Source organism: Methylobacterium isbiliense (genome assembly GCF_022179325.1).
In the GTDB taxonomy this organism is placed as follows: domain Bacteria; phylum Pseudomonadota; class Alphaproteobacteria; order Rhizobiales; family Beijerinckiaceae; genus Methylobacterium; species Methylobacterium isbiliense.
Genome location: NZ_BPQQ01000004.1, coordinates 110475 through 164823, shown reverse-complemented (window position 1 = coordinate 164823; position 54349 = coordinate 110475). Strand labels below are relative to the sequence as shown.

Genomic DNA, 54349 nt, shown 5'->3' with positions numbered 1-54349 from the left:
GCGACAGGTTGTCGGCGACCGTGCCGGCGAACAGGCCGTCATCCGCGAAGACCACGCCGAGATTGGCCCGGTACTCGCGCTTGCCGAACTGGCTCAGGGGCGCCCCGTCCACCGTGAGGCTGCCGGCGGCGGGCTCGCTGAGGCTCGCCAGGATGCGCATCAGGGACGACTTGCCCGAGCCGGAGGCGCCCATGACGGCGATGGTCTCGCCCCGCGCCACGTCGATGGCGAGGCTCGCCCCGGTGAGGATCGGCTCCTCGCCGCGTCCGAACCGGATGCTGACGTCCTCGATCCGCACCTCCTTGCGGATCGCCCTGTGGAAGTGCGCCTCGTGCAGGCCCTCCTCGGGCTCCTGCCCGATCACGTCGTCCAGGCGCCCCACATGCACGCGCAGCGCCGCGAGCTGCAGCAGGCTGGAGGTGAGATGGTTGACGCGCTCGAAGAAGTCGGAGCGCAGCGCGATGAAGGCGTAGAGCGTGCCGATCGTCAGCGTGTTCCTGATCACGCCGGTGATGCCGAGATAGAGCGTCGCCACGGTGCTGACCGCGATGACGGCGTGCATCAGCAATTCGGCATCCAGGCCGGCCTTCTTGGCGCGGAAGTCGAGGTTGGCGAAGCGCGAGAAGCTCTCGAACCAGTGCATCGAGAACAGCTCGGTGCTGTTGTGGGCCTTCAGGCTGCCGACCCGCTGCAACCCGTCGAAGAGGCGGGCCTGCTCCTGCGAGCGGGCCTCCAGCGACCCGGCCGTGGCCCGGTCGAGGATCGGGAAGGTGACGAAGCGCATCGCCAGCACGGCGACGAGCGTCGCCAGCGTGATCGAGGCCATCACTGGCGAGTAGTAGTACATCAGCCCGACGAGCAGCACCGAGGTGGCGATATCGGCAAAGGAAGTGACGAGCCCGCCGACGAGGAAGCCGCGGATCGTGTCGATCGACTGCAGGCGGGTAACGAAGTCGCCCGGATGGCGCAGCTCGAAGTAGCTGAGCGGCAGGCGGAAGGCGTGACCGACGACGTTGCGGGTGAACTGGAGCTGGAGCAGCGTCGAGGCGCGCAAGGCCACGTAGCCGCGCAGCCACTGCCCGAACGCCTCGAACAGCATCATCACGATCAGGCCGGCGGCGAGCATCTGCATCAGGTCGAGGTCGACCTGCGGGATCACGACGTCGAGGGCGACCTGGAGCAGGACCGGCGTCGTGAGGCCGAGCAGCGAGATCGCCACCGAGATCAGGCTGATCTGCCACACCGTGCTGCCGAGCCCGCGGGCGGTGCGCAGGATGTCGAACAGACCGAGCCGCTGGCCGGCCTTGTGCCGCCGGAAGGTCATCCGGGGGGCGAATTCGAGCACGATGCCCGTGAACAGCCCCTCGATGTCGGCGCGGTCGTAGACGCGCAGCCCGAATTCCGGGTCGTGGACGTGGTAGCGGCCCCGCCGGATCGCCTCCAGGACCACGAAATGGTTGCCCCGCCAGTGCAGGATCGCCGGCAGGGCCACGGCGTCGAGATCGGCGATCCCGTCCAGGGCGTAGCCGTTGGCATCGAGGTCGAGGCCGTCGGCCAGCGCGGCGATGTTGGCGAGGGTCATGCCGTTGCGCGACAGCGGGAAGAGCGCGCGCAGGTAGTTCAGGTCGATGTCGTGCCGGTGGAAGTTGGCGATCATCGCCAGCGCCGCGAGCCCGCACTCGTTCGCCTCGCACTGGAGGATCGTCCGCACCCGCGGGCTGCGGGAGAGGACGCGCGTCAGCCACTCGCTCATGGTCGTCATCCTCTGCCGCGCATGGCCCGGATCGGATCGAGCATCCAGTCGATCAGGCGCCGCTTCTCGACCACGATGTCGGCCGAGAGCGTCGAGCCGATCCGGATCGGCTCGTCGACCCCGTAGGCGCGGATGGTGCGCGCGGTGGGCCTCACCTCGACCCGGTAGACGGATTGCCGCGGGGCCGCGCCCGCCTCGCCCGCGCCCTCGTCGGGGGCTCCCAGCATCGGGTTGCGCAGGGGCGTGGCCGAGATCACCGTGATGGTGCCGTGCGCGATGCCGAAGGTCTTGAACGGGAAGGCGTCGTACTTCAGCACGACCTCCTGCCCGACCTTGGCAAGGCCGATCGCCCGCGCCGGCACCTCCAGCACCACCACCGGATCGGCCCGGGTGTCGCCGAGGATCGCGACCACCTGGTCGGCGCTCACCGAGGCCCCGGGCTCGACGTAGAGCCCCGCGACCTGGCCGTCGACGGGCGCCACCACGTCGATGCGCGACTGGGCGCCCAGCGAGGTGATCTGCGCCTCGACGGCGCTGAGTTCGGCCTCGGTGGTGGCGAGCTGGGCGGCCTTCTCGGTATCGCCGGTGCGCTGGGCGCGCAGCCGCTCGGCCGTGCCCTGCTTCAGCTCGGCGCGCCGCGCCCGCAGCTCGGCGATCTGGCGCGCGTAGTCGAGGGCGATGCGGCGCTGGTTGTTGAGGGTCTCGCGGGTCGCGTAGCCCTGCTTCAGGTAGGCCTCGATGCGCGCCGTCATCTCCTCCTGCTGCCGCAATCCCTCCTTGAGCGTCCGCTCCTGCTCGTCGAGGGCCTTGACGACCGCCGCGACGTTGCGCTCGGTCTCGCCGCGGTCGCCGCGGGTCGAGTCGAGGTAGGCGGTGAGCCGCGCCTGCTCGCCCTTCAGCGTCCGGCGCCGCTCCTGCAGGCTGCGCAGGGAGGCGCCGACGGTGGAGACGCCGCCGGTGGTCTGCTCGCGCAGCTGGATCTGCATCAGCCGCTGGCCGCGGAGGACCGTGTCGCCCTGCTTGACCCCGATCTCGCGCACGATGCCGGCGGCCTGCGCGTCGAGGCGGGTCAGGCCCGAGGCGGCCGAGACGTAGCCGCGCACCGCTTCCGACCGGGCGAACCGGCCGAGGAACAGGGCGGCGATGATGACGACGATCAGCCCGCCGAAGAACCATCCCAGCCAGACGCTGCCCCGGTCCTGCTGGAGATGGATCGCGCCGCCGATGCGGCGCCTGGGAAAGGCCGCCTCTGCGGGCGGAGGAGCCGCGGGTTCGCTCATCGGGCGTGGGGTCTCGCCGCTTACGCCGCGATGTCGCGCGGCGTCCCTTCTCCTGCCGAAGGGTCATCCGGGATCTTGGCCGCTTCGGGTAAATATTCGCCGAGCGTGGACCACAGGTGCCATTGCTCGGGCCGGGCGGTGAGCGCCGCGCGGATGTGCCGGGCCATGATCCGCGCCGCCTCGGCCCGCTCCTCGGGGGCGCTGCCGCGCACCTCGAACGGCTGCCCGATCCGGATCAGGTCGCCGTCGCGCTCGATGGTGGTCGCGCAGGGCACGACCAGCGCGCCGGTGAGGCGGGCCAGGGTATCGGTGCCGAACGCGAAGCTGAACGGGCGCCCGAACATCGGCATCGGCACGGGCGCACCGTAGGCGGGCGGCAGGTCGCAGAACACCACGACGACCGCGCCCTTCTGGGCGAACCGGACGGCCGACAGGAAGTCGGCGCGCGCGCCGACGTTCAGGAAGCGGACCTCTGCGCCGAGCTCGCGCAGGCGCTCGATGACCTGCGTCTCCATGGCCATGTCGTCCCGCTGGCGCAGGACCAGCATCGGCCGGCCCGGGAAGAACCGCACCATCAGGCTGGCGAGGCCGAGCACGTAGCTGCCCATGTGCAGGGGCGCCAGGATCACCGGGCGTCCGGTCGAGGCGGCGCGCCGGAGCACCTCCGGCTGGTCAACGCGGACGAGGTCGAGGTCGCGCAGGATCGCGGGCAGGCTGCGCGTGCGGAGGGCGCACCATTCGATCTCCGCCACGCGGTCGTGGTGGAGGGCCGCACGGTCGAGGCGGACCGCCTCCCGGCGCGGCAGCCGCAGGATGACCTGAAACATCTCGGCGAGGCCGAGCCCGTCGGTCCGGCCCGTGAGCCTGACGCAGAGGCTGCGGGCCGCGAGCGCGATCCCCAGCGCCCGCCGGCGCCACCGCAGCGGCAGTCTCGCCAGGAGACCGTAGAGCAGAGGGAGATGCGGGGCGGTGTCCATCGTTCAGAACCTTCGGGATGGCACCGCCCCGCGGTCAGTGCGGCCTCAGCACTTCTTCGACTTGGTGACGGTGTAGCTCTGCTGCGGCGGGCAGGCCGGGGGCGGCGGGGGGCAGGCCGGCGGCGGCGGCGGGCACCAGCAGCAGCCGCCCGCGACGGCACCGAGGGTCTTGGCGTCGAGCTTCTTCATGATGCTTTCCTGTGTGATCGCAAGGGCTTGTGTGTCCCTTGCAGGATCTGGATGCCGGAATCGGAGCAGGCTGTCGAGATCATGCGATCGTGCATTTCCAATGGTTAATCGGAGGCAAATCGGAAAACGCAAGATCTCCAATGGATTACTTTGCGTAAGGATCGAGTACGTAGGTATTCGGAGGTGTGTGTCGTGCGCCCGCCGATCGCGCGACGGCCCGGTCCGGCCGGTCCGTGCGGCAGGGCCGCGGTCGCTCCCCGGGCCGTCTCCTGCGTGGCCCGTCCTCTGCGGTGTCCCGGCACCGAACCGGAGTCGCGCCGCGGCGGCGCCCCGGCCTTGCGGGGCCGCGATCGTCTCCTTTCCCCTTGCGGCGCCCGCCTCCCGGCGTCATCTGCTCAGGGAGGCGGCGGGAGTGGTGTCGGGATGAGCGATCGGCGCGGAGGCCCCCGGGGCGACCTGAAGCAGCGGGTGCGCACGGCGCGCGGGCGCACGGTCTCCTCGAAGCGCTGGCTGGAGCGCCAGCTCAACGACCCCTACGTGGCCCGCGCCAAGCGCGAGGGCTACCGCTCGCGCGCCGCCTACAAGCTCCTGGAGATCGACGAGCGCTTCCACCTGCTCAGGCCCGGCCAGCGGGTGGTCGATCTCGGGGCGGCCCCGGGCGGCTGGTCGCAGGTCGCCGCCGCGAAGGTCGGCAGCCATCCGGGCGCCGCCGGGCCGCGGGGCCGGGTGGTCGGCATCGACCTCCTGGAGATCGAGCCGATGCCGGGCGTCGACTTCATCACCCTCGACTTCCTCGATCCGAGCGCGCCCGCCCGCCTCGTCGACCTGCTCGGGGGGCCGGCCGACCTCGTGATGTCCGACATGGCCGCCAACGCCACCGGCCACAGGAAGACCGACCACCTGCGCATCATGGGTCTCGCCGAGACCGCTGCCGCCTTCGCCCGCGAGGTGCTGGCGCCGGAGGGGGCCTATCTCGCCAAGGTGCTGCAGGGCGGCACCGAAGGCGCGCTGCTCGCCGACCTCAAGCGCGACTTCGCGGTGGTCCGCCACGTCAAGCCGGCCGCGAGCCGGGCGGATTCGAGCGAACTCTACGTGCTCGCCACCGGCTATCGCGGCGAGGCGGGCGGGCCGCAGGACGGGGAGCCGGATGAGGACGAGACGGCCTCGGATTGGCGGCCCTGAGCGCCTGACGCCCACGCAGGCCCGGGCGCTCGCCCGCGCGCTCCTCCTGGCGGAGGGCTACACGCCGGTCGCCGAAGGCGCCCGCAGCGGCAGCCTGTACCTGCGCGCACCGGGGGCCGCGCAGCAGATCCGCATCGCCGACCACGCCCGCACGCCCCGGCGGCGCCAGCAATACCCGCAGGTGGTCGCGAGCCTGATCCTCGCCTCACCCCTGTCGGAGGCGATGGTGCGCGAGCGCGTGGCCGGGGCGCTGCGCGTCGTGGCGGCGGCGCAGGCCGCGCCCGCGGCGGAGGCGCCCTGAGGCGGTCCTCACGCGGCGATTGCGAGCAGGACGGGCGCGAGGGGCGAGACCAGGACGGACCCGATCCGGGATCCGGCGTCGGCGGCAAGGGCCCGCGTCGCCCGGCGCAGGACCGCGAGGGTGGCGGGCGGCAGAGCCTCGGCCTCGGCCCGCGCCGCGAGGGTGCGCATCACCCGCAGGGCCAGCCGCTGCGAGGAGGTGGGACGGGGATGCACGTGCTCGACCAGGAGGGCGATCACCTGCTCGAACATCCGGCAGCGCCTGACCAGCTCCCCGGCTTCAAGGTTGTCGTTCACGCAGCCTCACCGAGCGATCCGGGCCATTGTCGGCATGGGGACTGGTATCGGGCGGATCAAAGCCCGGCCCATCCGCGGCGATTACGCAGGCCGGGGGCGGGACGCAATGCACCGCGCAATCCTGCCGCAACGGCCGAGGTCTACACGGCGCCGCAGCCGACGGAGGTTCCCATGCGCGCCCTGATCGAGGATCTCGCCTTCATCGCCAAGCTCGTGCTGATCGCCGGCTGCGGCATCTGGCTCACGGCGGCGCGGGCCGACGAGGCCGCGCCCCGGCCGGCGCCCGCCCTCGTCACTCCCGCATCAGCGCGGTGAGGGCCGCCAGGGCCTTGGCGCAATCGCCGGGCGGCACTTGCGCGCCCAGCCGCAGCGCATCGTTGAACTCGGGCAGGAAGCGGTCCTGCCACAGGGTCTGGCCCACCCGCGCGCGCATGCGCTCGGAGAGCAGGCGCAGGGCGGCCTGCGTGGTCGCCTCGTCCGCCCCGCAGGCGGCGGCCTCGCCGACGATGCGCCCCTGCCGCTCGCCCTCGATGTGAGGCAGGACGAGTGCCCGCTCCTGGGCCGCGGCCGGCCCGGCGGCGAAGGCCGCCAGCAGGGCGAGCCCGAGGGCCAGCGCCCCCCGCACGGCCCCGCTCACGGCCGCGGCCGGACCTTGAGGTAGCCCTTCAGCCGCAGGTACTCCGCCAGGATCGTGCAGATCGCGGCCCCCCGGCTCAGCTGCTCCACCGCCGCGAACTCGGTGAGCGCCGCCGCCACCTCGTCGGGGATGTGGAACGCCTCCTCCTGCGTGGTGGCCTCCGGCTCGGGCGGGTCGGGTTCGGTCATCGCGCATCTCCACTCCTGCCGAACACGCCCCGGCCGGGCTTCGTTCCCCGGGCGGAAGCGGCGCCCGGCGCTTGCGCCCAGGATCTTGGTCCTGCACCCTTTTCAGGCCCGGCGGAGGACGGCGCGGGTCAGTGCCCTTCGGCGGTGAGGAAGTCGAAGTCGCAGCCCTCCGGCGCCTGCAGCACGGTGCGCCGGTAGAGGGCCTTGTAGCCGCGGGCCAGGGCGGGCGGCGGCACGACCTCGGCCAGGCGGCGGCGGATCTCGTCCTCCTCCACCAGGAGGTCGATGCGCTTCTCCTTCACCGAGAGGCGGATGCGGTCGCCGTCGCGCACCGCCGCGAGCGGGCCGCCGATGGCCGATTCGGGCGCGACGTGCAGCACGATCGACCCGAAGGCGGTGCCGGACATACGCCCGTCCGAGATGCGCACCATGTCCTTCACCCCGGCCTGCGCCAGCTTCCTGGGGATCGGCAGGTAGCCGGCCTCCGGCATGCCGGCGGCGTGGGGCCCGATGTTCTGGAGCACCAGCACGTCGTCCGGCCGCACGTCGAGGTCGGGATCGTCGATTCGGCGGGCGAGGTCGTCGAGGCCGGTGAACACCACCGCCCGCCCCTCGCTCTCGAACAGCGCCGGCGTCGCCGCCGCCCGCTTGAAGATCGCCCCGTCCGGCGCGAGCGAGCCCGAGAGCGCCACGAGCCCGCCGACCGCCGAGACCGGGTCGCCGAAGGGCCGGATCACGCTCCGGTCGACCCAGTCGAGCGGCTCGTCCAGCCGCTCGGCCAGCGTGCGGCCCTCGACGTCGATCGTATCGAGGTGGAGGAGCGGCTTCAGTTCGCGCAGCAGCGCCCCCATGCCGCCCGCCGCGTGGAAATCCTCCATGTAGCCCTCACCGACCGGCTTCAGGTCGACGAGGACCGGCGTCTCGTCCGAGATCGCGTTGAGGCGCTGGTTGGTGATGCGGATGCCGCGCCGTCCCGCGATGGCGGCGAGGTGCACCACCGCGTTGGTCGAGCCGCCGAGCGCCATCAGGACGCGCAGCGCGTTCTCAACCGATCGTTCGGTGACGATCCGGTCGGGCGTGATCGGATTCGCGATCAGGCCGACGGCGGCCCGCCCGCTCGCCTCCGCGGCGACGAGCCGGTCGGCGTGCACGGCGGGGATCGCCGCGGTGCCCGGCAGCGACATCCCCAGCGCCTCGGCGAGGCAGGCCATGGTCGAGGCCGTGCCCATCACCGCGCAGGTCCCCTGCGTGACCGAGAGGCGGCCCTCGACGGTGGCGATCTCGTCGGCGTCGACCGTGCCGGCCCGGTACTTGGCCCAGAAGCTGCGGCAGTCGGTGCAGGCGCCGAGCCGCTGGCCGCGGTGGCGCCCGGTAGACATCGGCCCGGTGACGAGCTGCACCGCCGGGCGGTTGGCCGAGACCGCCCCCATGAGCTGGGCCGGCACGGTCTTGTCGCAGCCGCCGATCAGCACCACGGCGTCCATCGGCTGGGCGCCGATCATCTCCTCGGTGTCGATCGCCATCAGGTTGCGGTAGACCATGCTGGTCGGGTTGAGGAAGACCTCGCCCAGCGACACGGTCGGGAAGGGCCGCGGCAGCGCGCCCGCCGCCAGGACCCCGCGCGAGACCGCCTCGACCAGTTCGGGCACGCCCCGGTGGCAGTTGTTGAAGCCGGACGGCGTCATGGCGATGCCGACCACCGGCTTGTCGAGGAGCCCCGGCGAGATCCCCATCGAGCGCGCGAAGGAGCGGCGCAGGAAGCGCGCGAAATCCCGGTCGCCGTAATTGGTCAGGCCGTTGTCGAGGCCGTGGGGCTTGGGCACGGGCGTGTCTCCCTCCGGTTGGTCGTTGCGGCCGGTGCTTACGCCGAATGCGGACCTGCGCCTATCCGCCCGGCATGGGCGGGCCGACGCGGGCCGGCCAACCCACGTGCCGGCGTCCCGTCTCCCGGGCGGACGAAGGACACCGGAACCGGCGACCCCGCCCGGGATCGCGGATCCCGCGCGGGGCCGGGACGGAGTGGCGGGACGAGGGATCCCGCGCGTCAGACCACCCGGCGCGGGCGCTCGGTGAAGGTCGCGTCGTCCTCGGCAGGCTTGGGCTGCGGCAGGACCACCGGCGTCGCGGTCGCCGCGAAGGGCGGCGCGGAGGTGTCGAGGCCGTTGCCGTGGGGCCGCGGCGGCTTGGTCTCCGCCACCGGAGCGGGCTTGCCCTCGCCCGCTTGCGGCGGCTTCGTCTCGCCGGTCCGCGGCGGAGCGGGTTCGGGGGCCGGCATCCGGGTCTCGGCGGCCGGCACCGGCGCGGTGCGGGCCGGCTCCGGGGCGGCCAGCACCTCCCGCTGCTCCTCCGGCTCCTCCGGCTCCGGCTCCTCGGGCGCCTCGGCCTCCTCGGGGCCGCGGGTGATGAGGTCGGGCGGGGTCTGCCAGACGAAGGCGTCGAGGCGGCCGCTCACCGGCGAGATCGGCGCCCAGCGCTCGGAGACGATGCCGTCCGCGCACCACGCCGGATCGCGTGGGGCGCGGGCGGCGCGGGCGAGCCATTCACGGGCGCGTCCCGAGCCGCGGCCGTGCTCGGCCTCCTCGATCTCGGCCATCAGCAGGTAGGCGCGCCGGGTCGGGGATTCGGCGATGAGCGGGGCCAGCACGTCGCGGGCACGGCCGAACTCGCGGGATTCGAGGGCCGCCCGCGCGATGGCGAAGCGCGCCTCCGGGTGCCAGGACGAGAGGCGGGCCAGGGTCTCGGCCCGGGCGAGCCGGTCGCGGCTCGAATCGCCCGGGCGCAGGTCGAGATAGACGCGGGCGAGGTCGGGATGCGGGCCGGCCTTCCAGGCAGCCTCCACCACCCGGGCGGCCTTCTTCAGCTCGGCCCGGCGCGACAGCAGGCGCCCGGCCACCGCGGCCGCCGGCACGAGGTCGGGGGCGAGCTTCACGGCCTCCATGGCCTGGGCGAGGGCGCGCTCGGGATCGCCCGCCTCGCGCTCCTGCGCGCTGGCGGTGAGCAGCACCGCCCGCTGGCGGCGGGCCGCCGCCTTGTCGGCGATACCGAGGGAGGCGCGGCGCGACACGGTGTCGAGGGCGCCGCTCCAGTCGCGGTCGGCGCACTGGGCTTCAAGCACCGCCTCGTTCGCCCAGGACACGCTCGGGGCGAGGTGCGCGGCCTCCGCCGCGTAGGCCCGGGCCGTGGCCTCGTCGCCCTGGCGGCGCGCCTCCACGAACAGGCCGCGCAGGCCCAGCACCCGGGTCTCGGGATCGTCCGCCATGCGCCGGAAGGCGCGCTCGGCCCCGGCGCGGTCGCCCGAGATCTGCGCCGCCTGCGCGGTGAGGAGCAGCGCCAGCGGCTCGCGGCCCAGCAGGCGCTCGGCCTCGCCCGCGTGACGGCGCGCCGCCACGGGATCGCCGGAGCCCACCGCCACCATGCCGCGCGAGAGGGCCGAGTAGCCCCGCGCCCGCCGCCGCTCGCGGCTCGAGCGCGAGATCCGGCGCGGCAGGCCGATCAGGCCGCGGGCGAAGGCCCAGGCGAAGCCCAGCACCACCGCGAGGACCAGCACCCCGACGAGACCCGCCGCGAGGCTGGTCGCCACCTCGTAGCCGCCCCAGGTGACGGTCACGACGCCGGGATGGTCGGCGAGCCAGACCGCCGCGTAGGCGGCGACGGCCAGAAGGGCCAGGAAGGCGAGAGCGCGCCACATCGGTTGTTCAACTCCTCGAATCCGCGCGCGGGCCTGCGCGGCGGGGGCAGCGATGCCCCCGGAGATCAGTCATCGGTCGGGCGGCCGGGCGGGCCGCCGGGTGTGAGCCGGCGCGGCCGTCGCGGGAAGACCCGCGCCGGACCGCGCCGGAAACGACGGACCGGTCGCCCGGCCGCGAGGGGCCGGGCCGCCGGCCTCAGCGGGCCGCGCCGGTGAGCGACGCGAAGGCGGCGGCGAGCCGGGCGCGGGCGGCCTCGCCGGCCGCGACCCGGGCCTTGAGCGTGTCGCCGAACGCCGCGGCCTCCTTGCGGGCGGCCTCCGGCAGGGTGTCGAACGCGGCCGCGGCCTCGGGCAGCGCGCCGCGGTCGAGGGCGGCCTGCACCTTCGCCACGGCCGCTTCGGTGGCGTCGCCGGCCGGGGACGCGGGGGCGCCGGGCTCCGCGGGGGCATCCGTCCGCCGCACCGCCACGATCGAATTCGCCATGCTGGCGAGCCGGTCGGTGACGGTGCCGCGCTCGGCCACCTCGCGCTGGCGCGCGGCTCGGACGGCGGCGGTGATGCGGTTGCCGATCCCCTGGAATTCCTGCGCCAGCGCCTGGGCGGTCGGCGCGCCGCGGGCCGCGAACGGCTCCAGGGGGGCGAGCGCCGCCGCATCCCCCGGCCCGAGCTGCTTGAGCGCCGCGAGCGCGTCGGCGTAGGGCGCCCCGAAGGCAAGGGCGGCGGCGATGCGGTCGGCCGCCACCGCGCGCAGGCCGGCCTGCAGCGTGCCCGCCTCGGCGCGGCCGGCGATCTCGCGGGCGAGGTCGGCGAGGCGCTGCTCCTGCGCCTTGCCGCGGGCCTCGAAGGCCTGCTGCAGCGCGTCGAGCCGGCCGGCCAGGGCCTTGTCGGCGGCCTCGTCGGCGGCGGTGCGGCGGCCGAGATCCGCCTGCACGGCCTTGAGGCCGGAATCCAGGCCGTCGAGGCGGCTCCTCAGGTCGCCCGTGTCGGATCGGCCCTGCAGGCCCGCGAGGGACTGCGACAGGGCATCGACCTTCTGGCGCAGCTCCGGGTTGTCGATGCGGCCCTGGAGACCGGCGAGGCGCTGGTCGAGCGCCTCGAACCGGGCCTGGAGGTCGCCACCGGCGGGCGCTGCCGCGGGGGCCGGAGCGGCAGCGGGTGCGGGCGCGGCGCCCGTGGCGGGCGCGGCGCCCGTGGCGGGCGCGGCGCTCGCCTTCCTGAGCGCCTCGGCCGCTTGTTCGGAGGCTGTCCTGGCGGCGGCCTCCGCGGCGGCGACGCGCCGGTCGAGGGCCTGCACGCTGTCGCGGGGGGCGAGCGCGGCGAGCCGCTGGTCGAGCCCGGCGGCCGCCGGATCGCCGGACGTCTGCGGTCCGATCCCGTAGGCCGGGCCGTACACGGTGACGCCGTAGAGGAGCCCCGCCCCGACCACGCCGCCGAGGAGCGCCGCCGTCAGCACGGAGCCGAACCCGGCTCCCGAGCGGGCCGCCGGGGGCGGGGCTGCGGCCGGCCGGGGTTCCGGCTTGGCCGGCCCCGCGGCGGGCTTGGGCGGCTCGGTCCTGAGAGGGTCGGGCTTCACGGCCGCGCCGGCCGGGCTCGGCTTCGACAGGTCGGGTTTGGAGAGGTCGGGCTTCGAGAGGTCGGGTTTGGCGGCCTCCACCTTGGCCGGTCCCGGTGCCGCAGCCGTCGTGGCGGCGGCAGGACCGGTCTTCGGTACGCTGGAGGCGGTCGCCGGACCCGGCGTTCCTGCGGGCTTCGCCGGGCCGGTCGCTCCTGTGGGCGAGGCCCCCGTCGACGGCGGCACGGCCGAGGCCGGCCCGGCCGGCTTCGCGGCCATGCCGGTCGCGCCCGGCGCGGCGGACGGCCCGGTGGCGCCGGTCGGTCCGGTGGCGCCGGTCGGTCCGGTGGCGGGTTTCGCGGCCTCCCCGGGCTTCGTCACGTCCGCCGGCTTGGCGCTGTCTGCGGGCTTGGCGATGTCCGCGGGCTTGGCCTCGCCGGGTCTCGCGCCGGCGCCGGCCGCCGGGGCGGACGAGGCCCCGGTCGCCCCCGGTGCGCCGGCCGCAGCCGGGGAGGCGCCGGGTCCGGTGGCGCCGGCCGGCTTCCCGGCTCCGGGCGCGGGACCGCCGGGCTTCGGCGCCTCCCCGGGTTTGGGCCCCTCCTTGCCGGGCTGCGCGGCCGGGCCGGCGCCCTGCGGCCTGGGCGGCGTGTCGCTCACGCGGTTCGCCTTGAGGTCGATGATCGGACCGCTCGCCGGGTCGATGCGTCCGCCGGGCCGGTTGCGGGAATCCTGCTTGTCCTTGTCGGATGGGGTCACGGCCGAAGATCCTCACGACTGCGCCGGGTGCGGGCAGGCCCGCCGGCTGCCTCTCACCCCGCGTTGCCGCGGCCCGGCGGCGGCTCTGCGCCCGCCGGGACCGCGAAATGGTCTGCCGTCCTTAGCACCGCTTCCGGTCCCGGCGCGAGGCCGGCCAGCATGGCCTCTTCGGTCGGCTGCGCCGCGACGAAATGGGACACGATGCCGGCCGCGACCAGTGGGGCGGCCACGTCGGGCGACAGGCAGAGATGCGCGAGGCGGGCGAAGTCGCCCTCGCGTCCGGCGGCGCGCGCAAGGCCGAGGGCCGTCGCGGCGCTGCGCCGGGAGTAATGGAGCGCGGCGTCGAGCCGCCCCTGCGCCAGCGCCGCCGCGGCCTCGTCGGGCAGGCGCGCCAGCGGCGTCGCCGCATAGGCCGTCCAGAGCGTGACGGCAAAGCCCGCGGCCGCGAGCGTCGCGGCGGGCTCCGGCTTGCGCTCGCGTCCGGCCGCATGGAGGAGGCGGGCGCCCGGCGGCAGCGCCCCGGCGACGAGGCCGGCGAGCGCCGCGGCGTCGCCGTCCGCGTCGCGCACGGCCGAAAAACCCGCCGCCCGCGCGGCCGCGGCGGTCCGGCCCCCGACGCAATAGGCGGGCAGGCCCGAGAAGCCGGCCGCCGCGGCAGACGGCACGGCATTCGCGCTCGTCAGGATCAGCGCGTCGAACGGCCCCTCGGGCGGCGGCGCGTGGCTCGGCGCGAGGTCGAGGACCGGGGCGAGGAGCGGGAGGTGGCCGAGCCGGCGCAGGCGCGCGGCCGTGCGGGCGCCGGCCGGCAGCGGGCGGGCGACCCAGACCCGCAGGGCCGCCGGGATCGCGCCCGGCCCCGCTCCGAGGCGGCCCGTCAAGTCGCACGCCACGCCGCTCACCTCGCCTCCCATCTTTGCGGGGCGGGCGCCCCGGGTTATCTCACCCCACCATACCGGCCCCGGCGCCGCGCGCCATCCCTCCGGCGTCCGCCGCCCGCGAGAACAGCCATGATCGTCCTCGGCATCGAGACCACCTGCGACGAGACCGCGGCCGCCGTCGTCGCCACGGGCGAGGACGGGCGCGGCGTCATCCGCGCCCACGAGGTGCTGAGCCAGATCGCCGAGCACGCGGCCTATGGCGGGGTGGTGCCGGAGATCGCCGCGCGCGCCCACGTGGAGGTGCTCGACCGGCTGATCGCCCGCGCCCTGCACGAGGCGGACCTCACCCTCGCCGACCTCGACGGCATCGCGGTCGCGGCGGGGCCGGGCCTGATCGGCGGGGTGCTGGTCGGCCTCGTCACTGCCAAGACGCTCGCCCTCGTCGCGCGCAAGCCGCTGCTCGCGGTCAACCACCTGGAGGCGCACGCGCTCACCGCGCGGATGACCGACGGCGTCGCCTTCCCGTACCTGCTGCTGCTGGCCTCCGGCGGGCACACGCAGCTCGTCGCCGTGAAGGGCGTGGGCGAGTACCTGCGGCTCGGCACCACCATCGACGACGCCATCGGCGAGGCCTTCGACAAGGTGGCCAAGCTCCTCGGCCTGCCCTACCCGGGCGGCCCCGAGGTGGAGCGCGCCGCCGAGAGCGGCGACCCGGAGCGCTTCTCCCTGCCCCGCCCGCTGCTGGGCCGGCCGGAGCCGAACTTCTCGCTCTCCGGCCTCAAGACCGCGCTGCGGATCGAGGCGGAGCGCATCGCGCCCCTGACGGGCCAGGACGTCGCCGACCTCTGCGCCAGCTTCCAGGCCGCGGTGGTGGACGTGGTGGTGGACCGGGTGCGGGTGGCGCTGCGGACCTTCGGCACCGTCGCTGGCCATCCGACCGCGCTCGTGGCGGCCGGGGGCGTGGCGGCCAACGGCACGCTGCGCCGGGCGCTGGCGCAGCTCGCGGGCGAGGCGGGCCTGCCCCTCGTCGCTCCTCCCCTGCCGCTCTGCGGCGACAACGGCGCGATGATCGCCTGGGCGGGCATCGAGCGGCTGCGGCTCGGCCTCGTCGACGACCTCATGGCGCCGGCCCGCCCGCGCTGGCCCTTCGCCGACGCGCTGCCCGCCGCCGAATGAGGAGCGCCCGCCGCACGGAGGCCGCGCCGGACCACGCCGAGGTCCAGCGCCGCTGGCGCGCCCTGGTGGACGAGCGCCTGCCGGCGGCGGCGCGGCCGGACTGGCCGGTGCGCCTCAACCATTGCTTCGCGCGCATCCTCCTCGACAATGCCTGCGGCGGGCCGTGGCGGGCGAGCGTCGCCCCGCCGGCCTGGGCGAACATGCCGCCCGCGCGTCTGGCCGAGGCCCTGGCGCTCGGCGAGGCGGTGCTCGCGGGCCGGGCCGATCTCGCGGAGCTGAACCGGCGCTCGCTCGCGTGGCGGGGCCATCCGCGCGGGATTCCCGCGCCCCGCGCCCTGCGCGAGGGCGACCTCCTGCTGCGGCGCAGGCGGCACGAGGACGACGCGCCCTTCGCGGCCCTCAACGCCGATCCGGAGGTGATGCGGTTCTTTCCCGCCGTGAAGAGCCGGCGCGAGAGCGTGGCCGAGGCGCGCGCCCTCGACGGGCGCTTCGCGCAGGACGGCTTCGGGCCCTGGGCGCTGGAGGCGTCGGGCGCCTTCGTCGGGTTCGTGGGCTGCTGGCGCCCGCTGCGGCCGCTGCCGGTCGCGGGCGATGCGGGGCTGGTGGAGATCGGCTGGCGGCTCGCCCGCGGCGCCTGGGGTCGGGGGCTGGCCACGCGGGGAGCGCGGCTCGCGCTCGCGGACGCGTTCGGGCGCTGCCGGCTCCCCGAGGTGGTGGCCTACACGGCCGTGCTCAACACGCCCTCGCGCCGCGTGATGGAGCGGCTCGGCATGGTGCAGGCCGGGGACTTCGCGCATCCCGCGCTGCCCGAAGGCCATCCCTTGCGGCCGCACGTGCTCTACCGGCTGCGCGCGGCGGATCTCGGGGGCGGCGCATGAGCGGGACCGGACCGGTCGCGGTGGTAGGCGGGGGCGCCTGGGGCACGGCCCTCGCCAACGCGGCGGCCGTGGCCGCGCCCGGCGAGGTGCTGCTCTGGCTGCGCGATGCCGCCGCCGCGCAGGCCATGGCGCAGAGCCGCGAGAACGCCCGCTACCTGCCCGGCGTGCCGCTTCACCCCGGGGTGCGGCCGAGCGCGGACGCGGCGGCGCTGCGCCGGGCCGGCACCGTGCTCGTGGTGACGCCGGCCCAGACCCTGCGCGGCGTCCTCGCGGCCCTGAGTCCCTTCCTGGGGCCGGACACGCCGCTCGTCCTGTGCGCCAAGGGCATCGAGCAGGGCAGCGACGCCTTCCTGACCGATGTCGCCGCGGCGGTGCGGCCCGGGTCGCCGCTCGCGGTCCTGTCCGGCCCGAGCTTCGCGGCGGACGTCGCCCGCGGCCTGCCCACCGCCGTGACGCTCGCGGCGGCGGACGGCGCCCTGGCGGCCCGCCTCGCGGCGGCGCTCTCGGGGCCGAGCCTGCGGGTCTACCACGGCACGGATCCGCGCGGGGTCGAGATCGGGGGCGCGGCCAAGAACGTGCTGGCCATCGCCTGCGGCGCGGTCATCGGGCGCGGCCTCGGCGAGAGCGCCAGGGCCGCGCTGGTCGCCCGCAGCTTCGCCGAACTGATGCGCTTCGCCCGCGCCTACGGCGGCCGCCCCGAGACCCTGATGGGCCTCTCGGGCCTCGGCGACCTCGTGCTCACGGCCGCCTCCCCGCAATCGCGCAACTTCGCCTTCGGCGAGCGGCTCGGGCGCGGCGCCTCCCCGGAAGAGGCGGCGGGCGGCAAGCTCGCCGAGGGCGCGCTCACGGCCTGCGCCCTCGTGGCGCTGGCGCGCCGGCGGGGGGTCGAGATGCCGGTGGCCGAGGCGGTGGCGGGCATCGTCGCGGGGGAGATCGGTCTCGACGAGGCCATCGCCGCGCTGCTGAGCCGGCCGCTGCGGGCCGAGCACGAGCCGGACGCGGGCACCGTCGCCGCGCCACCGCACCCGGCCGACCCGGCCGCCGCGAAGGACGTTGGGGCAGGCTGATTTATGTTACTGCTCCCCGTGCCCGTCTCACGGGAAGATGTCCCCTAGATTGCGCGGGACGCGGTTCTGGCCTGTGGCATTCCGTGGTATGCGTCTTGGTTGTCATCAGGGGTGTCGGGGCACGGGAAGCACCCGACCTGCGAGCGCGAACAGTATGGTGTGCACATGACCTCTCTCGAGCCCGTCCGGGCGGGCGCGGACGCGCTCCGCCTCGACAACCAACTCTGCTACGCGCTGTACGCCGCCTCGCACCGGATGACGAAGTGCTACCGGCCCCTGCTGGAGCGCCTCGGCCTCACCTATCCGCAATATCTCGTCCTGATCGTGCTGTGGGAGCACGACGGGCTGACAGTCTCGGAGATCGGCCGGCGGCTGCGCCTCGATTCGGGGACGCTGACGCCGGTCCTCAAGCGCCTCGAAGGCGCCGGCTTCGTACGCCGCACCCGCCGCCAGGAGGACGAGCGCGAGGTCGAGATCAGCCTCACGCCCGAGGGCAAGGCCCTGCAGGAGGAGGCCGTCGAGGTCCGCCGCGAGGTGGTGCGCCAGCTCAAGATGTCGGAAGCCGAGATCGCCGATCTGCGCACCCGCCTCGACGACCTGATCGTCACCCTCGGCGGCGAGGCCTGAGGGGAACCCTCCTCCATGCCGGCGGTAGTTTGCCGGGTAAATATTTTGTCTTGAGGAGGTGCCCTGCCTCCGCATAAGGAAGTGGCCCGGCCGACGCACGGGCCTTCCCCGCAGAGGCGTTCCGTCCGATTGCCGATAGCCGCGTGACCATCTTCCCGCCCCATGGCGGCTTCGGGCCGCGAGATCCCGGCCGGCCTGCTGCTGCGGCGCGAGGCGGCGCGGCATGAAGAGCCTGCGGAACCTCGCCAGCGCGATCGCCGGCTGGTCGGAGGGCGCGGATCTGCCGCGCCGGCAGGTGGGCGTGCTGCCGCTGCGCACGGGGCCCGACGGCGCGCTCCAGATCATGCTCATCACCTCGCGCGAGACCCGGCGCTGGGTGATCCCCAAGGGCTGGCCCATGAAGGGCCTCAAGGACCACGAGGCGGCCGCCCGGGAAGCGTACGAGGAAGCCGGCCTGATCGGGCGCGTCAGCAAGCGCGCGGAGGGCAGCTATTTCTACCACAAGCGCCTCAAGAGCCGCGACGCGGTGCTGTGCCAAGTGCAGGTCTTCCGCCTCGACGTGCGCCGGCAGCTCAAGGACTGGCCGGAGCGGGCCGAGCGCGAGGGGCACTGGTTCTCGGTCCAGGAGGCGGCCGATGCCGTCACCGAGGCCGGCCTCGCCGCCCTGATCCGGGCCATCGGCGGCCGCAGCGACAAGGACAAGCGCGCCAAAGGCCAATCCGGCGCAAAGCGCTGATTCGGCGCAAAGCGCTGTCCGGCGCAAAGCGCTGTCCGGCGCCGCCTCAATCGTCCGCCGCAGCGGCGTACACCCCTTCGGCCCCGATGCCGTCCTCCAGCATCAGCCGGGCGCGGGCGCGCAGCTTCTCGGTCTCGCTCTTGAGCTGGCCGCAGGCCGCCAGGATGTCGCGCCCGCGCGGGGTGCGGACCGGCGAAGCGTAGCCGGCATTGAACACGATCTCGGAGAAGCGCTCGATCCGCTCCCAGTCCGAGCACTCGTAGCGCGAACCGGGCCAGGGATTGAACGGGATCAGGTTGATCTTGGCCGGAATGCCCTTGAGCAGGCGCACGAGTTCCCGCGCCTCCGCATCCGAATCGTTCACTCCCTTGAGCATCACGTACTCGAAGGTGATGCGCCGGGCGTTCGACACGCCCGGATAGTTGCGGCAGGCGTCGAGCAGGGTGCGGATCGGATACTTGCGGTTGAGCGGCACCAGCTCGTCGCGCAGGTCGTCGCGTACGGCATGCAGCGAGATCGCCAGCATCGCATTGGCGTCGATGCCGAGCCGCTCGAAGTGCGGCACCACGCCCGAGGTCGAGACCGTGATGCGGCGGCGCGACAGGCCGAGGCCCTCGTGGTCGCTCATCACCCCGATGGCGTCGATGACGTTGTCGACGTTGTAGAGCGGCTCGCCCATGCCCATGAACACGATGTTCGAGACGAAGCGCGAGCCGTCCACCGGCACGAAGGTGCCCTTGGGCGGGGTCTGGCCGGGCCAGTCGCCGAGCCGGTCGCGGGCGACGACGAGCTGCGCGGTGATCTCCTGGGCCGAGAGGTTGCGCACGAGGCGCTGCGTACCGGTGTGGCAGAACGAGCAGGTCAGCGTGCAGCCGACCTGGCTCGACACGCACAGCGTACCCCGGTCGTTGGCCGGGATGTAGACGCACTCGATCTCGGCGCCGCGGTTGTGGTCGTGCCGCCCGGTGGGCGGCATCCGCAGCAGCCACTTGCGGGTGCCGTCGCGCGAGACCTGCTCGCTCACCACCTCGGGGCGGTCGAGGGTGTAGGCTTCGGCGAGCTGGGCCTTGAGGCCCTTGCCGACATTGGTCATCGCCTCGAAGGAGGCCGCGCCTCGCACGTTGATCCAGTGCCAGAGCTGGCCGGAGCGCATGCGCTGCTCGCGCTCGGGCACGCCGATGGCGGCGAGCCGCTCCGTCAAGGCGAAGCGGGTGAGGCCGACCAGGGAAGTCCTGCCCGTGGCGGCCATCGCCTCCGGGCGCACCTCCGGCGCCTTCTCAATCGCATCGAGGGAGGAGGGATCGGCGCGGCGCTCGCGCCGCGCGGTGTCGAACGACGCGCTCGCCATGGGAAACCTTCGGATGGGCAGGTTTCCGAGCATATAGGGACTTTGCGGCCGAAACGCGAATGCCGCTCCGTCCCGCCCCTCATGCGGCCCGGACGGTGGCGAGGAAGCGCGCCACCTCGCGTCCGAGATGCTCCGAGCGGTCCGACAGGGCCGAGGCGGAGGAGAGCATCTGCGAGGCCGCCGCCCCCGTCCCGTCCGCCGCCAGCGCCACGCCGGTGATGGTGTCGGTCACCGCACTCGTGCCGGCCGCCGCCTGGCCGACGTTGCGCACGATCTCCTGCGTCGCCGCGCCCTGCTGCTCCACCGCCGCCGCGATCGTGGTCGCGACAGTGCTGATCTCCTGGATCCGGGCCGTGATGCGCGCGATCGCCGAGACGGCCTCGCTCGTGGCGCCCTGGATCTGACCGATCTGCTGGCCGATCTCGTCGGTGGCCTTGGCGGTCTGGCCGGCCAGATTTTTCACCTCGGCGGCAACCACAGCGAAGCCGCGGCCGGCCTCGCCGGCCCGCGCCGCCTCGATGGTGGCGTTGAGCGCCAGCAGGTTCGTCTGGCCGGCGATCGAGGCGATCAGACCCACCACGTCGCCGATCCGGGCGGCGGCCTGGCTGAGGTCCCGCACGAAATGCGCCGTGTCGTCCGCCTCGCCGACCGCGGTTTGCGCGAGGCTGGCCGAACTCGTGACCTGCCGGCCGATCTCGCCCACCGAGGCGCTGAGCTCCTCGGCGGCGGCCGCGACCATGTTGACGTTGACCGCGGCCTCCTCGGCGGCCGAGGCCACGCTGGTGGAGCGGCCCGCCGTCTCGGCAGCGGTGGCGGACAGGCTCCGGGCGGTGTCCTGCAGGTCGGCCGCCGCGGACGAGACCGTGCGGATGATCCCGCCGACCTCACGCTCGAAGGTGTCGGCGAGGTCGCGCGTCGCGCGCCGGCGCTGCTCCTCGGCCCCCGCACGGGCGAACGCCGTCTCCTCCTCCAGGGCACGGGTGCGCATCAGGTTGTCCTTGAACACCTGCACGGTGCGCGCCATCGCGCCGACCTCCTCGCGGCGGTCGCGGAACGGCACCGCGGCCGTCGCATCGCCCTCCGCGAGCCGCTGCATCAGGCCGGTCATGACACGGATCGGCCGGGACACGGCGCGGTCCAGCAGCAGGATGCCGAGGAGCGCGGCCGCCAGCATGGCGGCGACCCCGACGGCCAGCGCCGTGTAGGCCCGCCGCATCGCCTCGCCGGCGGCGCTGCCGCGCGTCTCCATGAGGCCGCGCTCGGCCTCGACGGCCTCCGAGGCCGTTTCCCGCAGCGCATCCATCCACCGCTTGCCGGCCCCCGAGGCTTCCATCTGCCGCGCCTCGCCGCGCGTGGCCTCGTCGTCCATGAGCGCGATCTCGCGCGCGGCCAACTGCTCGCGCCACTTGCGGGCCAAGGCGTCGATCTCGTCGAGGCGCTCGCCCTGCGCGGGATCCTCGGCCACGAGAGCCCGGGCGGCGGCGAGTGCCGTCGCGTAGTGCTTCGTGCCGTCATGGTAGAGTTTGAGGAACCGCGCATCCGCCGAGAGCAGGTAGCCGCGCAGGCTGGCCTCCTGGCCCACCACCGCCGCCGTGAGCGCCTCGATCTGGGACAGGACCTTGTAGGTGTGGTCGCGCTGCTGGTTCGCCTCGTCGACGGCCCTGAGCGTGACGAGGCTGACGGCCGAGCACGCCAGTGCCGCGCCGACCACTAGCGCGAAGGCGAGGAGGAGCTTTGCCTTGAGACGGAGGTCGGTGAGGCGACGCATCGTGATCGAATCCGGCGGGTCAGGAGAAGCGGGCACGGCGGACGGCCTCGCCCCCTGCACGTCTTCAAGCCGGACGCTGTCTTGATACGATGAAGTTTGAGTTAAACGGAGCGGCCGCTCCCTTGGAGCAGACACCGTCGTCGGACGACCAGTAGAACGGCACCGAGGCATTGCCGGAACTGGTCGAGCCGCCGCGCCGGACTGCGCCCTCGCGCGGCCGGCGCGGGGCGGCCTACTTGCACTCCTCGCGGGTGCGCTTCATGGCATCGCCGAACCCGTCGAGGCTGTACTCGTCCGTCGAGGCGTTGCCGCGCTGGGAGAGGGCCTTCACGACCACCTTCTTGCCCCGGCTCATCTCGGCGACGGCCTTGCCCTCGTCGGCGGGGTTCTGCAGCCACGCGTTCGTGCCCTTCACCACCAGCCCGTAGCGGGCGCGGTCGATGGCGAACGACGGGTCGTTCGCCGCGCTCGCGGGGGCCGGCACGGCGCCGTTCGCCGCCGCGGTCTCGGTGCCGCCCGGCGCGCCTGCCTGGCCGGCGCCGGGCTTGAGGGGGAAGCCCATCATCAGGGCGATCTCGTTCGAGGCCCGTTCGCCCTTGCGCACGGTCACGAACAGGAAGGCGTCGGTGTCCTTGAGGCTCTTGAGGAACCGCTCCCGCGGCTTGGTGATGGCGTAGCAGATGCGCGCCTTGCCCTCCCCCGCCACGTAGACGTTCCAGACCCCGTAGGTCTCGACGAGGCTTGCCTGCAGGCTCGGCGGCGCCGCGGGCTCGGCCTTGGGCTTCCCTCTGGCGAGCGCCGGACCGGCGAGGAGCGACAGGGCGAGGACGGAGAGGAGGGCGCGGCTCATGCGGGCATCCTAGAGCATCGGCCGAAGGCTTAAAAACGGCAACGGACGGCGGATTTCCCGCCGAGGGGATCATCCGAAGCTTGCGCGGGGCAGGCTGCGGCCGGTTCCGCATCGAATTGCTGCGCTGCACGAATGACCGGGCGGGTCGCTTGCGGCATGGTCCCGCCGCCCCGGCGCGAAACCAACGACGGTTCCCCATGACAGCCTTGCCCGAGACCATCCCCGTGCGCGAGGCGCACCGCTTCCCCACGCAGGCTCTGGACGCCTTCCTGGCCGGGCAGGGGCTGGGCGGGCTGCGCGAGCTGCGCCAGATGCGGGGCGGCCAGTCGAACCCGACCTTCCTGGTGGCGGCGGAGGCGGGCGAGTACGTGCTGCGCAAGCAGCCGCCCGGCAAGCTGCTGCCCTCGGCCCATGCGGTGGACCGCGAGTTCCGGGTGCTCCAGGCGCTCGGGCGCACCGACGTGCCGGTGCCGCGGGCGATCGCCTTCTGCGCCGACCCGGCGGTGATCGGCACGCCGTTCTACCTGATGGAGCGGCTGCACGGCCGGGTGTTCTGGGACCCCGCCCTGCCGGACCTGCCCCGCGAGGAGCGGGCGCCGATCTATCTCGCGATGAACGAGGCGCTGGCGCGGCTCCACCTCGTCGATCCGGCGGCGGTCGGCCTCTCGGATTTCGGCCGGGCCGGCAACTACTTCCGGCGCCAGATCGAGCGCTGGTCGGGCCAGTGGGCCGCCTCGAAGACCCGCGAGAACGAGGCCATCGACCGGCTCGCCGCATGGCTGCCGGCCCATATCCCGGAGGACGACGAGACCCGCCTCTGCCACGGCGACTTCCGCCTCGACAACATGATCTTCCACCCAACCGAAGCCCGGGTGATCGGCATCATCGACTGGGAACTCGCGACGCTCGGGCATCCGCTCGCCGACCTCGGCTACAACTGCATCGCCTACAACACCGACCCGTCCGTCTATCGCGGCCTGCGCGGCCGCGACCTCGACGCCCTCGGCCTCCCGAGCCAGGAGGAGTACGTGCGCCGCTACTGCGCGCGCACCGGCCGGCCGGACGGCATCACGCCCTTCCACCTCGCCTTCGCGCTCTTCCGCCTCGCGGTGATCCTGGAGGGCGTGCTCGCCCGCTCCAAGGCGGGCAACGCGTCGAGCGACGAGGCGGCCGAGAAGGGCGCGCTCGGCATCGCGCTGGCCGAGCGGGGCTGGGAGCTGGCCCGCGGGTAGGACCCGCGGGGGCAAAGCCCCCGCGAGGCCCCGGATCAGGCGGCGCTGGCCTCCCGGCTCAGGCGCCGCCGCAGCCGGTTCATGCCGTAGATGGTGGCGAGCCGCAGGCGGGCGGTCCGGACCGGGGCCGCCCCGCGCTCCGCCTGCACCGCCGCGATGATCCGCAGCGCCTCCGCCACGGAGCGCTCCAGATCGACGTCGACCGATCGGGCCGAAAGGCTCTTCTGCATCGGATCACACCCCCCTGTTGCTTGAGGCGCGAACCAAACAGGCGATTTCGGCGGCCGAGGGGCCGGACCGTGGCGGCCCCGGCGGTTTTCCGGGCGGTGTTGCGGCAGGGTGACGGCCTATCCCTCGGGCTCGGGCGGCGTCGGCAGCACCGCGAGCCGCACGGCCGCCGCGAGCGCCGCGAGGTAGAGCGCGCCCACGAAGGCCGCGACGCCGGTCCAGCCCGCATGGGCGAAGAACCAGCCCCCCGCGGTGCCGAGCACCGAGGAGCCGAGATAGTAGAGGAAGAGGTAGATCGAGGAGGCCTGCGCCCGGTCGGCCAGCGCCCGCCGCCCGACCCAGCTGCTCGCCACCGAGTGGGCGCCGAAGAAGCCCACCGTCGCCACCACGATGCCGGCGATGACGAGAAGCAGGCTCTCGGCGGTGGTGAGCGCGATGCCGCCGAGCGCCGTCACGATCGCGACCCACAGCACCCGCCGCTGCCCGAACACGCCGGCGAGGTGCCCGATGCTGGTCGAGGCGGCGGTGCCGGCGAGGTAGATCGTGAAGATTGCCGCGATGGCGGTCTGGCTCAGGGAATAGGGCGGCTCCAGCAGGCGGAAGCCGATGTAGTTGTAGAGCGTGACGAAGCCGCCCATCAGCAGGAAGGCCTCGGCGAACAGCCAGGGCAGGCCTGCATCGCGGAAATGGTGCAGGAAGGTGCCGGGCACGCTGCGCCAGGGCAGGGGATGGGGCGTGAAGCGCGCGGAGGCCGGCAGGCTGCGCAAGAAGGCGACGGCGGCGGCGAGCGCCAGCAGCCCGATCACCGCCATCGCGACCCGCCAGCCGTACAGGTCGGTGAGCGCCCCGCTGAGGAGCCGCCCGGCCATGCCGCCGAGCGAGTTGCCGCTGATCAGGAGCCCCATGGCGAGCGCGATGGCGCGCCCGTGCATCTCCTCGCTCAGATAGGCCATCGCCACGGCCGGCACGCCGCTCATCGCGAGGCCCGCCAGCGCCCGCACCACCAGGAAGCCCTCCCAGGTCGGCATCAGCGCGGCCACCAGGGTGAGGAGGGCGGAGGCGAAGAGTGACACCACCATCACGGGCTTGCGCCCCCAGACCTCGGAGAGCGGGCTGACCACCAGCAGCGCCACGGCGAGGAGCCCGGTCGAGAGCGAGAGCGAGAGGCTGCTCTGCGCCGGGCTCACCCCGAACTCCTCGGCGAAGACCGGCAGCAGCGGCTGCACCGCGTAGAGCACCGCGAAGGTCGAGAAGCCCGCCGCCGCCAGCGCCAGGGCCGTGCGCCGGAAGGCCGGCGTGCCGACCTCGATGCTCTCCCGCATGGACCACCCTCCCCGCCGCCGAGGGTCCGGCGTGACGCAGGCGTGGCGGTGGGTCAACCGGTCCGGCCGGGAGGCGCCCTGCGCGGGGCGCAGGGCTGCAGGATCCGGCGCACGGCCTCCCACGCCCGTTTCGACGGAGGCAGGGGCCCCGCGTCGTCCGTGTGGGCCTCCGTTGGGACGGAGCCGGGCGCCCGGGCGGGTAACCGCGTCGCGCGGCGGGGCTCAGCGCCGCTCCGCCTCCTGCTGGATCAGCGGGGTGATGCGCCGCACGGTGACGCGGCGGTTCTCGCGGGAGGGCTCCTGCGTGCTCACCTTCAGGGACTGCTCGCCGTAGCCCTGCGTGGTCAGGTTCTCGGGCGGCACCCGGAAGTCGCGGGTGAGCACCGCGGCCACCTCCTGCGCCCGGCGGTCCGAGAGCGACAGGTTGTCGACGTCGGAGCCCACGGCGTCGGTGTGGCCCTCGATCAGAAAGACCTCCTGCGGGTTGCGCTGGACCGCCTTGGCGATGGCCTCGGCGATGACCGAGAGGCGCTTCGCCTGGTCGGAGGAGATCAGCCAGGAGCCGGTGTCGAACGTGATGGTGTCGAGATCGACGCTGCGCATGCGCGCGCGCAGGGTCGGGCTGTAGCGCACCTCGTCGAGGGTGTAGCGGCGCTCCACGGGCGCCACCGGCGGGGCGGTCAGCGCCTCGTAGATCAGGCCCTCGTCGGCGCGGTCGGCCTCCACCACGTAGCGCTCGCGGGGGATGCGGATGTCGGGCGGCGGCAGCACCACGACGTCGCGGGAATAGCCGCGCGGGCGGCCCTCGTAGGTGTTGTCGATCAGCACGACCTCGCGCCCGTCGCGGGCGCGGCGGCTGCGGCGCAGCAGGCGGCCGTCCTCGTCCACCACGGTGACGATCTGGACGCCGCCGGGCCGGTCGATGATCGTGACCGTATCGGCCCCCCGCCGCTCGATGCGGGCGCTGCGGTCGAGCTCGCGGAACCGCTCCGTCTCGTCGTGGCGGATGTAGGTGCGGTCGCCCTCGCGCACGATCACCCGGCCGGGCTCGCGGATGTAGAGCCGGCCGCCCTCGTTGTATTCACGGCGGGCGCGGCGCACGTCCTCGTAGCTGCGCACATCCGCATCGCCCCGGCGGTAGCCGCCCGGGATGTAGTCGGGCTCGTCGCGGCGGTAGCCGCCGGGCACGACGTCGCGGCGGTCGTCGCGGCGATCGAGATCCCGGCGATCCGAACCCTGCCGGTCGAGGTCCCGGCGATCGAGATCGCGCCGATCCAGATCGCGGCCGTCCGAACCCCGGCGATCCGGGTCACGGTCGCGCCGATCCAGCTCCCTCCGCTCGCCGTCGCGGCGATCCAGATCGCGCGGGTCGCGGTCCTGCGGGCCTATCGGCGCACCGGGCTGCACGCGGTCCGGCGCCGGACCGGAGCGCCCGCTCGGGGTCGCGCCGGGCGGAGCGGCCGGGCGGCCGGGCTCGGTCTGGGCCGGGGGCACGGGCGGCGTCGGCCGGTCGGGGGCGGGACGCGCGGGCTCGGCCGGCGCCGCGGGCTGGCGTGGCGCCTCGGGCGCACGCTGCGCCGGTGCGTCGGGGCCGCGGCGCTCGTCGCGGGTCCGCTCCTCACGGGAGCCCAGACCGTCGCGGTCGCGCGCGCCGTCGCGCGGCGGAGTCGGTCGCTCGGGCTGACGCGGGGCGGCGGGCTCCTGGCGGGGGGCGGGACGCTCGTCGCGCTCGGGCCGCTCGCCACGCTCCGGGCGCGGCGCGGGCCGCTCCCGCGGCTCCGGCCTCTCGCCGCGCTCGGCCGGGGCGGCGCGCTCCGGTGCGCGCTCGCGCGGCTCGGGCCGTTCGGCCGGACGGTCGCGGGGCTCGGGGCGAGGCGCGGCCCGCTCGGCCGGCGGCGCCGCCCGTTCGCGCGGCTCGGGACGCTCCCGTGGCTCCGGCCGCTCGCCCCGCTCGGGACCGCCCCGCTCGGGGGCGCGCTCGCGCGGCTCCGGCCGCTCGGCGCCGGGACCGCGCCCGCCGGGTCCCCCGCGCTCGGGGGCGCCCCGGTCGGGGCCGCCCCGCTCGGGGCCGCCACCGCGCTCCGGCGGCCCGCCGCGCTCGACACCGCCGGCCTGCGCGAGGTCGATGCGGCCCACGGCCGGCTCCGCGGCGGCATCTCCGCCGGGCAGAGGCTGAAGCAGCAGGGCAGGCAGGATCGTCCCGGTCAGGAGCAGGGCGCGGACGGGCCGCATCAGGTCACCTCGCGTCAGGTCAAAGGTCCTTCCGAACAGCGAACGGCCGGAATGGTTCCCCCGGCGGCGCGTTGCACCCCCCGGCGTTTCCCGGGAGAATGGCGGCCAAGACCGGCGGACGGGGGCGCCTTCTCGTGAGCGAACACATCAGCCCGCGCCAACAGGACATCCTGGCGCTCGCCCGTCAGCAGGGACGCGTCAGCGTCGAGGACCTGGCGGCCCGGTTCGAGGTGTCGCCCCAGACCATCCGCAAGGACCTCAACGAACTGTGCGACAGCCGCCTGCTGTCGCGGATCCACGGCGGTGCCGTGGTGTCGAGCGGGGTCGAGAACGTCGCCTACGAGGCGCGCCGCCTCGTCGCCCACGCGGAGAAGCGGGCGATCGGCCTCGCGGCCGCGCGGCTGATCCCGCACAGCGCCTCGCTGTTCATCAACATCGGCACCACCACCGAGGAGGTGGCCCGCGCGCTCGGCGACCACGAGGACCTCCTCGTCATCACCAACAACCTCAACGTCGCGACCCTGCTCTACCGGAACCCCCGGATGAACCTGATCCTGGCCGGCGGGCCGGTGCGGCGCACGGACGGCGCGGTGATCGGCTCGGCGGCGGTCGACTTCATCAACCAGTTCAAGGTCGACTACGCGGTGATCGGGGTCTCGGCGATCGACGAGGACGGCACGCTGCTCGACTTCGACTACCGCGAGGTGCGCGTCGCCCGTGCCATCATCGAGAATGCCCGGCGGGTGATCCTGGTGGCGGACAAGCTCAAGCTGGAGCGCTCGGCCCCGATCCGCGTCTGCCATCTCGGCGAACTCGACGCCTTCGTCACCGACGCCCTGCCCTCCGCCCCGCTGCGCGACCTGTGCACGGCGCACGGGGTCAGGCTGGTGGAGACGGATGCGGCGGCCGGCGCGGCCGGGATGCAGGAGGACGGATCTTCGCCCGCTCCGCGCGAGCCTCTCTCCCGGGCGGAAGAGGGGTAGGGGATCGACGATCCGCACGGGATCTCCTCGCCGGGGCCCGCGTGGCTGAAGCCCGCCGCGGGCGCATCCTACTCCCGCGGCATCGGCCGCCAGTTCGGCGGGGCCATCTCGAAACCCTCGAACCGGAAGCCCGGCGCCACGGTGCAGCTCACCAGAGTCCAGGCCCCGAGGCTGGTGGCGGTCTGCCAGTGGCGGGCCGGGACCACGATCTGCGGCCGCTGGCCCCGCGCGAGATCGGGGCCGAGATGCTGGGCGTGCGCGTCGTGGCCGTTCGGGCTCACGGTCAGCACCAGGGGCGCTCCCGCGTGCCAGAGCCAGATCTCGGCCGCGTCGACCCGGTGCCATTCCGAGGTCTCGCCGAGGTCGAGCAGGTAGTAGATCGCCGTCGAGGCGGCGCGCCCGTCGATCTCGTGCGGATCGCGGAAGGTCTCGCGGTAGTGCCCGCCCTCCGGGTGGGGCTGGAGGCCGAGGAGACGGATCACCTCGGCGGCGGTGAGGCTCGGGCTGGTCACGGGACGGGCTCCTCCAGGCGCGCGGCCGGCGCCGCCTCGGGCACAAGCCAGCCGCGATAGTGAACCACGAGGCCGGCGAGCGGCAGGTGCACCGGCACGTCGAAGCGGAAGCGGCCCGCCGGATCGACGGATTCGCGCGCCGCGGAGGCCGGCGCGAGCGCGCGGGGCAAGGGGAGCGGCCCGAGGCGCCAGCCCTCGACGACGAGGCCCAGGCCGTCGCGGCCGGCCGGCACGGCGAGGCGGAATTCGAGGAGACCGAAGCGCTCGTAGACCCGGGCGGGACCGGCAGCGCGCAGGCGGCTGCGGAAGCGGCGGTCGCCGAAGCGGCGGGTCCAGACCTCGCCGTCGCGGTCCGGCGCGATGGTGACGGCGACCGGCACGTCCTCGCCCGCCGCCGGGAAGCCCACCAGCCCCGCGGCGAGGCGGGCGAGCGGGTTCGTCCCGCGCGTCACGGTGGCGCGTCCGCGCAGCGTCAGGGCGCCGGCCGCGCCATGCACCGCCCGCAGGGGCTCGGGCAGGTCGGCGAAGGCCGGGCCGAGCACGCGGGCGAAGAGGGACGGCTCGCGGGTGACCGCCGTGCGGATGCGGTGGCGCGCCATCTCGGCTTCGATCGCCGCGAGGTCGAGCAGGCCGACGCAGGGCCCCGCGCCGGGCGGCAGCGGCGGGCCGGCGAGCCAGCGGCGCACCAGCGCGAGCGCCGGCAGCGTCGGCACGAACGGGCCGTCGCCCCCCTCCGCCAGGAGCGTCCAGGTCGCCGCGGCGGGCCGGCCGGCCTCGTCCGCACCGCAGGCCCGCACCACCATGCCGCCGCGGTCGGACCCGAGCCTGTCGACGAGGCCCGCCATCCGCAGGAACGGCCGCGCGAGGGGCAGGAGCGAGGGCAGGAGCCGCAGCCGCACCGGCAGGCTTGCGAGCCAGAGGCCGAGATGCAGCGCTTCGAGTTCCAGCCCGGCGCGGAAGTCGGCGGTGCGCACGGTGGGAAAGCGCGCGGGCAGGATGTCGAGGTCGGGCGTCTCGCAGAGCGAGGCGAGGCGCCGGCCCAGCCCCGGGATCGTGACGCGCCCGGGCAGCCCCCAGCCGGGCCGGGTCGCCCAGGCGCCGTCGCGCCAGACCCGCACCGGACGGCCCACGTAGGAGAGGATCGAACGCATCACCGAGAGGCCGCGGGGCGCGCGGTTGCCGGGGACCATCGCGATCTCGATCGCGTCCACGCGCCGCCAGCCGGCGGTGAGGCGGTCGAGCACGGCGTTCGAGAGGGCGGGCGTGGTGCTGGCGCCGGTCAGCGCCGACACGCCGGCCGCCCGCGCGGCGGCATCGAGGGCCGCGAACCCGGCCACGAAGTCGCGCGCATCGGCCAGATCGGCGTAGGGCAGCCCGGCCGCGATCGCCGCGCGGGCGAGCGCATACGGGTCGCCGCCGCGCGCCAGCGCCTGGTAGGGACCGGCGGCATCGACGATCCCGGCAAGCCTGAGCGCCCGCAGCGCCTCCGCGTCGGCCCGCACCGCGTCGAGCCGCACGGCCTCGATGCGCCGGCCGGGATGCGTCCGGGCCACGGTCTCGGCCGCCTCCCTCGCCCGCGCGAGGTCGCGCCCGGCGATCACCACCGTGCAGGCCGTCGTGGCGGCGAGGCCCTCGACGAGGCGCCGGCCGAAGGCGCCCGCGCCCCCGACCACGAGGATGCGCGGCGCCGGCATCACGGGGCGTCGGTGAGCACGCGGCCGGCGAGCTGCGGCGGAGGCACCGCGCAGGCCGTGCGGCCGAACAGCCGGTAGCGGTTGCGGGCGATCAGGTCGTAGAGCCGTTCGGCGAGCGGCCGCGGCAGGCGCGTCAGGATCCGCGTCCAGGCCCAGGCCGGCCAGTCGCGCAGCACCGCGGCGGCGGCATCGAGCTTGAAGTAGGCCATCCCCTCGCGCAGGACCGCGACCGTCTGGGGGCGCTCCGGATCGATGCCGAGCCGGGCGGCCAGCGCGCGCCCGTAGGGCGACTGCACCGGCACGAAGCGCCAGCGCCCGGCCCGGTCGCGCACCACCACGAAGCGCACGAAGGCCGAGCAGAGCACGCACACCCCGTCGTAGAGGATCAGCCCGTCGGCGCCGGGGAGCGGGCGCGGGCGCCAGTCCACTCGCATCAGTCCTCTCGCATCAGAACCGGTTCTTCCACTCGCGCAGGGCCGTGAACACCGCGGCCGGATCGGAGCCGGGCGCGAGGTTCACGGCGCGGGCCAGCGCCGGCTCGGTGGCGCGCAGGAAGGGGTTCGTCGCCTTCTCCTCGCCCAGCGTCGTCGGGATCAGGAAGCGCCCGTCGCGCTTCACCCGCTCGGCGAGGTCGGCCCGGGCCTTGAGGTTGCCGTTGCCGGGCTCGGCCGCGAGCGCGAAGCGGGCGTTCGACAGCACGTAGTCGTGGCCCGAATAGATCGCGGTCTCGTCCGGCAGCGGCAGGAAGCGGCTGAGCGAGCGCCACAGCACCTCGGGCGGGCTCTCCATGACCCGGCCGCAGCCGAGGGTGAACAGGGTGTCGCCCGCGAAGACGAGGCGTTCGCGCTCGAACCAGTAGGTGACGTGATCGGCGCAGTGGCCGGGCGTCTCCCAGACCGCCGCCGCGAGGCCGCCCACCGTGACGGTGTCGCCCTCACCCACCCGGACATCCACCTCCGGCACCGCGTCGCCGGCCTTCTCGGGGGCCGTCACCCGGGCGCCCGTGCGGGCCTTCACCTCGGGGATGCCCTCGACATGGTCGAAGTGGCGGTGGGTGACGAGGATGTCGGTGAGGCGCCAGCCGGTCTCGTCGAGGGCGCGCAGCACCGGCCCGGCCTCCGGCACGTCGATCGCCGCGCAGGCGCCGCTCGCCGGGTCGTGCAGCAGCACGCCGATGTTGTCGCTCCGGCACAGGAAGGTGCGGATCTCAGGCATGGGCGTCTCCCGGGCAGCGTCGTCGGGCAGAAGGTAGGGCGGGCGGAGGCCGGCCGCATCCCTGCCCAACGGCAACGCTCGGTGCCGACGACCGTGATGCCGACGACCTTGGCGCCGCGCCGGGAATTCCGGGGAGCCGGACGCTTGTTCCCGCCCCCCGCCTTGCCGCGCGGGCCGACAGCACCCATTGATGACCCGTCCAGCGGCGCGGCGCGGGAGGTCGGATCGTCCGGCGCTCGGTGCGGCGTCGCGCGAGTGCTCCGTGCCCGATTGTCCGTGCTTATGAGCGTCGACGTCACAGACCTGCGCGCCTTCTACAACGGCCCCCTCGGCGCGGTGACGCAGCGCCTCGTCGGCCGCAACCTGCACCGCTTTCTCGGCTCCGTCGCGGGCCTGCGGGTGCTGGGGCTCGGCTACGCGGTGCCCTATCTCGGCCCGGTGCGGCACGCGGCGGAGCGGACGCTGGCCTTCATGCCGGCCACGCAGGGGGTGGTGAACTGGCCCGCCGCCGGGCGCTCGGCCTCGGCTCTCGTCGACCCGACCATGATGCCCCTGCCCGAGGCGGCGGTGGACCGGGTGATCCTCGTCCACGCCATCGAGGCGGTGGAGAGCCCGGCCGACCTGCTGCAGGAGGTCTGGCGCATCCTCACCCCGGGCGGGCGGCTGGTGCTGGTGGTGCCCAACCGCCGCGGCCTGTGGGCGCGCCGGGACGCCACGCCCTTCGGCCACGGCCAGCCCTACAGCCGCTCGCAGCTCGGCCGCCTGATGCGCGAGACGCTGTTCTCCCCCGAGGGCTGGGCCGAGACGCTCTACGTGCCGCCGGTCGAGAGCTGGCTGACGCTGCGTACGGCGAGCGCGTGGGAGCGGGTCGGCACGGGCCTGTCGCTGCCCTTCGCGGGGCTGCACGTGGTGGACGCGATCAAGCAGCTCCACCGCCCCGTCACCGTGCAGGCCCGCCGCGCCGCGCGGCTGGCCACGCCGGTGCTGGTGCCCTCCCCGGCCCCCGTCCCGGGCGGGGTGTGAGGCCCGTGACGCCCCTTCCCGGTCTCGAAGCCGCGCTCCAGAGCTTCCTCCTCGCCCTGCCGGCCCTGTTCTCGATCGTCAATCCGCTCGGCGGCGCGCTGATCTTCGCGGAGGTCACGGGCCGGCGCACGCATGCCGAACGGGCGCTGCTCGCCCGGCGCATCGGGCTCTACGCCTCGGTCGTGATGCTGGTCTCCCTCTGGGCCGGCGCGGCGCTGCTCGCCTTCTTCGGCATCACGCTCGCGGCGCTGCGCATCGCGGGCGGCTTGGTCGTGGCGGCCCAGGCATGGCGGCTCCTGGCGGTGCCGGAGGAGCGCGAGGCGCGCAAGGCCGCGCAGGCCGAGCCGGCCCGGGGCCAGGAGGTGGCGGGCTCCCTCGACGAGATCGCGTTCTTTCCCCTGACGCTCCCCTTCACCACCGGCCCCGGCACCATCTCGGTCGCCATCGCGCTCGGCGCGGCCCGGCCCGAGAGCGGGCCGGGCCACTGGGGCTTTCTCGCGGGCGCCTCCGCCGCGGCGCTGGCCATCGCGCTCGCGGTGCGGGTCGCCTACGCCTCCGCCGACCGGGTGGTGGAGCGCATCGGCCACGCCCGGGCGCGGGTGCTGGGGCGGCTCTCGGCCTTCCTGCTCCTCTGCGTCGGCACCCAGATCACCCTCACGGGCGTGACGGACGTGCTCGGCCCCCTGCTGGCGGCGCGCGGCCGCTGAGCCTGGACGGCCTTCGTGGTCGAGAGGCGCCTCGATCGCAGGCGCCGCCTTGGCAGGCGCGGTTCCGGCCTGTACCACGCACGCGCGGCCCGCGGCGGCCGGGCTTGACGAGCGTTGAGGACGCGATGCGTCTCGTGGTGGTGGGCGCCTCCGGGCGCATGGGCCGGATGCTGATCCAGGCGGTGGCCGGGACCGAGGGCTGCACGCTCGCGGGCGCGGTCGAGCGCGAGGGGGCGGAGGCGGTCGGCCAGGATGCCGGAAGCCTGGCGGGGCTGGCGCCGCTCGGCGTCGCCGTGACCGACGATCCCCTGCGGGTCTTCGCGGAGGCCGACGGGGTCCTCGACTTCACGGCGCCGGCCGCCACCGTGGCCTATGCCGAACTCGCCGCCCAGGCGCGCATCGTCCATGTGGTGGGCACCACCGGCCTGCGGCCGGAGGATCTGGCCAAGCTCGCGGCGGCGGCGCGCCACGCGCGCATCGTGCGCTCGGGCAACATGTCGCTCGGGGTCAACCTGCTGGCCGGCCTCGTGCGCAAGGTCGCGGCGACGCTGGGCGAGGATTTCGACATCGAGATCCTGGAGATGCACCACCGCCACAAGGTGGACGCGCCCTCCGGCACCGCGCTGCTCCTCGGCGAGGCGGCGGCCGAGGGCCGCGCGGTGGCGCTGGCCGAGCGCAAGGTGGCGGTGCGCGACGGCCATACCGGCGCGCGCGCGCCCGGCAGCATCGGCTTCGCCACCCTGCGCGGGGGCAGCGTGGTCGGCGACCACAGCGTGATCTTCGCCGGCCCCGGCGAGCGCATCGAACTCGGCCACCGGGCCGAGGACCGCGGAATCTTCGCCCGCGGCGCCGTCAGGGCCGCGCTCTGGGCGCAGGGCCAGCCCCCCGGCCTCTACGGCATGAACGACGTCCTGGGGCTCTGACCCCTCTCATTCACGGAGCGACACGGCAGATTATGGAGCGCCTCCTCGTCCTCGCACGGCACGGCCAGAGCGAGTGGAACCTCAAGAACCTGTTCACCGGCTGGCGCGACCCTGGCCTCACCGAACTCGGCGTCGCGGAAGCGCGGGCGGCGGGGCGGCGGCTGAAGGCCAAGGGCATCCGCTTCGACGTCGCCTTCACCTCGGCGCTGAGCCGCGCGCAGCGCACCGCCGCCCTGATCCTCGAGGAACTCGGCCAGTCCGACCTGCCCACCATCGCGGATGCGGCGCTGAACGAGCGCGACTACGGCGACCTCGCCGGCCTCAACAAGGACGATGCCCGGGCGCGCTGGGGCAAGGAGCAGGTCCACCTCTGGCGCCGCTCCTACGACGTGCCGCCGCCCGGCGGCGAGAGCCTGAAGGACACGGTGGCCCGCGTGCTGCCCTACACCATGCGCGAGATCATGCCGCGCGTGCTGCGCGGCGAGCGGGTGCTGGTGGCCGCCCACGGCAACTCGCTGCGCGCCCTCGTGATGGTGCTCGACGGCCTCACCACCGAGACGATCCCCGGCCTCGAACTCGCGACCGGCGTCCCGCTCGTCTACCACCTCAATGCGGACACCACGGTCGCCAGCAAGGACGTGCTCGACCGCGACGCGTGAGGGACAGATCGGAACCCCCTCTCCCGCACGGGAGAGGGGAGACCGCGCCGGATCATGGGCGCAGGGTCAGGCTCCGATTCCGGATCGCGGCCGCTCTCAGAACGGCGTGTAGTCGCCGCCGTCGGTGATCGCGTCGAGCGCGCGCTCCACAGCGGTCACGGCGTCGAGCAGCATCTGCACCGAGCGTTCGGTCTCGGCCTGCGGCCGGCCGAGCGCGGCCGTGCGCGCCCCGACGTCGTGCAGCTGCTCGGCGATGGCCACGAGGTCTGAGACGACCGCGGCGGCCTCGCGGGCGGTGGTCTCGGGCGCGCGGCGCGCGCGCAGGGGGACGACGTTGCTCATCGAGTCGAAGCATCGCGCAAACCGCCGAGCCGCACCAGCCGGGAGTCGCGCCTCTCCACCGGAATCCCCGCACACGCGGCGCGGCGGGCACAGGCGCACGCAATCGCCCCCAGGCCTCGGCCCTCGCCTTGACCGCGCCCCGATCCGCCGCGAGGACCGTCCCTTCCCGAGCACCAGGATCCGACCGATGAAGCTGTCCGCCCTCGCCGCCGCCGGCACGCTCGCCGCCCTTCTCTCCGCCTGCACCAGCCTGGAGAGCGAGCGCACCGCCTTCAGCGAGACCTTCAACTCCCAGAACTACGTGCGCTCGACCGACACCAACGGCACGCAGCGCCGGCCCGACGTGAACCGCATGTTCACGCAGCCGTCCGTGCCGAGCATCGCCAACCGGGGCAACTGATCCCGCGCGGGCCCCGCCGGGGCCGCTACTCCTTGGCCAGTGCGTCCGCGAAGGCCGCGATGCGGTTGCGGGCGTAGGTCGGCAGGCCGGCGCTGATCGAGGTGCCGGTGTTGAACGAGGAATTACCCATCAGCACCTGCGCGGGCAGCAGGTTGCGCAGCACCGGCACGCGCTCGTACTCCTTCTTGCGGTCGAGCACGTCCGCCTTGATGCCGAGCGCCATGGTGGCGGTCACCACCGTCTTGCCGGGATCGTTCGCGGCCGGCTGCAGCACCGCCAGGAACTTGCCGAAGCGCAGGATCTGGTTGACCCAGAAGATGTTCTGTTCGAGCGCGCCCGCCACCGGCGCCTCGATCCGCGTCAGCGCCGCGAGCCTGCCCGCCTCCTCGGGGGGCAGCACCCGGAGTTCGCTCTGGAACGAGACGAACTCGGCAATCTTCTTGCCCCCTTCCTCCAGCTTGTTGGCGAGCTTCACGCCGAGCGGCAGCTTGCCTTCGAGGTCGTAGCGCGACTCGATGCAGAGCGTGTCGGGCGCCGCGCACCAGGGCCGGTCGGGCCGGCGCGCGAAGGCGGCGGCCGGGTCCTTGGTCGGGGTCGCCTCCGAGGGGCTCAGGGCCTTGTGCTTGATCGCCGGGTCCATGCGGCCGAGGAAGGCGAAGGAGGCGAAGCGCTTCAGGTCGATGCGCTCGGGCGCGCGCGGCACCACGAACCGGGCCTCCGCCACGTAGACCTTGAGGGTCTCGTGGCGGTTCTTGGTCACGCCGTTCGCCGTCACCGGGTAGTCGGGCTCGACATAGGCCGGATGGGGCGTGAGCGCGGCCTTCTCGGCCGGGCGCGTGCGGCTCCATTCCGCGAAGGGCACGAGGCCGCTCTCCGGGTTGGCCGGGTTGTCGCGGTGGTCCGTGAAGGCGATCGTGCCGGGCGCGATCGCCCCGGCATCGAGGGCCGCCACGCTCGGGACGTCCTTGGTGCGGTACTGGGCGAGCGCCGGTCCCGCCAGGAGGCAGAGGAGCGGCGCGAGCAGGCGGAGGGAAGCCGTCGGGATGTGGTGCAAGGTCGGGGATCCGGCTGGTGCCAAGACGGGTGCCAAGACTGGTGTCAAGACGGGCCTCGCCGGGAGGCGGGCCTCAATAGGTCGGATCCTCGCCGAAGAAGTAGTCGGGATCGCGGCGGCGGGGGCGGCGCACCCCCTCCTCGTCGTCGCCGAAGGGCGAGCGGGCCGCGCCGCGGCCGGGCCAGAGCGGCTCGGGCGCCGGCACCGGCTGGGCGCGGCGCAGGGGGGGCTGGCCGTCGCCGAAGAGCTGCCGCCCGAGATCGCCGAACGGATCGTAGCGGTCGTCCTCCGGCCGCCCTCCGTCCACGATCGCATCGCCGTCCTGCTCCGCGTCCGGGCGCATGGCGTAGAGCGATTCCTGCGGCACGAGGCGGTACTGCGTGTCGGCGAGGCGCCCGTCCGGCTGGAGCCGGAAATGCTCCATGAACCCGCCGCCGGCCATGCGCTGGCCCGAGCGCAGGTCGATCGGCGCGTCGGCGATGAGGCGCTTGGCCTCCGGGCTCGGCGGGGCCAGGGGGCTCTTGGGCACGCCGTTCGCCCAGGCGGCCTGGAGGATCTGCCCGAACAGCGGCACCGCGAGGGACCCGCCGGTCTGGCCGCGCCCCAGCGTGCGCCGCCGCCCGTCCGCGTTGTCGTAGCCGATCCAGACCGCGATGGTGATCTCGTTGGTGAAGCCCACGAACCACGCGTCGTTCTCGTCCTCGGAGGTGCCGGTCTTGCCGGCCACGTAGGGGGAGAAGCGGCCGAGCGCCGCCGCGGTGCCGCGCTGGGTGACGCCCTGGAGCAGGCTCTTGAGCTGGTAGAAGGCGACGCGGTCGGCCGAGCCGATCCGCACGGGGCCCCGCCCGGCATGCCGGTAGAGGGTCCGCTCGCCCTGCGACACCGCCTCCAGGGCGTAGGGCGAGGGGCGCTCGCCCTCGTTGGCGATCGCCGCGTAGAAGGCCGCGAGGTCGATCATCCGCACCGGCTGGGCGCCGAGGACGAAGGGGTAGTAGCGCTCGCACTCGGCGTAGAGCTGGGCTTCGAGGGCAAGGTCGCAGACCCGCTTGAGGCTCTGCTCGGGCCGCTCCGCGATGCCGCCGCGCAGGAGCTGCGCGGTGACGAGGTTCTTCGAATGCTCCAGGCCCCGGCGCAGGGTGATCGCCCCCGCGCCGCCGCCGTCGTAGTTCTTGGGCGACCACGACTGGCCGACGCCGCCGATCGGCGGCAGGGTGACGGCCGCATCCATCACCAGGGTGTTGGGCTGCAGCCCGCCCGAGAGGGCCGCCAGATAGGTGAGGGGCTTGAGGGTCGAGCCGGGCTGGCGCACGCTCTGCGTCGTGCGGTTGAGCTGGCTCAGCGGGTAGGAGAAGCCGCCCGCCATCGCCAGGATGCGGCCGGTGCGGTTCTCCAGCACCAGGGCGGCGCCCTGCACCTGGGGGCGCACGCGCAGGTCCGCCCGCACCCCGCCCTTGCCCTCCCGCAGCGACACCCGCACCACGTCGTAGGGCGCGAGCCGGCCGCGGGCCTGGGCCGCGTTCAGGCTCGCCACGCGCCCGTCCGCGAGGCCGACGCGCGTGCCCTTCTGGCCGGTCTCCAGCACCACCGCGAGCGGCCAGTGCACGTCGTAGAGGGGCGCGCGGGCGGTCTCCAGCGCCCGCTGCCAGGCGGGTTTGGGGCCGGCGGGCCGTGCGGCGGGCGTCGCCTTGGGGGTGCCGGCCTTGCGGCCTGGGGAGGCCGACGGGGCCGGCTGGGCCGGCGCCGTCTGAGCGGGGGCCGGCTCGGGCGCCGCCGGGGCGGGGCCTGCGGCCTCGATCCGCTTCACCGCCTCGGCGAGATTGAGTTCCGGCCCCTCGAAGCGGGCGCGGCCCGTCGCGGCCTCGTAGCGCGCGAGCCCGTCCTGCAGGATCGTCTCGGTGGCCGTCTGCAGGCCGGCATTCAGCGTCGTGCGCACCGTGTAGGAGCCGGCCGTGAGCGAATCGAGCCCCGCCAGCGTGCGCGCCTCGCGCCCGAGATGGTCGACGAAGTGGAAGCCCGCCTCCTGGCGCGTGCGCTCCAGGGGCACGAGGCCGAGACCGCTCTGGAGCGCCGCATTCGTCTCGGCCTCCGTGATGACGCCCTCCTCCTTCATGCGCGAGAGGACGTAGGCCCGCCGCTCGCGGGCGCGCTCGGGGTAGCGGTCGGGGCTGTAGTAGTTCGGCCCCTTGGGCATGCCGGCGAGCAGCGCCGCCTCCGGCACCGTGAGGTCGCCCACCGACTTGCCGAAGTAGCTGCGCGCCGCCATCTCGATGCCGTAGGCGCCCCGGCCGAGATAGATGCCGTTGAGGTAGAGGCCGAGGATCTCGGACTTCGTCATCACCTGCTCGGCGCGGGCGGCGACGATCATCTCGCGGATCTTGCGCTCGTAGGTGACGTCGTCGCCCACCGACAGGTTCTTGACCACCTGCTGGGTGATGGTCGAGCCGCCGGCCGGGCGGCCCGGCGAGGCGAGGTTGCCGATGAAGGCGCGGATGACGCCGCGCTCGTCGATGCCCTTGTGGCTCTCGAAGCGCTTGTCCTCGGCGGCGATGAAGGCCTTGCGGACCAGCGCCGGCACCTGCGCGATCGGGACGGTGACCCGCCGGCCGTTCGGCTCGGAGGTCTCGGCGAAGCGGGCGCCGCGCCCGTCCAGGATCGTGCTCACGCCCGGCAGCGCCAGGGTCTTGAGCGCGCCCGCCTCCGGCAGGTCGGCCGCGGCCTTGTTGTAGAACTCGATGACGGCCCGGGCCTCGAAGGGCGAGTTCGGCGGGTTCTCGCCCTTGCAGAACTGCTTGTAGCTCGTCACCAGCTCGCCGAAGTCGAGGCCGTGCAGGATCTTGGCGTCGCCCGCGACGGCCTTCGGGTCCTCCATCGCGGTGGCGATCAGCTCGTCGAGGTTGATGTCCTCGATGTCGAACGCCTTGCGCATGTGGGCGCAGCCGTCGCGCAGCAGCCGCACCACCTCCGGGCCGTCCCGGGCGGGGTCGAACTGGGTGCGGATCGCGTCCGGCCGCGTCGTCGCCTGGCTCAGCGTCAGGGCCGTCGCGAAGAGCTTGATGAGGATCGGGTTCATGGCGCCTTGAGCCCGGCCGCGGGCGGTCCCGCCAGAGAACGGCCGGCGACCTGAAGGGGACGTGTACAACGCGGCTCTTTTAAGGTCGGGCGGCCCCGGAACCGGGCCGGCCCCGGGGCCGTTCGCCGGACAGGGAGCCGCGCCCGCGCGCCTCCTGCGGGCCCCGCCGCGAGACCCCGCGATGGACGACCTCGCCCGACAGCGTGCCGCCTACGCCGCGACGGTGGCCGCGCGCGCCGGCGCGCGCGACGCGGCCCTGATCCGCGCCTTCGCCACCGTCCCGCGGGAGCGCTATTGCGGCCCCGGCCCGTGGCTCGTCATGGACGAGGCGGGGTTCGACACCGTGCCGGCGGACGAGCCGGCCGGGCTCTGCCGCGACGCGCTGGTGGCGCTGCGGCCGGAGGCCGGGATCAACAACGGCGAGCCGAGCCTGCACGCGCTCTGCCTCGCGGCCGCCGCCCCGCGGCCCGGCGAGCGGGTGCTGCAGGTCGGGATCGGCGGCGGCTACTACACGGCGATCCTCGCCGAACTCGTCGGCCCGGGCGGGCGGATCGACGCCTACGAGGTCGATCCGGATCTCGCCGCCGCGGCCGCGCGGGCGCTGGCGGCGTATCCGTGCGTAACGGTCCACGCCCGCTCCGGGGCGGCTCCGCCGCTGCCGGAATCCGACCTGATCTACGTGAGCGCGGGCGCCGCCGAGCCGCTGGCGGTCTGGCTCGACGCCCTCTCGCCCGCCGGGCGCCTGATCCTGCCGCTCACGCCCGAGCGCGGCGGCGGCGGCATGCTGCTGGCCGCGCGCCGCGGGCCGGACCGGCCGGCGGAGGTGCTCGATGCCCGCTTCCTGTCGCGCGCCGCCTTCATCCCCTGCCTGGGCGCCCGCGATCCCGCCGCCGCCGCCCGCCTCGCCGCGGCCTTCGCGCGCGGCGGCATGGAGCGGGTGCGCAGCCTGCACCGGGGGACGGCGCCGGACGCGAGCGCCTGGGTGGCGGGAGAGGGGTGGTGGCTGTCGACGCGGGAGGCACAGGCGTGAAGTGACGCGTTCGGCCGGCCGTGCAGGCCGTATCGTGCGCGGTTCGTGGGCCAAGTTCCCCGCCGGGAGCACGGCCGGTGTGCCTGAGATCATCTTGGCGGCGCGGTCGTTTCGGTCAGCGTGCCATGAGGGAGCCACTGGCCGGATCCATGACGAGGAAGAACTTGGCGCCCCAAGGACCCCCGACATCCGGGACGGTCGATACGCTGACCTGATCCACGGCGGCGATCACCATGGCGATGTCACGCCCGGTCATCAAACCGCAACTCTGCCCGCAGGATACTTGACCGCGGCGATTTGCGCAGGCGACGCTGACGCAGTGCCCTGAATGATCGTAACATACAGATGATCCGAACGGCAGGGCTCGTGCAGATAGTCGACTTTATAGTCAGCCTCTGGCCACTTGTTTCCGGCCTTGTGCTCGGGCTCGCAGTGCCGGCGACAGCCTGGGCTTTCGGACAGCTTATAGGCATTTTCCTTGGCCGCCGGCGCAAGCGACTCGCCAGCGATGAGTCATTCCGTAAGCTGGATGCGAAAAAGCACAACGAGCACATCAAGCTGATCGGCAGCTTCTGCAACACCCTCGGAGCCGCGATCCTTGGTGCCGCATTCATCGTGCCTTACATTGGGCAGCGTGTAGGATCGGAGCAGGTGGATCTGCGGTGGGTCGGCGCTGGCTTGGCCCTCCCACTCGCAGGGCACTTCGCTCTTCGATTCATGAAAAGCGAGGGTTGACTCATGGCTTCGACAACTCTGCTCCTGATCGTGGTTGGCGCCGTCATCGGCTCCGGCATCGGATATGCCTACCTGTCGTCTCGGGCATTCGATCGGAAGCACCCTGAGCATATCAGATAGTTAACACCCTCAAAGTGAGATCATCCACGCCTCAAAAGGCAAGATTTGCGCCCGGATCGGCGAGAAGTCAGAGCAAGCCTTATTGGGCAAGCACATGGCCGCATCAACCCGGTCATCCATGCCAAGGCGGCTGAGGCCGCCAAGATCGCCGACAAGAGCCTCGTCACATGGACCGACCATGATCTGAGGTGCGGCGGTTCGCCTGCGAGGAACGGCCTGACCGTGATCCCCCGCGTCCTCATCCCGCCACATCATCGCAGCCACACCAACGGCTCAAGATGCTGACGAATCGGCCAGTTGAGCCATCTCGATCGTTCGAGGCCAAATCAGAGATTTGACGAAAAATCGAGAACCGGATCAGCAGTCATTTTCAATGACTGCTTGTATCAGATCCCTCTCGGAGATGGTTGCGTCTGCAGCGGTTCGGGAGGCGTTCCGATCCGCCGCCAAGGTCAATTCGCCGCTAAGTCAGGGGGCGACCCAACGCCGTCCGTCCGCCCCTCGGCGGTCCCGGTCCGCGCATCCTGGCGCCCGCCGCCCCGCGCCTCAGCCCCGCGACATCGTCAGCGGCGGCTCCACCTCCGGCGGCAGCGGGGAGAGGTAGCCCTCCGGGCCGGTGCGGGCGCGCAGATCGGCCCGGGCGGCCTCGCGCAGGGCCGGATCGGCGATGAGCGCCGCGCCGAGCGCCGCCATCGCCTTGGCGACCTGCACCACCGCCTTGTGGGCGGCCGGCGCCTTGCCCTGCGCCACCACCTGCCAGGTGTGGAACGGCGTGCCGACCGCCACCGTCGGGGCGTGGGCCTGGACGGTGGGCACGACCCAGCTCACGTCGCCGACATCGGTCGAGCCGACCGCAGGGTTGCGCCGCGCGTCGCGCGGCACGAGGAAGTCGGCGAGCGGCGCGTCCCCACGGGGCCGGCCGATGGTGCGGTAGACCGCCTCGATGTCGCCGGGGCTCAGCGTCTCCTGGATGGCGCGCGCGAAGCGGCGATCCTCCTCGTCGAAGGGCGGAGGGCCGAGATCCTCCATGATCCCGTGCAGCGCCTCTTCGAGGGGCGTGTTGCCGACGAGGTCCGAGACCGCGCTGACGACGCGCATCTCCATCGTGGTCTCGGTCATCAGCGCCGCCCCCTCGGCGATCCGGCGCACGCGCCCCACGAGGTCGCGCATGCCCGGCAGATCGCGGGCGCGGATGGAGTAGCGCACCCGGGCATGGGCCTGGACCACGTTCGGGGCGATGCCGCCCGCGTCGAGCAGCGCGTAATGCACCCGGGCGTCGTCCGGCATGTGCTCGCGCATGTAGTTGACGCCGACGTTCATCAGCTCGACGGCATCGAGCGCGCTGCGCCCGAGATGGGGGGCGGCCGCCGCGTGGGCGGCCCGGCCCGTGAAGGTGAAGTCGGCCCGGGTGTTGGCGAGCGCGAGCGGAGGCGCCACCTCCCAGAAGCTCGACGGGTGCCAGGTGATCGCCGCCTCGGCCTCCGCGAAGGCGCCCGCCCGCACCATGAACGCCTTGGCGGCCCCGCCCTCCTCGGCCGGGCAGCCGTAGTAGCGCACCCGGCCCGGCTGCCCGGTCTCGGCGAGCCAGTCCTTCACGGCGCTGGCGGCGAGCAGGGCCGCCGCCCCGAGCAGGTTGTGCCCGCAGCCGTGCCCCGGCCCGCCGGCCTCCACCGGGCGGTGCGCGGCGACGCCCGCCTCCTGGCTGAGCCCCGGCAGCGCGTCGTACTCGCCCAGGAAGGCGATCACCGGCCCGCCCGCCCCGGCCTCGCCGATGAGCGCGGTGGGGATGCCGGCGACGCCCTCGGTGACGGCAAAGCCCTGGTGGCGCAGCTCCTCCGCATGGGCGGCGGCCGAGCGCGCCTCGGTGTAGCAGACCTCGGGCGTCGCCCAGACGCGGTCGGCGAGGGCGAGCAGCCGCTCCCTGCGGGCATCGACGTGGCGCCAGAGCGCGTTGCGGTTGTCCATCGGCCTCTCCCGGGTTCCCGCTCCCCCATGCAGGGATAGGGCCGCACGGCCCCGCCGCAAAGGCCGGCGCGCGACCGTCGAGCGCGTTGACGTGAGCCCTCGCCTCGGCCAAGCCTCGGGCATCCGCCGCGGCGGGGCACGGGGGCGCATGCGGCTCAACGACCATCCCCTGCGGGCACGGGTGCTGGCGGAGGTTCACGCCCGCCCCTTCATGCCGGTCGCCACGCCCCGGCGCTTCCTGCACTACGCCTTCCTGACCGACGGAGAGGCGGCGAGCGCCGACCGCGCCGCCCTCGACGCCTATTGCGCCTCGCTCGGCCTGCCCGGTCCGCCGCCGGGGGCCAAGCAGCACCGGGTCGCCTTCTCGGGCGCCATCCTGCGCTGGGAGAGCCACAGCGAGTTCACGACCTACACCTGGGAGTTCGCGGACGGGCAGGGTCTCGCCTTCCAGCCGCAGCCGGACGCGCTGGCCGGCGTCATGGAGGGGCTGAGCCAGCCCGGGGATCTCCTCGTGGCGGTGGACCTGCATCTCTTGGTCGCCGGCGCCGGCGAAGTGCCGCCCGAGATCGCCGCCGCCTTCACGCCCGCCTCGCTGGCGGTGGCGCAGGCCGAGGGCGGGGCGGCGGTGATCGCCACCGATTTCCAGCCCGATCCGCACGGCTTCGTGCGCATCCTGGTGGCCGACCGGGGCATGACCCGGGTCGCGGCCGGCGCCCTGGTGCAGCGGGTCATGGAGATCGAGACCTACCGCACCCTCGCGCTCCTCGGCCTGCCGGAGGCGCAGGCCCTCGCCCCGGCGATCCGCCGCATCGAGACGGCGCTGCCGGAGCTGATGGAGGAGATGCGCGGCAGCGAGGGCTTCGCGGCCAACCACGCCCTGCTCGACCGGCTGATCGCGCTTGCGGCGGAGCTGGAGGCGGGCGCCGCCCGCTCGCTCTTCCGCTTCGGCGCCACGCGCGCCTACGATGAGCTGATCCGCCTGCGCCTGACCGCGATCGGCGAGCAGGCGATCCCGGGCCGCACGAGCTGGTCGGTCTTCCTCGCCCGCCGCTTCAATCCGGCGATCCGCACCTGCATCGCCACGGCCGAGCGCCAGGACACGCTCTCGCGCAAGCTCTCGCGCACCGCCCAGATGCTGCGCACCCGGGTCGACGTCGATCTGGAGCGCCAGAACCACGCGCAGCTGCAGGCGATGAACGAGCGGGTGACGCTGCAGCTGCGGCTGCAGCAGACGGTCGAGGGGCTGTCCGTCGCGGCGATCACCTACTACGTGGCGAGCCTCGTCCACCTGATGCTGGAGGGCGCGCATGCGGCGCACCTGCCGGTGGACGCCACCATCGGCACCGCGCTCGCGGTGCCCCCGATCGCGCTCGCCGTCGCCTGGACCGTGCAGCGCATCCGCCGCAGACACAGCCACCCGGACCGGGACTGACGGCGGGCGCGGCGGGGGTCAGAACAGCCCCTCGATCTGCCCGTTGGCGTCGAGGTAAATCCCTTCTGACGCCGGCACCTTGGGCAGGCCCGGCATGGTCATGATCTCCCCGCAGATCACCACCACGAACCCGGCCCCGGCCGAGAGGCGCACGTCGCGCACCGCCACCACGTGCCCGCTCGGCGCGCCGATCAGGCCCGGATCGGTGGAGAACGAGTACTGGGTCTTGGCCATGCAGACCGGGAGCCGCCCGTAGCCGTCCTTCTCGAACTGCGCGAGCTTGGCGGCGGCCTTCGACTCGATCTGGATGTCCGCCGCCCCGTAGAGGGTCTGGGCGATGGTGCGGATCTTGTCCGAGAGCTTGGCCTCCTCGGGATAGACGAAGTTCGGGGTCTTGGGCGCGCCGGACTCGGCCAGCGCCACCACCGCGCGGGCGAGGTCCTCGGCGCCCGCGCCGCCCTCCGCCCAGTGGCGGCAGGTGATCGCCTCCACGTCGAGCTTCTCGCGGCAGAGCGCCTTGAGAGCGGCGTGCTCGGCCTCGGTGTCGGCGTGGAAGTGATTGACCGCCACCACCACCGGCAGGCCGAAGCGGCGCACGTTCTCGACGTGGCGGGCGAGGTTGGCGAACCCCTTCTCCAGGGCCTCGACGTTCTCGCTGCCGAGGGCCTTCTTCTCGACCCCGCCATGCATCTTGAGCGCGCGCACGGTCGCCACGATGACGACGGCGCTCGGCGACAGGCCGGTCTGGCGGCACTTGATGTCGATGAACTTTTCCGCGCCGAGGTCGGCGCCGAAGCCGGCCTCCGTGACCGCGTACTCGCCGAGCCGCAGGCCCGTGCGGGTGGCGATCACCGAGTTGCAGCCATGCGCGATGTTGGCGAAGGGGCCGCCGTGGATGAGGGCCGGGCTGCCCTCCAGCGTCTGGACGAGGTTGGGCTGCAGCGCGTCCTTCAGCAGCACCGTCATGGCGCCGGTCGCCTTGAGGTCCTTGAGCGTCACGGCCTTGCGGTCGCGGGTCTCGGCCACGACGATGCGGCCGAGGCGCTCCTCCAGGTCGGCGAGGTCGCGGGCGAGGCAGAACACCGCCATCACCTCGGAGGCCACCGTGATGTCGAACCCGTCTTCGCGCGGGAAGCCGTTGGCGACGCCGCCGAGCGACTGGGTGATGGAGCGCAGCGCCCGGTCGTTCATGTCGACGACGCGCCGCCACGCGATGCGGCGCAGGTCGATGTCGAGTCCGTTGCCCCAGTAGATGTGGTTGTCGATCAGCGCGGCCGCCAGGCTGTGGGCCGAGGTGATGGCGTGGAAGTCGCCCGTGAAGTGGAGGTTGATCGCCTCCATCGGCACCACCTGCGCCTTGCCGCCGCCGGCCGCCCCCCCCTTCATGCCGAAGCAGGGGCCGAGCGAGGGCTCGCGCAGGCAGATCACGGTCCGCTTGCCGATGCGGTTGAGCGCGTCGCCGAGGCCGACCGTCGTGGTGGTCTTGCCCTCGCCCGCGGGCGTCGGGCTGATCGCCGTCACCAGGACCAGCCTGCCCTCGGGCTTCGCCTCCAGGGAGGCGATGTGGGCGTGGTCGATCTTGGCGATGTGCCGGCCGTAGGGATGCAGCGCCGCATCGGGGATGCCGATTGTCTCGGCGATGGCGCTGATCGGCTGCAAGGTGGCCGCGCGGGCGATCTCGATGTCGGTCGGCATGGAACCCGTGCTTGTTGTTGTCGGGAAAGGACGTGGCGTGCGTCGTCGAGCGGACCTTATGCCGGGCGCGCGGATTCAGGCTAGACTAAATCGGTTGAGCGTTTCGCTCAGAAAATTCTAACGGTGGGGAACGGGGCTGCGCCCCGTTCCGGTCGCGAGGGGGCACCTCACGCCACCGCGCGGATCACCCGGCCGAGCTTGTCCACGAGTTCGCCGATCTGATCCTCGCTGATGATGAGGGGCGGCGTCACCGCGATGGTCTCGCCGGTGATGCGGATCATCAGGCCGAGGTCCTGGAAGGCGCGGTCCATCGCCTCGAAGGCGCGCGCGCCCGCCGCGTCGGGGCGCGAGGCGAGGTCGATCGCGCCGACGAGCCCGAGGGTGCGGATGTCGAGCACGTTCGGCAGCCCGCGCAGGGACATCAGTGCCTCCGCGAAGACCGGTTCGAGGCGCTTGGCGCGCCCGAACAGGTCCTCGTCGCGGTAGACGTCGAGGGTGGCGAGCGCCGCCGCACAGGCGAGCGGATGCGCCGAATAGGTGTAGCCGTGGAAGAGTTCGATCGTGCGCTCGGGGCCCTTCATGAAGGCGTCGTAGATGCGGCTGCTCACCAGCACGCCGCCCATCGGCACGGTGCCCGAATTCACCGCCTTGGCGAAGGTGATCATGTCCGGCACGACGCCGTAGCGCTCGGCCGCGAAGGCGTGACCGAGGCGCCCGAAGCCGCAGATCACCTCGTCGAAGATCAGCAGGATGCCGTGCCGGTCGCAGATCTGGCGCAGGCGCTGCAGGTAGCCCTTGGGCGGCGGCAGCACGCCGGTGGAGCCCGCCATCGGCTCGACGATCACCGCCGCGATCGTGGAGGCGTCGTGGAGCGTCACGATGCGCTCCAGATCGTCGGCGAGATGCGCGCCCCAGTCGGGCTCGCCCATCGTGAAGGCCTGGTGCTCGCGCGAGTAGGTGTGGGGCAGGTGGTCGACGCCCGCGAGCAGCGTCCCGAAGAACTTGCGGTTGGTGACGATGCCGCCGACCGAGATGCCGCCGAAGCCGACGCCGTGATAGCCGCGCTCGCGCCCGATCAGCCGGGTGCGCCCGCCCTCGCCCCGCACGTTCCAGTAGGCGAGCGCGATCTTGAGGGCGGTGTCCACCGCCTCCGAGCCCGAATTGCAGAAGAAGGCGTGGTCGAGATCGCCCGGCGCCATCGCGGCGAGCCGCGAGGCCAGCGTGAAGCCGCCCGCGTGCCCGAACTGGAAGGCGGGCGAGAAGTCGAGTTCGGCCGCCTGCGCCTGGATCGCCGCGACGATCGAGGCGCGGTTGTGGCCGGCGTTGCAGCACCACAGGCCCGCCACGCCGTCGAGCACCGCGCGCCCGTCCGGCGTGTAGTAGTGCATGTCCTTGGCGCGGGCGATCATGCGGGGGTTGCGCTTGAAGGCGCGGTTGGCCGTGAAGGGCAGCCACCACGCCTCGAGGTCGTTCGGGGCCACGTCGCCCTGGGATCGGGCATCGTTGGCTGCCCGCAGGCCCGCCGCGCTCGTCATCGCATACTCCCGCCGATTTGCGTCGCACGACGCTATCAGGCGCCTCCGCGCGACGCAAAACCGGCCGCGTTAAGCATGGAACACGGTTCTGGCGAACGGCGCGGGCGCCGGTGAGGATCGCTTCACCGGCGGCGGCGAGAATCCGGCGACCGAGGAGCCGGGGATGGACGATGGGGTTCTGGCTGCGCGCCGCGCTGGTGATCGGCCTCATCGCCGCCTTCGCGCCGGGCCGCCCGGCGGAGCCGGAGCGGGGTGCCCGGACCGGGGCGGCCGATCCGGCGGATGCGGCCGCCGCGACCGCCGCGCAGGCCGCCCGCACGCTGGCCGCCCTTCCGCCGGACCTGCGCGAGCGGGTGCTGCGCGAAGGGACCGCCGAGGCCGGGCGCGCCCTCGACGCTCTCCTGCGCGGCAGTCTCGCCGGCCAGCGCGGCGCGCCGACGGCCCCTTCCGCCGCGCGCCGACCCATCGAGTGAGGCCGGCCCCGCCACCGCGTCCGAAGCCCGCCCCATGCCCCGCCGCCGCCGCACGGGCCGACATCCCGAACCCTTGTCGTGCGCCGATCTCCGGTTTGCGAGATTATCCCGGGCATCTCCTTGCACAGCGCCTTGCCGCAGCGAGCCTGCACGGTGCCGTTCGCTCTCTGACCTTCTGGATGACCCGGCCCTTTGCGGGGAACTTCTTGGCCGGAGCTCCCGGTTGTGGCAGAGTGAGGGGGCTCAGCGTGCCCGCGGACGATGATTCGCCGGTCCGCTCACGTGCCGGAACGCCCCGTGCCCCGCTTCTTCTTCGACGTTGTCGATGCGACGCGCAGTATGCCCGATGAGGCGGGTCTCGACTGCCGGGATCTGGGCGAGGCGCATCACCAGGCCTGCGCCCTCATCGAGGAGGCGATGGAGGGACCGGAGACCGTCCGGGTGGATTGGCATCACTGGCGGGTCGAGGTGAGCGACGAGGCCCGGCGCCTGCTTTTCACGGTGCCGTTTCCCCAGCGCATCGATTGAGCGCGTCCACCGAGGACGCTTGCGTCGGGGGACATTGGCGTCCGAGGACACTTGCGTCAATCACTGGTATATTGCATGCGCAAACCTCGACCGCCCGGCGAGGGCCGGGATCCGCCTTCCTGGGGAATGGTCGCCATGATACTCATGAGGGGTTTATGGGGTGCCGCCGCGACGGCGGTGCCGGACGGTCGGTGGGAGCCGGCAGGGGCGGGCGATCATGGTTGAACGCGGCGGGGTCCTTCCGGAGCCGGAGATCCGGGCCACGCTCGACATCCTCCTGAATCGGCCCCCTTTCGCGCGCTCGCCGAAGCTCGCGAGCTTCCTGCGCTTCGTGGTGGACGAGGAGCTGGCCGGACAGGGGAACGCCCTCAAGGCCTACACCATCGCCACCCAGGCGCTCGGCCGCGGCGCCGATTTCGATCCGACCCTCGACCCGAGCGTGCGCGTGGAGGCCGGGCGCCTGCGACGCGCCCTCGACGAATGCTACGCCCAGGCGGGTGCGGACCTCGGCGTGCGCATCCGGATCCCGGTGGGCGCCTACCGCCCGCACTTCGAGCGCCCCGCCCCGGAGCCGGCGGCCCCGGCGGAGGCGCCGGTCGCGCCGCCCGCCGAGCCCGGCCTGCCCGCGCCGGCGCCCGTCGTCGTCGCGTTCAGCCCGCGCGGGCAGGCGGCGGTGATCGCGCTCCTCGCCGGGATCCTGCTCATGCTGTGCATCGAGGTCGGCCTGATGCTCAGCGCCCGCCAGGCGGAGGCCGATCAGCGGCAGCTGATCAACGCCACCGCCCAGGCGAAGTGACCCCGCCGCCTCAATGCGTCCAGCGCGTCGCGAACCGGGCGAGCTCTGCCGCATCCGCGAAGGAGACCACCTCCAGGGTGCGCGTCTCCTCCGGCCAGCCCGGAAACGGTGCGTAGGTCACGGGCCGCAGGCTCAGCACCGCGCTCGGCGCCTCGGCGCGCGCCCAGTCGCGCACCTCCTCGGCGAGCGCGCCGGAATCGTCCGGCGCGATCAGGCCCGAGGCGGGCCGCAGGGCGATGACGTAGGGGCCGAGATCCGGGTGCTGCTCCCGGAGCACCTTGACGATGTCGATCATCCGCCGGCCGTCACCACGCCTGCGGCTCGTTGATCTGCACCACGGCCTGCGCCTTGGTGAAGTTCGGGATGTCGGCGAAGATCTCCTTGCCGTGCCGGGCCGCGGCCTGCTGGAAGTCCTCCAGCGACCGGAAGGTCAGGAGTGCGATGATCTGGAAGGGCGGCGGGCTGCCGTCCGGGGTCGCGGCGGCCTTCACCACCTCGGCCTTCTCCAGCCCCATCGTGGACCAGCGCTCGCGCACGAGCGGCATGTGGTGGCGCAGGTAGTAGTCGAGATCGAAGGCGGGCGCGTCCGCCCCGCCCGGATACATCACGCTCACGAGGATCATGTGCGTCTCCCCCTCCCTGGTCGGACGGTCGCGCCATCCGGGCCGGCACAGGAGCACCGATCCTCGGCCGCCGCAACCGGGTCAATGCAGCTTCACCCGCGGCTCGGTGTGCCGCGTCAGCGCGCGGGCCGCGGTGTCGAGGGCGACCTTCCAGGTGCCGTGCAGGGCCTGCTGGTGCATCTTGTAGAGCGACTGGTACATCATCCGGGCGAAGAGCCCGGCGATGAAGACGTTCTTGCCGCGGATGAAGCCCATCAGGTTGCCGACCGTGGTGTACTCGCCGAGCGACACGAGCGAGCCGAAGTCGCGGTAGCGGAACGGGGCGAGCGGGCGGCCCGCGAGGCGGTTCGGCATCTGCCGCAGCAGGTGCGTCGCCTGCTGGTGGGCGGCCTGGGCGCGGGGCGGGACCGGCGCGCCCGTGGCCTGGTCGACCAGGTGGGCGCAGTCGCCGATGGCGAAGACGTCGGGATCGCGGGTGGTCTGCAGGGTCGGCAGGACGACGAGCTGGTTGTTGCGGGTGGTCTCGAGCCCGCCGATCTCGCGCAGCACGTCCGGTGCCCGCACGCCCGCGGCCCAGACCGTGAGTTCCGCCGGCACGAAGCCGCCATCCGCCAGCAGCACGCCGTCCGGGCGCACCTCCGTCACCCGCGCCTTCGTGCGCACCTCGACGCCGATCCCGGCGAGCAGCGTCATCACGTCCTGCGACAGACGCTCGGGCACCGCCGGCAGGATGCGGTCGGCGGCCTCGATCAGGGTGAGCTTCAGGTCCTTGTCCGGGTCGATCCGGTCGAGGCCGGTCGCCGCGACGTGGCGCGTGGTGCGGTGGAGTTCGGCCACGAGTTCGGTGCCGGTGGCGCCCGCCCCGATCACCGCCACGTGCAGTTGCCCCGGCCGCACCGGATCGGGCTGCGCGTGGGCGCGGATCATCGCGTTGACGAGGCGGCGGTGGAAGCGCTCGGCCTGGTCCGGCGTGTCGAGGGCGATGGCGTGCTCCTTCACGCCGGGCGTGCCGAAATCGTTGCTGGCGCTGCCCACCGCGATCACCAGCGTGTCGTAGGGCACCGCGCGCGCGGGCGTGACCTCGCGCCCCTCCGCGTCGTGGCTCGCCGCGAGCCGGACCTCCCGGCGCTCGCGGTCGAGGCCGGTCATCTGGCCGATGCGGTAGCGGAAATGATGCGCATGGGCGTGGTGCAGGTAATCCACCGCGTGATGGCCCACATCCATGCTGCCCGCCGCCACCTCGTGCAGCAGCGGCTTCCAGATATGGGTACGCGAGCGGTCGACCAGCGTGACCTCGGCCTCCTTGCGCCGCCCGTAGCGGTCGCCGAGCTTGGTGGCGAGTTGCAGCCCGGCCGCCCCGCCGCCCACCACCACGATCCTGTGCCGTTCCGTCACGTCCGCCTCCCCCTCACGCCCGCAAGTCTAGCCGAACGGCCGGGAGGTTGGGCAGCCCTTTCCGCAGCGGAAGGCGTACGAATGTCCGAGGCCTGCGCCCCGGCGATCCATGCCTCGCGCCCGTGCTACGCGTCGCGGCCGTGAACCTGGGCGGGCGGCGCCGTTGCCTCCACCGCCGTGAAGGTCTCCAGGATGCGGTAGCTGTGCTGGGCGCCCGCCGGCACCAGCCACGAATCCCCGGGCTCCAGCCGCACGGTCTGACCTTCGAGGACGAGTTCGGCCCGGCCCGCGACGACGTAGCCCACCGTCTCGTAGTCGCGCGCGGCCGCGGGCTTGTCCTCGGTGGGCGGCTCGTTCTCCCACAGCCGCATCGACACGCGCTTGCCCGAGGCGAGGTAGCGCTCGCCCTGGGGGCCGCGGGGCGAGGTCTCGCCCGACACCTTCTTGATCGTGGTCTCGGCCATCGGCTCCTCCGGGGTTGCGCGGAGCCAACGGGGGCGGAGGCGCGACGTTCCCCTCAGCGCAGCGAGCCGGCGATGGCCTGCTGGATCCCGCGGATGTCGGCGCCGCGCTTGAGCGTGCGGGCGATCGGCGCGGGCTGGCCCGAGACCCAGATCTTGAGCTCGGAATCGAGGTCGAAGCTGCCGGCATTCTCGACCGAGAACGACGTGATGGCGCGGTAGGGCACGGTCAGGTACTCGACCTTGCGCCCGGTGAGGCCCTGGCGGTCCACCAGGATCAGGCGCCGGTCGGTGAACACCATCAGGTCGCGCACCACCCGGAAGGCGACCTGCACGGTCTCGCCCGCCACCAGCATCCCGTCGAGTTCCCGGGCGACGTCGGCGGGGCTGACGTCGCTGCCGTGGCCGAGAAGGCCGTCGAGAAGTCCCATCGCCGCCGCCTCAGAAATCCGTCGCCAGCCCCTTCACCTCCCAGTCCGCGTAGCGGACCGGCTCCAGGCCGCCGCGGCCGTCGATCTCGCGCTCGCGGCGGATCTCGGCCGCGCGGGCATCGATGGCCTCGCGGCGGGCCTGCGCCTCGGCGAGCGCCCGCGCGGCGGCGGGATTCAGGGCCTTGGGACTCACGGCCTTCTGCGCCGCCCCCGGCGGATTGGTCTCGTCCATTGTCCGCATCGCACTCCCGCTTGCATCCGGGGCGCCGCGGTGCCAACCCCGGCCCCTCGCGCGCCGCCCCTCCCCTGCAGGTGGAGGGGACGCGACGCGACGTCAAGGCGGGAGCGGCATTCCGGAATGGACGACCAGCACGACGATACGGTGGCCGGCCTGCCGGCGAGGCGGCTCGCCGCCGCGAGCGTGGCCGATCTCCTCGGGGCGCGCTCCGGCACCGCGCTCGACGACGTGCTCGATCCGGCGGCCGCGCGCGCCGCCCTCCCGGGCCAGGACCTGGGCCTCGCCCGCGCGATCGCGACGACGACCTTCCGGCACTTCGGGGTGATCCGCCACGCCCTGCGGGCCCGCCTCGCGCAGGGGCTGCCGGAGGATCAGCCGAAGCTCCTCGCGGTGCTGGCCACCGGCGCGGCGCAGATCCTCTACCTCAACGTCCAGGACCACGCGGCGGTGGATCTCGCGGTGCGGCTCGCCAAGGGCGATGGCCGGATGCGCCACCTCGCCGGCCTCGTGAATGCGGTCCTGCGCCGGGTCTCCCGCGAGAAGACCGCCATCCGGGCCGAGGGCGACGCCGATCCCCTCGGGCTCAACACCCCGGCCTGGCTCGCGGCGCGCTGGAGCGCGGCCTACGGCGCGCCGGCCGCGCGCGGGATCGCCGAGGCCCATGCCCGGGGCGCTCCCCTCGACCTCACGGTGCCCGCCGACGCCGAGATCTGGGCCGAGCGCCTCGGGGCCCGGCTGCTGCCGACCGGCGGGAGCCTGCGCCTCGACGACGCCCGCACACCGGTGCCGCAGCTGCCGGGCTTCGCGGAGGGCGCGTGGTGGGTGCAGGACGCGGCCGCCGCGCTGCCCGCCCGCCTCCTCGGCGTGCGTCCCGGCGAGCGCGTCGCCGATCTCTGCGCGGCCCCGGGGGGCAAGACGGCGCAGCTCGCGGCCGCAGGCGCCCGGGTGCTGGCCGTCGACCGCTCGGCCGCGCGCCTGCGGCGCCTGGAGGAGAATCTCGGGCGGCTGACGCTCTCGGCCGAGACGCTCGCGGCCGATGCCCTCGCCCTGCCGGACGAGGCGGCCTACGACGCCGTGCTGCTCGACGCGCCCTGCACCGCCACCGGCACGATCCGGCGCCATCCCGACGTCGCCTGGACGAAGCGCGAAGGGGACCTCGCGCGGCTCAC

The 54349-nt window shown here is 73.9% G+C and carries 56 protein-coding genes (2 of these 56 only partly in view); 22 read left to right on the top strand and 34 right to left on the bottom strand.

Annotation, left to right across the window (positions count from 1 at the left end; all coding sequences use genetic code 11):
* The 4 genes in view from MFF61_RS02495 to MFF61_RS02480 are tightly spaced (at most 45 nt apart) and all read right to left on the bottom strand, a layout consistent with a single transcriptional unit that may run on beyond the window.
* On the bottom strand, positions 1–1753 hold the 5' portion of the coding sequence (locus MFF61_RS02495) for a peptidase domain-containing ABC transporter (protein ID WP_238233531.1). The gene continues 401 nt to the left of window position 1, outside the view; only the first 1753 of its 2154 coding nucleotides appear in the window; its start codon is at positions 1751–1753; the stop codon falls past the left edge of the window.
* Between the two features lie 5 nt (positions 1754–1758).
* On the bottom strand, positions 1759–3033 hold the full coding sequence (locus MFF61_RS02490) for an HlyD family secretion protein (RefSeq protein ID WP_238233530.1): 1275 nt from the start codon (positions 3031–3033) through the stop codon (positions 1759–1761).
* Between the two features lie 20 nt (positions 3034–3053).
* A complete protein-coding gene (locus tag MFF61_RS02485; RefSeq protein ID WP_238233529.1) occupies positions 3054–4010 on the bottom strand; it encodes an LpxL/LpxP family acyltransferase in 957 nt (318 codons plus the stop codon).
* Between the two features lie 45 nt (positions 4011–4055).
* Complete coding sequence (locus tag MFF61_RS02480; protein WP_238233528.1) at positions 4056–4199, bottom strand: hypothetical protein; 144 nt, start codon at positions 4197–4199, stop codon at positions 4056–4058.
* Between the two features lie 423 nt (positions 4200–4622).
* On the opposite strand from MFF61_RS02480, the gene MFF61_RS02475 reads away from it, so the two are divergent.
* The gene (locus tag MFF61_RS02475) at positions 4623–5381 is read left to right on the top strand and encodes an RlmE family RNA methyltransferase (RefSeq protein WP_238233527.1); all 759 of its coding nucleotides are present in this window, start codon (positions 4623–4625) and stop codon (positions 5379–5381) included.
* Positions 5347–5682 (top strand): hypothetical protein, encoded by a 336-nt coding sequence (locus MFF61_RS02470; protein WP_238233526.1) that lies wholly within the window; start codon positions 5347–5349, stop codon positions 5680–5682. Before MFF61_RS02475 ends, MFF61_RS02470 begins: the two co-directional genes overlap by 35 nt.
* 8 nt (positions 5683–5690) lie before the next feature.
* On the opposite strand, the gene MFF61_RS02465 is transcribed toward MFF61_RS02470, so the two are convergent.
* Positions 5691–5978 (bottom strand): hypothetical protein, encoded by a 288-nt coding sequence (locus tag MFF61_RS02465; protein WP_238233525.1) that lies wholly within the window; start codon positions 5976–5978, stop codon positions 5691–5693.
* Positions 5979–6149: 171 nt separating this feature from the next.
* Here MFF61_RS02465 and MFF61_RS02460 point away from each other — a divergent pair, with 171 nt between their 5' ends.
* On the top strand, positions 6150–6293 hold the full coding sequence (locus MFF61_RS02460; RefSeq protein WP_238233524.1) for a hypothetical protein: 144 nt from the start codon (positions 6150–6152) through the stop codon (positions 6291–6293).
* On the opposite strand, the gene MFF61_RS02455 is transcribed toward MFF61_RS02460, so the two are convergent.
* The 6 genes from MFF61_RS02455 to MFF61_RS02430 form a co-directional block, all read right to left on the bottom strand.
* Entirely contained in the window at positions 6271–6603 is a 333-nt protein-coding gene (locus tag MFF61_RS02455) for a hypothetical protein (RefSeq protein WP_238233523.1), read from the bottom strand. The genes MFF61_RS02460 and MFF61_RS02455 overlap by 23 nt on opposite strands.
* An 8-nt stretch (positions 6604–6611) precedes the next feature.
* A complete protein-coding gene (locus MFF61_RS02450; RefSeq protein WP_238233522.1) occupies positions 6612–6803 on the bottom strand; it encodes a hypothetical protein in 192 nt (63 codons plus the stop codon).
* 128 nt (positions 6804–6931) lie between these two features.
* Positions 6932–8626, bottom strand: a complete 1695-nt coding sequence (locus MFF61_RS02445; protein ID WP_238233521.1) for a dihydroxy-acid dehydratase — start codon at positions 8624–8626, stop codon at positions 6932–6934.
* A gap of 221 nt (positions 8627–8847) precedes the next feature.
* The gene (locus MFF61_RS02440) at positions 8848–10491 is read right to left on the bottom strand and encodes a heme biosynthesis HemY N-terminal domain-containing protein (protein ID WP_238233520.1); all 1644 of its coding nucleotides are present in this window, start codon (positions 10489–10491) and stop codon (positions 8848–8850) included.
* A 196-nt stretch (positions 10492–10687) separates the two neighbouring features.
* Positions 10688–12799 (bottom strand): hypothetical protein, encoded by a 2112-nt coding sequence (locus tag MFF61_RS02435; protein WP_238233519.1) that lies wholly within the window; start codon positions 12797–12799, stop codon positions 10688–10690.
* 53 nt (positions 12800–12852) lie between these two features.
* Complete coding sequence (locus MFF61_RS02430; protein ID WP_238233558.1) at positions 12853–13632, bottom strand: uroporphyrinogen-III synthase; 780 nt, start codon at positions 13630–13632, stop codon at positions 12853–12855.
* Between the two features lie 174 nt (positions 13633–13806).
* On the opposite strand from MFF61_RS02430, the gene tsaD reads away from it, so the two are divergent.
* The 5 genes from tsaD to MFF61_RS02405 all read left to right on the top strand — a co-directional run bounded on the left by tsaD (position 13807) and on the right by MFF61_RS02405 (position 18161).
* The gene (gene tsaD / locus MFF61_RS02425) at positions 13807–14853 is read left to right on the top strand and encodes a tRNA (adenosine(37)-N6)-threonylcarbamoyltransferase complex transferase subunit TsaD (protein ID WP_238233518.1); all 1047 of its coding nucleotides are present in this window, start codon (positions 13807–13809) and stop codon (positions 14851–14853) included.
* Complete coding sequence (locus tag MFF61_RS02420; protein WP_238233517.1) at positions 14850–15731, top strand: GNAT family N-acetyltransferase; 882 nt, start codon at positions 14850–14852, stop codon at positions 15729–15731. Before tsaD ends, MFF61_RS02420 begins: the two co-directional genes overlap by 4 nt.
* On the top strand, positions 15728–16798 hold the full coding sequence (locus MFF61_RS02415; RefSeq protein WP_238233516.1) for an NAD(P)H-dependent glycerol-3-phosphate dehydrogenase: 1071 nt from the start codon (positions 15728–15730) through the stop codon (positions 16796–16798). The genes MFF61_RS02420 and MFF61_RS02415 overlap by 4 nt, the downstream gene beginning before the upstream one ends.
* 165 nt (positions 16799–16963) lie before the next feature.
* Positions 16964–17425: a MarR family winged helix-turn-helix transcriptional regulator gene (locus tag MFF61_RS02410; RefSeq protein WP_238233515.1), complete on the top strand. Its 462-nt coding sequence runs from the start codon at positions 16964–16966 to the stop codon at positions 17423–17425.
* 223 nt (positions 17426–17648) lie between these two features.
* Complete coding sequence (locus MFF61_RS02405; protein ID WP_238233514.1) at positions 17649–18161, top strand: NUDIX hydrolase; 513 nt, start codon at positions 17649–17651, stop codon at positions 18159–18161.
* Positions 18162–18207: 46 nt separating this feature from the next.
* Here MFF61_RS02405 and rlmN read toward each other — a convergent pair whose 3' ends face one another.
* The 3 genes from rlmN to MFF61_RS02390 all read right to left on the bottom strand — a co-directional run bounded on the left by rlmN (position 18208) and on the right by MFF61_RS02390 (position 22127).
* A complete protein-coding gene (gene rlmN, locus MFF61_RS02400) occupies positions 18208–19509 on the bottom strand; it encodes a dual-specificity RNA methyltransferase RlmN (protein WP_238233513.1) in 1302 nt (433 codons plus the stop codon).
* Between the two features lie 79 nt (positions 19510–19588).
* Positions 19589–21277, bottom strand: a complete 1689-nt coding sequence (locus MFF61_RS02395; RefSeq protein WP_238233512.1) for a methyl-accepting chemotaxis protein — start codon at positions 21275–21277, stop codon at positions 19589–19591.
* Between the two features lie 232 nt (positions 21278–21509).
* A complete protein-coding gene (locus MFF61_RS02390; protein ID WP_238233511.1) occupies positions 21510–22127 on the bottom strand; it encodes an invasion associated locus B family protein in 618 nt (205 codons plus the stop codon).
* Between the two features lie 197 nt (positions 22128–22324).
* On the opposite strand from MFF61_RS02390, the gene MFF61_RS02385 reads away from it, so the two are divergent.
* Positions 22325–23359, top strand: coding sequence for a phosphotransferase (locus MFF61_RS02385; RefSeq protein WP_238233510.1), 1035 nt, complete (start codon positions 22325–22327; stop codon positions 23357–23359).
* Between the two features lie 35 nt (positions 23360–23394).
* On the opposite strand, the gene MFF61_RS02380 is transcribed toward MFF61_RS02385, so the two are convergent.
* From MFF61_RS02380 to MFF61_RS02370, 3 genes are all read right to left on the bottom strand, one after another.
* Entirely contained in the window at positions 23395–23589 is a 195-nt protein-coding gene (locus MFF61_RS02380; protein ID WP_238233509.1) for a hypothetical protein, read from the bottom strand.
* A gap of 117 nt (positions 23590–23706) precedes the next feature.
* A complete protein-coding gene (locus MFF61_RS02375; RefSeq protein WP_238233508.1) occupies positions 23707–24909 on the bottom strand; it encodes an MFS transporter in 1203 nt (400 codons plus the stop codon).
* Positions 24910–25131: 222 nt separating this feature from the next.
* Positions 25132–27141 (bottom strand): OmpA family protein, encoded by a 2010-nt coding sequence (locus MFF61_RS02370; protein WP_238233507.1) that lies wholly within the window; start codon positions 27139–27141, stop codon positions 25132–25134.
* A gap of 134 nt (positions 27142–27275) precedes the next feature.
* On the opposite strand from MFF61_RS02370, the gene MFF61_RS02365 reads away from it, so the two are divergent.
* A complete protein-coding gene (locus tag MFF61_RS02365; RefSeq protein WP_238233506.1) occupies positions 27276–28124 on the top strand; it encodes a DeoR/GlpR family DNA-binding transcription regulator in 849 nt (282 codons plus the stop codon).
* 68 nt (positions 28125–28192) lie between these two features.
* On the opposite strand, the gene MFF61_RS02360 is transcribed toward MFF61_RS02365, so the two are convergent.
* Genes MFF61_RS02360 through gloB form a run of 4 tightly spaced genes read right to left on the bottom strand, consistent with a single transcriptional unit; the run spans position 28193 to position 31545 of the window.
* On the bottom strand, positions 28193–28636 hold the full coding sequence (locus tag MFF61_RS02360) for a cupin domain-containing protein (RefSeq protein ID WP_238233505.1): 444 nt from the start codon (positions 28634–28636) through the stop codon (positions 28193–28195).
* Positions 28633–30330: a saccharopine dehydrogenase family protein gene (locus MFF61_RS02355; protein ID WP_238233504.1), complete on the bottom strand. Its 1698-nt coding sequence runs from the start codon at positions 30328–30330 to the stop codon at positions 28633–28635. The genes MFF61_RS02360 and MFF61_RS02355 overlap by 4 nt, the downstream gene beginning before the upstream one ends.
* Positions 30330–30764 (bottom strand): thiol-disulfide oxidoreductase DCC family protein, encoded by a 435-nt coding sequence (locus MFF61_RS02350; protein WP_238233503.1) that lies wholly within the window; start codon positions 30762–30764, stop codon positions 30330–30332. The genes MFF61_RS02355 and MFF61_RS02350 overlap by 1 nt, the downstream gene beginning before the upstream one ends.
* A 13-nt stretch (positions 30765–30777) precedes the next feature.
* Positions 30778–31545, bottom strand: coding sequence for a hydroxyacylglutathione hydrolase (gene gloB, locus MFF61_RS02345; RefSeq protein WP_238233502.1), 768 nt, complete (start codon positions 31543–31545; stop codon positions 30778–30780).
* 282 nt (positions 31546–31827) lie between these two features.
* Here gloB and MFF61_RS02340 point away from each other — a divergent pair, with 282 nt between their 5' ends.
* The 4 genes from MFF61_RS02340 (at position 31828) to MFF61_RS02325 (ending at position 34857) form a co-directional block, all read left to right on the top strand.
* On the top strand, positions 31828–32568 hold the full coding sequence (locus tag MFF61_RS02340) for a class I SAM-dependent methyltransferase (RefSeq protein WP_238233501.1): 741 nt from the start codon (positions 31828–31830) through the stop codon (positions 32566–32568).
* A gap of 5 nt (positions 32569–32573) precedes the next feature.
* Positions 32574–33275 (top strand): MarC family protein, encoded by a 702-nt coding sequence (locus MFF61_RS02335; RefSeq protein WP_238233500.1) that lies wholly within the window; start codon positions 32574–32576, stop codon positions 33273–33275.
* Positions 33276–33400: 125 nt separating this feature from the next.
* A complete protein-coding gene (gene dapB, locus MFF61_RS02330) occupies positions 33401–34198 on the top strand; it encodes a 4-hydroxy-tetrahydrodipicolinate reductase (RefSeq protein WP_238233557.1) in 798 nt (265 codons plus the stop codon).
* Between the two features lie 32 nt (positions 34199–34230).
* Positions 34231–34857, top strand: a complete 627-nt coding sequence (locus tag MFF61_RS02325; protein WP_238233499.1) for a 2,3-bisphosphoglycerate-dependent phosphoglycerate mutase — start codon at positions 34231–34233, stop codon at positions 34855–34857.
* Positions 34858–34953: 96 nt separating this feature from the next.
* On the opposite strand, the gene MFF61_RS02320 is transcribed toward MFF61_RS02325, so the two are convergent.
* A complete protein-coding gene (locus tag MFF61_RS02320; protein ID WP_238233498.1) occupies positions 34954–35199 on the bottom strand; it encodes a hypothetical protein in 246 nt (81 codons plus the stop codon).
* A gap of 187 nt (positions 35200–35386) precedes the next feature.
* Between MFF61_RS02320 and MFF61_RS02315 the strand changes: the two genes are divergently transcribed.
* Complete coding sequence (locus tag MFF61_RS02315; RefSeq protein ID WP_238233497.1) at positions 35387–35599, top strand: hypothetical protein; 213 nt, start codon at positions 35387–35389, stop codon at positions 35597–35599.
* Between the two features lie 25 nt (positions 35600–35624).
* Here the strand turns inward: MFF61_RS02315 and MFF61_RS02310 are convergent, their stop codons facing one another.
* Both MFF61_RS02310 and MFF61_RS02305 read right to left on the bottom strand, forming a co-directional pair.
* Positions 35625–36644 (bottom strand): hypothetical protein, encoded by a 1020-nt coding sequence (locus MFF61_RS02310; RefSeq protein ID WP_373324554.1) that lies wholly within the window; start codon positions 36642–36644, stop codon positions 35625–35627.
* Positions 36645–36726: 82 nt separating this feature from the next.
* Positions 36727–39723: a penicillin-binding protein 1A gene (locus MFF61_RS02305; protein WP_238233496.1), complete on the bottom strand. Its 2997-nt coding sequence runs from the start codon at positions 39721–39723 to the stop codon at positions 36727–36729.
* A gap of 181 nt (positions 39724–39904) precedes the next feature.
* On the opposite strand from MFF61_RS02305, the gene MFF61_RS02300 reads away from it, so the two are divergent.
* On the top strand, positions 39905–40753 hold the full coding sequence (locus MFF61_RS02300; protein WP_238233495.1) for a class I SAM-dependent methyltransferase: 849 nt from the start codon (positions 39905–39907) through the stop codon (positions 40751–40753).
* Positions 40754–40868: 115 nt separating this feature from the next.
* On the opposite strand, the gene MFF61_RS02295 is transcribed toward MFF61_RS02300, so the two are convergent.
* Positions 40869–41009 (bottom strand): hypothetical protein, encoded by a 141-nt coding sequence (locus MFF61_RS02295; RefSeq protein WP_238233494.1) that lies wholly within the window; start codon positions 41007–41009, stop codon positions 40869–40871.
* Between the two features lie 89 nt (positions 41010–41098).
* On the opposite strand from MFF61_RS02295, the gene MFF61_RS02290 reads away from it, so the two are divergent.
* Positions 41099–41488: a hypothetical protein gene (locus MFF61_RS02290; RefSeq protein ID WP_238233493.1), complete on the top strand. Its 390-nt coding sequence runs from the start codon at positions 41099–41101 to the stop codon at positions 41486–41488.
* A gap of 666 nt (positions 41489–42154) precedes the next feature.
* On the opposite strand, the gene MFF61_RS02285 is transcribed toward MFF61_RS02290, so the two are convergent.
* Complete coding sequence (locus tag MFF61_RS02285) at positions 42155–43573, bottom strand: amidohydrolase (protein WP_238233492.1); 1419 nt, start codon at positions 43571–43573, stop codon at positions 42155–42157.
* A 148-nt stretch (positions 43574–43721) separates the two neighbouring features.
* Between MFF61_RS02285 and MFF61_RS02280 the strand changes: the two genes are divergently transcribed.
* Positions 43722–45005 (top strand): DUF3422 family protein, encoded by a 1284-nt coding sequence (locus tag MFF61_RS02280; protein WP_238233555.1) that lies wholly within the window; start codon positions 43722–43724, stop codon positions 45003–45005.
* An 18-nt stretch (positions 45006–45023) separates the two neighbouring features.
* On the opposite strand, the gene MFF61_RS02275 is transcribed toward MFF61_RS02280, so the two are convergent.
* Together MFF61_RS02275 and aptA are read right to left on the bottom strand one after the other, a co-directional pair.
* Entirely contained in the window at positions 45024–46700 is a 1677-nt protein-coding gene (locus tag MFF61_RS02275; protein WP_238233491.1) for a formate--tetrahydrofolate ligase, read from the bottom strand.
* A 167-nt stretch (positions 46701–46867) separates the two neighbouring features.
* Positions 46868–48235 (bottom strand): omega-aminotransferase AptA, encoded by a 1368-nt coding sequence (gene aptA, locus MFF61_RS02270; RefSeq protein ID WP_238233490.1) that lies wholly within the window; start codon positions 48233–48235, stop codon positions 46868–46870.
* 170 nt (positions 48236–48405) lie between these two features.
* On the opposite strand from aptA, the gene MFF61_RS02265 reads away from it, so the two are divergent.
* The 3 genes from MFF61_RS02265 (at position 48406) to MFF61_RS02255 (ending at position 50032) form a co-directional block, all read left to right on the top strand.
* The gene (locus MFF61_RS02265) at positions 48406–48708 is read left to right on the top strand and encodes a hypothetical protein (RefSeq protein WP_238233489.1); all 303 of its coding nucleotides are present in this window, start codon (positions 48406–48408) and stop codon (positions 48706–48708) included.
* A 297-nt stretch (positions 48709–49005) separates the two neighbouring features.
* Complete coding sequence (locus MFF61_RS02260) at positions 49006–49236, top strand: DUF6894 family protein (RefSeq protein ID WP_238233488.1); 231 nt, start codon at positions 49006–49008, stop codon at positions 49234–49236.
* Between the two features lie 217 nt (positions 49237–49453).
* Positions 49454–50032 (top strand): hypothetical protein, encoded by a 579-nt coding sequence (locus tag MFF61_RS02255; RefSeq protein WP_238233487.1) that lies wholly within the window; start codon positions 49454–49456, stop codon positions 50030–50032.
* 10 nt (positions 50033–50042) lie between these two features.
* Here MFF61_RS02255 and MFF61_RS02250 read toward each other — a convergent pair whose 3' ends face one another.
* The 6 genes from MFF61_RS02250 to MFF61_RS02225 form a co-directional block, all read right to left on the bottom strand.
* The gene (locus MFF61_RS02250) at positions 50043–50327 is read right to left on the bottom strand and encodes a hypothetical protein (RefSeq protein WP_238233486.1); all 285 of its coding nucleotides are present in this window, start codon (positions 50325–50327) and stop codon (positions 50043–50045) included.
* 10 nt (positions 50328–50337) lie between these two features.
* The gene (locus MFF61_RS02245) at positions 50338–50655 is read right to left on the bottom strand and encodes an EthD family reductase (protein WP_238233485.1); all 318 of its coding nucleotides are present in this window, start codon (positions 50653–50655) and stop codon (positions 50338–50340) included.
* An 81-nt stretch (positions 50656–50736) separates the two neighbouring features.
* The gene (locus MFF61_RS02240; RefSeq protein WP_238233484.1) at positions 50737–52050 is read right to left on the bottom strand and encodes an NAD(P)/FAD-dependent oxidoreductase; all 1314 of its coding nucleotides are present in this window, start codon (positions 52048–52050) and stop codon (positions 50737–50739) included.
* Positions 52051–52175: 125 nt separating this feature from the next.
* Positions 52176–52514: a cupin domain-containing protein gene (locus MFF61_RS02235; protein WP_238233483.1), complete on the bottom strand. Its 339-nt coding sequence runs from the start codon at positions 52512–52514 to the stop codon at positions 52176–52178.
* 53 nt (positions 52515–52567) lie between these two features.
* The gene (locus tag MFF61_RS02230; RefSeq protein ID WP_238233482.1) at positions 52568–52942 is read right to left on the bottom strand and encodes a PH domain-containing protein; all 375 of its coding nucleotides are present in this window, start codon (positions 52940–52942) and stop codon (positions 52568–52570) included.
* A 10-nt stretch (positions 52943–52952) separates the two neighbouring features.
* On the bottom strand, positions 52953–53174 hold the full coding sequence (locus MFF61_RS02225) for a DUF1674 domain-containing protein (protein WP_238233481.1): 222 nt from the start codon (positions 53172–53174) through the stop codon (positions 52953–52955).
* A gap of 126 nt (positions 53175–53300) precedes the next feature.
* On the opposite strand from MFF61_RS02225, the gene MFF61_RS02220 reads away from it, so the two are divergent.
* Positions 53301–54349 carry the 5' portion of an RsmB/NOP family class I SAM-dependent RNA methyltransferase gene (locus MFF61_RS02220; protein WP_238233480.1) on the top strand. 304 nt of this gene lie beyond the right edge of the window, so only the first 1049 of its 1353 coding nucleotides appear in the window; the start codon lies at positions 53301–53303; the stop codon falls past the right edge of the window.

Excerpts from the sequence above, each read along its gene's own strand:
- MFF61_RS02490 (WP_238233530.1), bottom strand. The coding sequence starts at position 3,033 with ATGAGCGAACCCGCGGCTCCTCCGCCCGCAGAGGCGGCCTTTCCCAGG.
- MFF61_RS02485 (WP_238233529.1), bottom strand. The coding sequence starts at position 4,010 with ATGGACACCGCCCCGCATCTCCCTCTGCTCTACGGTCTCCTGGCGAGA.
- MFF61_RS02480 (WP_238233528.1), bottom strand. The coding sequence starts at position 4,199 with ATGAAGAAGCTCGACGCCAAGACCCTCGGTGCCGTCGCGGGCGGCTGC.
- MFF61_RS02475 (WP_238233527.1), top strand. The coding sequence starts at position 4,623 with ATGAGCGATCGGCGCGGAGGCCCCCGGGGCGACCTGAAGCAGCGGGTG.
- MFF61_RS02470 (WP_238233526.1), top strand. The coding sequence starts at position 5,347 with ATGAGGACGAGACGGCCTCGGATTGGCGGCCCTGAGCGCCTGACGCCC.
- MFF61_RS02460 (WP_238233524.1), top strand. The coding sequence starts at position 6,150 with ATGCGCGCCCTGATCGAGGATCTCGCCTTCATCGCCAAGCTCGTGCTG.
- MFF61_RS02450 (WP_238233522.1), bottom strand. The coding sequence starts at position 6,803 with ATGACCGAACCCGACCCGCCCGAGCCGGAGGCCACCACGCAGGAGGAG.
- MFF61_RS02440 (WP_238233520.1), bottom strand. The coding sequence starts at position 10,491 with ATGTGGCGCGCTCTCGCCTTCCTGGCCCTTCTGGCCGTCGCCGCCTAC.
- tsaD (WP_238233518.1), top strand. The coding sequence starts at position 13,807 with ATGATCGTCCTCGGCATCGAGACCACCTGCGACGAGACCGCGGCCGCC.
- MFF61_RS02420 (WP_238233517.1), top strand. The coding sequence starts at position 14,850 with ATGAGGAGCGCCCGCCGCACGGAGGCCGCGCCGGACCACGCCGAGGTC.
- MFF61_RS02415 (WP_238233516.1), top strand. The coding sequence starts at position 15,728 with ATGAGCGGGACCGGACCGGTCGCGGTGGTAGGCGGGGGCGCCTGGGGC.
- MFF61_RS02410 (WP_238233515.1), top strand. The coding sequence starts at position 16,964 with ATGACCTCTCTCGAGCCCGTCCGGGCGGGCGCGGACGCGCTCCGCCTC.
- MFF61_RS02405 (WP_238233514.1), top strand. The coding sequence starts at position 17,649 with ATGAAGAGCCTGCGGAACCTCGCCAGCGCGATCGCCGGCTGGTCGGAG.
- rlmN (WP_238233513.1), bottom strand. The coding sequence starts at position 19,509 with ATGGCGAGCGCGTCGTTCGACACCGCGCGGCGCGAGCGCCGCGCCGAT.
- MFF61_RS02395 (WP_238233512.1), bottom strand. The coding sequence starts at position 21,277 with ATGCGTCGCCTCACCGACCTCCGTCTCAAGGCAAAGCTCCTCCTCGCC.
- MFF61_RS02390 (WP_238233511.1), bottom strand. The coding sequence starts at position 22,127 with ATGAGCCGCGCCCTCCTCTCCGTCCTCGCCCTGTCGCTCCTCGCCGGT.
- MFF61_RS02385 (WP_238233510.1), top strand. The coding sequence starts at position 22,325 with ATGACAGCCTTGCCCGAGACCATCCCCGTGCGCGAGGCGCACCGCTTC.
- MFF61_RS02380 (WP_238233509.1), bottom strand. The coding sequence starts at position 23,589 with ATGCAGAAGAGCCTTTCGGCCCGATCGGTCGACGTCGATCTGGAGCGC.
- MFF61_RS02375 (WP_238233508.1), bottom strand. The coding sequence starts at position 24,909 with ATGCGGGAGAGCATCGAGGTCGGCACGCCGGCCTTCCGGCGCACGGCC.
- MFF61_RS02370 (WP_238233507.1), bottom strand. The coding sequence starts at position 27,141 with ATGCGGCCCGTCCGCGCCCTGCTCCTGACCGGGACGATCCTGCCTGCC.
- MFF61_RS02355 (WP_238233504.1), bottom strand. The coding sequence starts at position 30,330 with ATGCCGGCGCCGCGCATCCTCGTGGTCGGGGGCGCGGGCGCCTTCGGC.
- MFF61_RS02350 (WP_238233503.1), bottom strand. The coding sequence starts at position 30,764 with ATGCGAGTGGACTGGCGCCCGCGCCCGCTCCCCGGCGCCGACGGGCTG.
- gloB (WP_238233502.1), bottom strand. The coding sequence starts at position 31,545 with ATGCCTGAGATCCGCACCTTCCTGTGCCGGAGCGACAACATCGGCGTG.
- MFF61_RS02340 (WP_238233501.1), top strand. The coding sequence starts at position 31,828 with ATGAGCGTCGACGTCACAGACCTGCGCGCCTTCTACAACGGCCCCCTC.
- dapB (WP_238233557.1), top strand. The coding sequence starts at position 33,401 with ATGCGTCTCGTGGTGGTGGGCGCCTCCGGGCGCATGGGCCGGATGCTG.
- MFF61_RS02325 (WP_238233499.1), top strand. The coding sequence starts at position 34,231 with ATGGAGCGCCTCCTCGTCCTCGCACGGCACGGCCAGAGCGAGTGGAAC.
- MFF61_RS02320 (WP_238233498.1), bottom strand. The coding sequence starts at position 35,199 with ATGAGCAACGTCGTCCCCCTGCGCGCGCGCCGCGCGCCCGAGACCACC.
- MFF61_RS02315 (WP_238233497.1), top strand. The coding sequence starts at position 35,387 with ATGAAGCTGTCCGCCCTCGCCGCCGCCGGCACGCTCGCCGCCCTTCTC.
- MFF61_RS02305 (WP_238233496.1), bottom strand. The coding sequence starts at position 39,723 with ATGAACCCGATCCTCATCAAGCTCTTCGCGACGGCCCTGACGCTGAGC.
- MFF61_RS02300 (WP_238233495.1), top strand. The coding sequence starts at position 39,905 with ATGGACGACCTCGCCCGACAGCGTGCCGCCTACGCCGCGACGGTGGCC.
- MFF61_RS02295 (WP_238233494.1), bottom strand. The coding sequence starts at position 41,009 with ATGACCGGGCGTGACATCGCCATGGTGATCGCCGCCGTGGATCAGGTC.
- MFF61_RS02290 (WP_238233493.1), top strand. The coding sequence starts at position 41,099 with ATGATCCGAACGGCAGGGCTCGTGCAGATAGTCGACTTTATAGTCAGC.
- MFF61_RS02285 (WP_238233492.1), bottom strand. The coding sequence starts at position 43,573 with ATGGACAACCGCAACGCGCTCTGGCGCCACGTCGATGCCCGCAGGGAG.
- MFF61_RS02280 (WP_238233555.1), top strand. The coding sequence starts at position 43,722 with ATGCGGCTCAACGACCATCCCCTGCGGGCACGGGTGCTGGCGGAGGTT.
- MFF61_RS02275 (WP_238233491.1), bottom strand. The coding sequence starts at position 46,700 with ATGCCGACCGACATCGAGATCGCCCGCGCGGCCACCTTGCAGCCGATC.
- aptA (WP_238233490.1), bottom strand. The coding sequence starts at position 48,235 with ATGACGAGCGCGGCGGGCCTGCGGGCAGCCAACGATGCCCGATCCCAG.
- MFF61_RS02265 (WP_238233489.1), top strand. The coding sequence starts at position 48,406 with ATGGGGTTCTGGCTGCGCGCCGCGCTGGTGATCGGCCTCATCGCCGCC.
- MFF61_RS02255 (WP_238233487.1), top strand. The coding sequence starts at position 49,454 with ATGGTTGAACGCGGCGGGGTCCTTCCGGAGCCGGAGATCCGGGCCACG.
- MFF61_RS02250 (WP_238233486.1), bottom strand. The coding sequence starts at position 50,327 with ATGATCGACATCGTCAAGGTGCTCCGGGAGCAGCACCCGGATCTCGGC.
- MFF61_RS02245 (WP_238233485.1), bottom strand. The coding sequence starts at position 50,655 with ATGATCCTCGTGAGCGTGATGTATCCGGGCGGGGCGGACGCGCCCGCC.
- MFF61_RS02235 (WP_238233483.1), bottom strand. The coding sequence starts at position 52,514 with ATGGCCGAGACCACGATCAAGAAGGTGTCGGGCGAGACCTCGCCCCGC.
- MFF61_RS02230 (WP_238233482.1), bottom strand. The coding sequence starts at position 52,942 with ATGGGACTTCTCGACGGCCTTCTCGGCCACGGCAGCGACGTCAGCCCC.
- MFF61_RS02225 (WP_238233481.1), bottom strand. The coding sequence starts at position 53,174 with ATGGACGAGACCAATCCGCCGGGGGCGGCGCAGAAGGCCGTGAGTCCC.